This is a genomic window from Paenibacillus sp. B2(2019) (assembly GCF_008370385.1).
Classification (GTDB): domain Bacteria; phylum Bacillota; class Bacilli; order Paenibacillales; family Paenibacillaceae; genus Paenibacillus_AQ.
On record NZ_VTZR01000030.1, the window covers coordinates 1 to 57671 of the forward strand.

Here is a 57671-nt window from a genome sequence, read left to right on the forward strand (position 1 = left end):
CCCTGTTCAATACAGAGATCATCTTCTTCAATCTGCCTAGACTTTTTTTAAATGTCCTTTACATAGGGTACAGTTTAAAATGGCATAGACTCTATTAAACATTTTTACTTTAACAACTGTAATACGCCTTGAGGCTGTTGATTGGCCTGAGCCAACATGGCTTGAGATGCTTGAGATAAGATATTGTACTTTGTAAGGTTCATCATTTCTTTTGCCATATCCACGTCTCTTATTCGTGATTCAGCTGCTGTTAAGTTTACTTCGTAATTGGTTAGGTTATTATGGATATGTTCTAATGCATTTTGATACGCGCCGTACATTGAACGCTTGGATGAAACGGTATTTATAGCCTTGTCTATTTTCGAAATCGCTAATTCGGCACCTTGTCTAGTTGAAAGATCTATATCCGCAATTCCCAGAGCAGTAGTTCTAGCATCTGTTAATTTAACAGCGAAGTTATCCCCAGAGTTTGCTCCCACCTGAAGATTTACTGTTTTGTAATCATATGTGGTACTAGGGTTTGATCCGTAAGATACATTGAAATTTGTTATCCCAGTTGTAGTTGAAAAAGTGTAACTTCCGTCATCATTACTTATAAGGCTATTAAATCTAATTGTAGAGGCCATCCCACTTAAAGTAGCGTTAGCCAATTCATTTCCTTGTGGATCAAAAATGGATAGTTTGTACTTATCACCTACTATTCCTCCAATGATGTAATTTCCATCTTTCGCTTCTGAAATGCTAGTAAAATTGCTGGAGGCAGAAGTATCATTCTTCTCCCACAATACGTTGCCACTGCTGTCTAGCTTATAGATCAATCCACTAATTTTAGTAGAGTCATTATAACAACCAACAATTATAGCCCCTCCATCACTGGTTGCGATAGCCCGGTAACCTTCATCATTCCCAGTACCTCCGACTCGTGTGTCCCACAATGGATTTAAGTTACTATCATATTTCATAACCCAGCTAGACGTATCCGTATAAGAACCATTTAGTTTGAGACTTGATGAACCAATAGCCAAATAACCGCCGTCGGCAGTTTCAATAATAGAGTTAAATTCTTCGCTTCCATAGCCAACAGGATTGGATTGTGAAGAACCAACTATCAAGGTGGATTGTTGTACACCATTACTATTAAATTTAGCTACAAGACCATCCCAACCTTGAATACCGGAACCCGTGCCTGCCACAATAAAGGAACCGTCACTAGTTTCAATCACTTCATTCCCCATAATGGAGTAGACGCCAGATACCCCTGTTCTCCACTGCTCATTCAAATTTCCATCCCATTTAATTATATTTATCTTTTGATTGGAAAATGCATCCGCTGAGAAATCATTACCTAATAATATATAACCACCATCGCTAGATTCCTTGATACTGTACACATCCATATTAGGAATTGCTTGTGACCAAACCAGATTACCCATACTATCTAATTTGAATGGATTATTACCGGGAATTCTTATTCCGACGTAACCTCCATCCGAAGTCTTAGATAAATCTCTGGCAGGTATGTTAGCTGTCCAATTCGTACTTATATTGCCCTGTACTGGTGTAATATTCGTGTTTACTTCGAGGTCATTATTCAATAAATGAATCCCATTAAATTGAGTGTTATTAGCAATATCATTTATCCCAAGCTTTATCTGCTCAACTTCTTTTTGAATCAATGTTCGATCAAAATTTGTTAATGTATCATTTGAAGCTTGTAATGCAAGCTCCCGCAATCTTAGCAGATTAGGATCTTGTATAGTTCCTAGTCCACTCTCCATGGTCTGAATCAGTGAAATACCATCCTGTGTATTCCTCTCCGCCTGAGCTAATCCACGAATCTGTGCTCTCATTTTCTCCGAAATCGCTAATCCCGCAGCATCATCTGCTGCTATATTTATACGAAGTCCAGATGATAGTCTCTCTAGTGAACTTGTAATAGATTTATTATTTTTATTTAATCTGTTCAAACTATTTAAAGATGTGATGTTGTGACCTATCCGCATATAATCACCTTTCAATTGATAATATCTTCTATATCGGATATTCATTAGTAATTATTTAGGTCAAATTACCCACTGCTTAAGACCTCACTTACAATCCCCATCGTGCCTCTCTGAAAAGTTGAATATTTACCATAGAAAAACGACGATCTGTCATCGGTAAGACACCGACAACTGAACGCCGCTTAAAAGGTCTGTTCTTGAAAATATCATTCAAATGGATAGATCCAGAAATGCTCTGTTCCAAAACGATCTTGGATTTCTTTATCCTCTAGCGTTTTGCTGCCTAACAGTTCAGCGGCTTGGAATTGGGATTTATGCGCCTGAATGGACGCCATCTTTTGCTTCAGGAAATCTTTCACATCAATGATAACCTGAGGCTTTCCAATCTCTTCAATATTATTGGCGAAAGCTATACAGTGAACAGGAGGTCTGTCTTCCTTAGGCAGCTTAGCAACGGTTCGAATCACTGCAGCTCCGGTAGCATCATGATCGGGATGAACGCTGTACCCCGGATAGAACGTAATGATCAATGAAGGATTAAGCTCCTTCAGAAGCGCATCAATATGGCCCTCAAGCAGATCTTGATCCTCGAATTCAATCGTCTTATCGTGGAAACCAAGCATTCTCAAATCCTGTATTCCAATCGCTCGGCAGGATTCTTCCAGCTCCTTTTTACGGATCTCTGGGAGGGTTACCCGATTCGCAAATGGCGGCACGCCCATATTCCGGCCCATCTCTCCAAGTGTCAGACAAGCGTAGGTGACCTGGGTGCCGTTTTGCACATGTTTAGCTAGCGTTCCAGATACACCAAAGGCCTCGTCATCTGGATGCGGTAATATAACTAGAATATGTCTTTCCACTGAACTCCTCATCTCCTCTACCATTAGAACGGCTCCCGGCTTAAATGTAAGGATACGACCAGTTTGCCTTGGCTGTCATGCCCGGCCAGAATTAATCTTTCGTTCTCACTCTCTTCATAGTGAGTTAATCCTTCCGAGTACACCCAGCCCTGTGACATTTTTAAACCGACGCGATAAGGTCCATGACCGGAAATCGAACCATGAGAATATCGGATCACAGCATTAGTAATGAAAGTAGCCGCCGGATGTTTAGAACTATCGAAATGGGCAGCGTATGCTCCCGTCGTCATCTCAAGATGGATATATAGATCCTGATCTTTAAGCAGGTCGATCCTCTCTTGTATTTCGGATTGATTAATTAGCTGCAAGGTTACGCCTCCATATCTGAATGAAATTATACCTACGAAAAATAAGATCCCTACCTTATTAAGGACGGATCTGTTAAAGGATAAGCGGGTCCGTATTTCTCATCAAAGTATAACTTCCAAAGGTTTGTAATTCAATGGTCACTCCTGAGAAGAGGCCTTACACATAAAAAAAGAGCATTAGCCCGCGTAGCTTGATCAAGCACTGAGATCACAATATATGGTAAAATCATTGTGGAGCCTTTGAATTACAGGAGAAAGGATGGAGTAACTTGGGATTTCATGAAACGTCTCTTTCAATCAAATATCCAAACGTAATGAAAACACTAATTGCAATGTGTTTTTTAGAAGTTTCCTTAATAATTACTATGTATAATAGTACTAACCGCACACCTGACTTCATGTTCTTCTTTCCAAGAATATGGTTCATCTTTATATTCATTATTATCATATTTTTACTCTATCGATTGCTTAGTTCCAAGAGTATTACACTTGGCGACAATTTTATTATTTCTTTAAATAAGAAAAGATACGATGCGGATGAAATAAGTTCAGTGTTTATCGATGGTAAACGAATTGGAATTAAGACTGTTGACAAAAAGTTGGTTCCACTACATCTGTACTTTACTTTTAAAAAGGAGAATACGGCTAATGGCATAGAGGAAATTAGGGAGTGGGCAAAAAGAAACAACAAACCCATAAGATATAAGTTCTTCTTTGGATGGATTTAAGCAAAGGGGCGTCCTATATCCATTTCACATGGATTTTTGGACAGCCCCTTATATATTTATTCACACTGCTGTCCAAATTGAATTATTTATGAAAATTGTATTCAGCCATTCATTCTTTCAGCCTTTTATCCAGAATTGGGCGTATGAACCAGATGTAATAAACCAGACAGAGAATCAATACTACAGATGTCAGAAAAAAGGGGATTTCATAATCCTGTCCAATCAAAATCCACCCCGTAAGCAGAGCGGCGCCGGATGATCCGAGGCTCCGAAATACGGACCTCATCCCTGCGTAGAGATTCCTCTCCCGCTCCTTAAAGGCAGACATCAACTGACTATCCAGCAGATTAGACAGCATCGTAAGCCCTCCCCCGCGAACCAGAAACACGATTGTGAACATCCAGACTGGCATAGCCCAGGATAATGAGGCGAACACGAGTATGTTAACCAAAAAGACAGATACGATGGCCACATTGTGGCCAAAACGCTCTAATACGTAAGGCGTCATTAAAGAAGCTGCAAACAAAACAACTCCGCTTACCGCCAGCAGAATGGACACTTTGTCATCCATCCAGTTCAGTCTATACTTCACAATTACATTAAGAAATGACCCAGTGATGGCTATCGCTCCTCCGAGCAGGGCCATGAATACCGAGAACAGCCAGAGTGTGCCGGAAGGCAGCTTTTTCCTCAAGCTAGAGACTTCACGGTTCACTTCCAGAACTTCAGAGGTTCTAACCGTTTCGCTTTCCCTCCCCTCAGAGGGAAGCCAGAGTCCTCTAATCATACTGTGAACAACGAAAACCAGTGCAGCAAGCAGCAGCGTTAGCCCATACCCATCCCCGCTATCAGCCGAATTCGGCAAGTATCCGGCAGCCAGGGTTCCTGCCCCTGTAAATGCCGTAAACACGGCAAACATCAGGGAGAAGGCACTTGCTTCTTCCTTGCGCGAGGCACAATAGTGAAATAGCAACTGCACCTCAGTCGTCTCCACAAGAGTAAGGCCAATCGAGACCAAAGTTTGAGCCAAATAGAATATGCCGGAATGATTGCCAATCGCATAAAGTGCACTTCCTGCCGCTATAAACATGATGCCGGATACTAGCAGCTTTTTACGACCTATACGGTTTGCCGATATGGATACAGGAATAGCCAATGCACCCATGATCAGTATACCTATGGACATGAGCAGCCCGATTTCATCCTCCTTCATCCCTTTGGACAGCAAATGCAAATTAAGAACTAGCGAATACATACCGATGCCGATGCCATACATGGCTTCGGTCATAAGAAACCGGCGGACGCCGACAGACAGGCGCAGCAAGTTCCTCATATACCCAGACATACCCATAACCCCTTTCCTTGGTGATACAGTCAAATAGGAAGGGCTCCAAACGGAGCCCCTCTACTTTCAAATGTACATATTAATTGTAAGGACCAAGCCCTATTCCGGCTGTGTCTTCTTTAAATAAGCCCGCCATGTAATACACCACTTTGCAGGATCATCAAGAGAAGATTCCACATTCCGGTGAACGGTACTGTTGTGCGGAGCTAGTTTGACGATATGCGGCTGCGTGTAAGCTTCATTCGAAATATGGGTCAGCGCCTCGATATATTCATCAAGATCTTCCTTCGAATAAGATTCAGTCGGCTCAAGGGTGAACGGCTGCGGAACGATGTACGGATGATGGGATGTCCAATAATGCAGGCCGAAATCACACATCCGGCGGGTGATGTCTTCTGTCGTTACCCCAGTCTCATCCGTAAGCTGCTTCCAGCTGTACCTTACCTGTTCAAGACGTCGACCTTTGATGTAAGGAGCGCTGGCTCCGCGGATTTGCAGAATTTTGTGATACAGGTAGTTATTATTCAGTACAGCGATTTGGGCCACATTCTTAAGACCGTCTGGCCCCAGGCTCATAATCCAAGCGTAGGAACGAAGTACAGTCTGGGCCACGCCGTGGAAGCTGCGGACTTTGCCGATGCTATCACCGCTTTGCTCTACAAGGACATAACGACTACCGTCCCAGTCAACAAGCGGACCGGGCAGGAAACGCTTAAGGGAATCGGTTACCCCAAGAGCGCCTGTAGCCGGCCCTCCGCACATGTGAGGTGCGGCAAAGGTCTTATGCAGGTTGAAGAAACACATGTCAAACCCGGCTTCCTTAGCCCGGGTGATACCCAGCAACCCATTCGCGTTCGCCTGATCGTAGAAGCAGATTCCTCCTGCTTCATGAACCACGTCCGTGAACTCACGGATACGATGATTGTATATACCTGTGTCTTCCGGATTGGCCACGACGAAACCCGCCGTGCGTTCAGAAATGGCATTCTTCAGCTTCTCCAGATCCGGGAATCCGTCTTCGTCAGGATGAAGTGTAATAATCTTATATCCTTTAACAGCTGCGGTCGCCGCTTGGGACGGATGTGAAAAGATCGTTGTAATGATCTCATCCCGCTGTTCTCCCTCGCCACGTGAATCATGATATGCGCGTACAATGGAAGCCATGGCGAGCAAGGCCTGGGTGCCACTGCTTGGCTGGAACGAGAAAGCATTCATCCCTGATATTTCACGCATCGCCTGGTCCAGCCTATAGTAGATTTCCAGAATTCCTTGAACGGATCCAGCATCCTGCAGAGGATGTAGTTCCATCAGATTTGGGGTACGTATAAGCATTTCATTGATACGGGGAATATATTTCATCGTACATGTCCCCTGTCCGATCTCTACGTTAAGGTCGGAACCCAAAGTCTCTTGAGAGAGTCTTAAATAATGCCTAAGAACTTTGGCTTGACCGATCTCGGGAAGCGCCGGTGCTTCTTTTCGCCGCATCGCTGATGGAATTCGGGCAGAGCCTAGACCAACAACCTCGGCAATCCCAGCCTCGGTGCCCGGCGGGATCACTCCGCGCTCACCCGATCGGTGAAGCTCGAAGATCACCGGTTCATCCCATTTGGCCTGGTGAAAGCGGCGCACCTTATGATCTCTACGAATCCGTTTCATGGCTTTCCTCCTACTCTTCTGTACTATTAATTCTTGCAGACAATGTTCTCGATAGCTGTGGCAAGCCGGTCCAGATCTGCCTGCATATGAATTTCAGTTACGCAGTATAGAGCACATTGTCCCCACTGGGGATATGCGGAGGATAGATCTTTTCCTCCGAAAATCCCTACTTCCAAAAGACGCTTGTTAATCTCAGCAACAGATATTCCAGTCTCGTTGAAATCTAAGGCAAATTCTTTGAAAAAGGCTGTATCTTTAAAGCGCAAAGAGACCCCGGGAATGGCACATAGCTTATTCGCCGCATATTGAGATTTCTGTATAATGGTCTCCCCTACTTCCTGCATCCCCACTGGTCCAAGCAGGGATAGATAGACTCCGGCGGTAATTCCCCACAGGGCTGTCTGTGTTCCCACCGACTCCTTCCCCTTCTCCCGTTGGGCAAAGGATGTACGCTCATAGGCTACATCACCGAAGCCATATTCACCCTCCACTTCAGTAGGAACAATACCGAACAGACGGGACGGATATTCCATCACATAAGTCTCTTCATCCCGGGTAGCGATGAATCCGGCTTGACCCCCACCATAGTTCATATGCATGCCCAGCGGCTGCAAATCCCCACAGACAATATCACCGCCATAACGGCTTGGAGGTTCCAGTACGCCAAGGGAGATCGGATCAACGCCCACAATAGAGATAGCATTTACCGCGTGCACAAGCTCAGATATTTCAGCACCCTGATCCTCAATAATTCCGAGATAACCTGGATTCTCGAAGTAGAACGCCGCTGTTCCTTCCTCAAGCTTGCCCTGCAGATCATCCAAATCTATTTTTCCTGTCACCGGATCAATCTCCACGTACCTAATCTCCATTACAGGTGTACAGTAATTGGTAATGATCTTTGCTTTATCCGGATCGACGGATCTGGAGAGCAGCGCAATCCTGCGGCCTGTAATCCGACCTGCCATTCGGATGGCCGTGGAGGCTGCCTGTGCCCAGTCGAAGGTAGGGACATTAACTACGTCCATATCGACGAGTTCGGCCATCAGGCTCTGATACTCGAACAAGGACTGAAATCGGCCGTGGTCTTCGTAAGGCTCTCCTGCATAAGCCGTCACGAACTCCGAGCGCTGATTAATTTCGTCGCATACAGCCGGAACGAAATGCTGCCAGCAGCCAGCCCCGAGAAAGTTGATATAATCGGCGCCATGCTTGTTCTTCGCAAGCAGAGCCTCGATATGTCGACGAAGCTCATATTCATTCATAGCTGGAGGAAGATTCATCTCCCGCTTAAGCTTCAGACTGTCTGGAATTGCATCATGCAGCTGGTCGACGGAACTCAGGCCGATTTCCTTCAGCATTGCCTCACGGACTTCCGGTGCTGTATTCGGGATATAGGGATGGGCATAAGTTCTGTGTTCAGACAAGGTTAACGCCTCCGTCCTTAAAAGGTTGATTTTAAAGTATTTATTTCTTTAACCGTTAGGCAATGCCGCCGCCATCCACAACAAGTACGCTTCCGGTGACCCAGGAAGACAGATCGCTAGCTAGGAACAATACCGCATTTGCGATATCACGTGGTGTACCCAATCGCTCCAATGGACGCCCCCCAGCAGAAGCTACGAGGAAAGTAGCTTCGTCCTGTTGAAGCTGCTTGGCTTCATCGCGTAAAAGCGGCGTATCCGTGTCGCCTGGGGACACGCAGTTCACGCGAATGTTCGCGGGACCGTGGTCAATGGCCATGGCTCGGGTGAGATTGACCACTCCAGCCTTGGCTGCACAGTAGGAAGCGGCACGGTCCCCGCCTTTAAGGCCCCAGCCGGAGCCGGTATTAATGATGCTGCCACCGCCTCCGCGCTCCATCACCGGGATCAAATATTTGGAGAGCAGATAGACTCCCTTAAGCGATACATCCATCACCAGATCCCAGTCGGCTTCCTCAAGCTCGACAACGGTCTTGCGGCGGATAATCCCCGCATTATTGAACAGAATATCGACTTTGCCGTGCGCGTTCTCAATCTCTGAGGCGGCACGCATGCAGTCCTCTGAAGAGGATACATCGCAGCGCTGGAAGGTAGCCGCCCCTCCCCGCCCTTTAATCTCAAGAACAGCCTGCTCCCCTTGACTTACATTGATGTCCAGCACAACCACGTGTGCTCCGAAATCTGCAAGCAGTCCAGCCGTAGCAAGGCCAATACCTGAAGCACCTCCGGTAACAACAGCTATCTTTCCGCTTAGATTGAGTACATCCTGTGTGTGGAGCATGCTGCCTCCTCCTCTCATTGTTGTGGTTGTGGTAACCCAAACAGCATTTGTCTACCAAGCCACTCTGGCGTGGTATCTTCTGATAAAAACGGAGTGAGCAGAATACGGAATGTAAAAGCTTCCGATGTTACCTTATGATCCGGCATCTGGGCAGGTCCACAACTGTTGCTGCCCAGCCCATTCTGCCGGTAATCCAGATTCAGCGTGACGAAGTCACGCGGAACAAGCTCGCTTGCATGTTGTGCCTCTTCAAGATCCTTGTCCGTATAACGACGCGCGCTGAATTCAAGCGTCGGACTACCTGCAGCAAGTAGACCAAGTCCGGATGCGTCTGTGACGGATAACCATCTGACATCCATCCGGTTCCCATTCCCCTGCGGATATATATATGGAGTGAATAGTCCATCAATTGAAGCTGTGTACACTCCAACACGGCCTGCCTCTTTGCTGTCCGAATAATTCTCACCAGGTCCCCGGCCATACCATTTCACTCGATCCATGTCGCCTGGAATCTCCATCTGAAGTCCAATCTTAGGCAGCATTTCTGGCGGCTTGCCCTCCGGTGTGCCCTGCACATCCATAGTGATTTGCCCTATACTGGTTACGGTATAGGTGATTACACACCGGAAACCCCAATCAAAAACTGGCGGAGCAATCCTTGAACTCACAGTGATGCGGATGTTCCCTTCATCAAGCCAGGCCCAGCTAACCTCATCAACACGTTCTGTTAGCCGGTCCAGGTGTGCTTTGCGCCAGTCCGGTAGCACATACATGTCATTGTCGATCGGCGCACGCCAGAAATTCAGCCGCGGTCCGGCTTTCATTAGTTCCTTGCCATTCAGACGAAGCGAATCGATTCGCCCGCTCCGCGTGTCAAAGATCATCCGGAAATCCTCATTTGCGAGAATGATCTGCCCAGCAGCTTCTATGCATTGAAGATTCCGCCTGATCTGTTGACTTCTCATCCCGATAACAGCATTGGAATGGTCATCTGAATGCCCTGTATGATTATCGCCAACACGATTTCCCAACTCATCCTGCATTAGAAACTGAGCCCAAGCCACTTCATGCCCATGCTCCGCCCAAAGACAGTCAGCGGCGATCGAGAAGCAGATGTTCAGCCACTGTTCCGCACCCTCACTGCGAAGGAGAGTATCAAGACTGTGGTCATAAGGAATCTCCACTTCTGCCTGTCCGCCCGCTTCAATCTCTGGCAGTGCAAGAACTCCACTTTGAACGGTACGTCCATCCATGGTAATGCTCCAATCAGCATATAGGTGATCCAGTGTCAGGAAATCATAGCGGTTAATCACATTAACCTTGTTCCTGCTTATATACTCGACCCGGACCGGCTCGATTATTTTCTTATATTCAAGCAGGCCCGGTGATGGCGTTCGGTCCGGCCGGACTAGACCGTCTATGACGAAGTTGCTGTTATTGGGCACATCCCCGAAGTCCCCGCCATAAGCGTAATCAGCCTTCCCATCTGCCGTCTTCCAGCTCAGCCCGTGGTCAATCCATTCCCACACAAAGCCGCCCTGCAGTCTATCGTACTTGTCAAAAGTATCAAAATAAGGTCTTAATCCACCGGGGCCGTTGCCCATGGCATGCGCGAATTCACAAAGAATATGCGGCTTCGGATGGTCAGTCAACTGACCGAAGCCTTCCATCTTCTCAACGGAGGAGTACATCGTGCTTACCACATCACAGACCTCAGCTTCGCGATCTTCTTCGTAATGAATAAGCCGTGTTGGGTCAGCTTCTCTGCACCACTGCGCCATCGCACGGAAATTGCAGCCGAAGCCGGACTCATTCCCAAGCGACCAGAAGATCACGGAAGGATGATTCTTGTCGCGCTCGACCATTCGCTGAACGCGCTCCACGTAGGCTTCCTGCCAGGCAGGATCATCGCTGAGTCTGGAAATGTTGCCTAGCAGTTCGAATCCGTGTGTCTCCAGATCGGTCTCTTCCATAACATATAAGCCGTACTCATCACACAGATCATAGAACCGGGGATCATTCGGGTAATGCGCGGTTCTTACAGCGTTAATATTGTGCTGCTTCATCATCTTGATGTCCTGTAGCATGGTGGAGACGCTGACTGTGCGACCTGTATCCGGATGATGATCGTGACGGTTGACTCCTTTGAGTTGAATCGCCTTTCCATTCACCAGGAATTGTCCGCCGCGCACCTCAACTGTGCGGAATCCAACCCGCTGAGCCGTCATCTCTACCGTATCTCCACTTTCATCCAACAAAGTGATCTTCAGATGGTACAAATTGGGGGATTCCGCACTCCACAGTTCCGGCTGTCCTACCGGCATTATAAGCTGCACATTCTTTCCTGCAGTAACCCGATCCTCAGCCCATGCAACAGATTCACCACTTCGTTTAAGCAGTTCAAGCCGCAGACTGCCCTGTTCAGCAGCTTCCCCTTGTATGTTCACATGAACAGACAAGATCCCATCACGGCTTGATTCATCCAGTTCCGTTATAATCCGATAATCGGCAATGCGGAGCGAAGACGGCTCGGAGAGCAGATACACATCTCTGAAAATTCCGCTCATCCACCACATATCCTGATCTTCCAGATAACTGCCGTCCGACCATTGGTACACTCTAACGGCTAAGGTATTGTGGCCCGGTTTCACATAAGGAGTGAGATCGAATTCTGAGGTTAGGCGGCTGCCCTGACTGTATCCGACCGGTTTGCCGTTTACCCAGATATGAAACGCGCTATCCACCCCGTCGAACTTAATGGCGACATTCCGTCCGTTCCAGGATTCAGGCAGCATGAACTCTCTAACATAACTGCCTGTCGGATTCTCGTCAGGCACATGCGGGGGGTCTGCTGGAAACGGATAATATAGGTCCGTATAATGTGGAGTTCCGTATCCCTGTAGCTGCCAGTGCCCCGGAACCTGAATCTCATCCCAGCCGGAAGTATCATACGCCTCCTCGTAGAAATAATCCGGAGCCCACTTTGGCCCTTTTGCATAATTGAACTTCCATATGCCATTCAAGGATTTGAACCAGGGGGAGCTTCCCCTATTGTAAGTTAGTGCCCCTGACCAGTCAGAATAGGGGATGAAGTAGGCCCGGCTTTTGGCCCGCCCTCGCTGAAGGATGCCAAGATCATCCCAATCCCTCCTGATAGTTTGCTGTGACATGGTTCATTTCTCCTCTCTTTTCTCTACTCTACTCTGCGCTGTGTGCTGTTATTAGATTTCCGAACCCGCTGTGGCGAATCAACCTTTGATGCCCGTAGTCGCAATGCCGCCAACGATGTAGCGTTGAGCGAAAAAGAAGATTGCCAGCGGCGGAATCGAGATCAGAACTGTAATCGCCATAATGGACTGCATATCCACACCGTACATCCCTTTGAACTGTGAGAGCCCTAGGGTCAATGTGTATTTCGTCTGGTCATTAAGGAAAATGAGCGGACCCAGATAATCATTCCAACATCCCATAACCTGGAACACAGCGACCAGGATCAGCGAAGGCCCCATCAGCGGGACAATAATCCGTGTTAATACGGTCAGCTTATTGGCTCCGTCGATTGTAGCTGCTTCGTCTAGCTCCCGCGGGATGGTGAGAATGAACTGCCGCAGCAGGAAAATGAAATAGGCGGACCCGAAGAAAGACGGTACAATAAGAGCTTTGAGCGTATTAATCCATCCCAGAACGTTGAACAGCATATACTGTGGGATCATAGTGACTTCCCAGGGAATCATCATTGTTGCCAACACAACCAGGAACAGAAAGTCCCTGCCCTTGAACTGAAATCTGGCGAATCCATAGGCTACGAGCGTGCAAGAAATCAGTTGACCAAACGTCGACAGGATGGTAATAATCAGTGTATTTTTCAGAAACATATTGAAAGGTTGAATGTTCCACGCCTCTGCAAAATTGCTGAACTTCCATACAGAAGGAATCCATTTAGGTGGAAAAAGATACAGCTCGGACTGTGACTTGAGCGCAGTCGTAACCGCCCAGAACAGCGGAGCTATGAACAACAGTGAAAAAAAGAGCAGCAGAACGTATACGAGTATTTTCTTCACAAAGAACGTCTCCTTCCTTGAGCCTTCAGCTTCTCCTGAGGATTCTTCTTCATTTCACCTTCGTAGAACACCCAGGCTTCCGAGGATTTGAACACAAGAAAGGTCAAGCCGAGCACGATCAGGAACATGAACCAGGCGTTAGCTGCCGAATATCCCATTTTGAAATACTTAAACGCATTCTCATACATGTACATGGCATAAAAATAGGTTGCTTTCATTGGACCGCCTCCGGTCAGCAATAAAGCCAGAGTCAGCTGCTGGAAGGCTGCAATGATGGATGTAATTAAGTTGAATAAAATCGTCGGAGTGATCATCGGAATCGTCACACTGAAGAATTGTCTGAGCTTACCTGCCCCATCAATGGAAGCGGATTCATAAAGATCTCTCGGAATCCCTTTGAGGCCAGCCAGAAAGATCAGCATCATCGAGCCTTGTCCCCAGAGACTTGCGACCACCATCGCTACTAATGACCATTGCTTATCGTTGAGCCAATCAGGGCCCTGAAAACCGATCAGGGACAGGAAGTAATTCAGAATCCCGTAATCACCGCTGTACACCCAAGACCAGATCATAGCCAGAGCGACACCGGATATAACGGAGGGAATATAAAAGGCGGTTCGGAATATAGCACTGCCCCGTGTCTTCTGATTCAAGAGAATCGCAAGCCCAAGCGCCACTATGATGTTCAATGGAACGAACAGAGCTGCAAATTTGAGGGTGACCCCGAGTGAGGTCCAGAATAACGGATCATCCGTAAACATTTCCGCATAATTGCCAAACCCGATAAAGTGCACTTCGCCGACAATCGGCCAATCAAAAAAAGAGATGATAAGGGAAAATAACAATGGCCCCAAGGTGAACACGAGGAATCCGAAGATCCAAGGAAAAATGAAGAGGTAGGGAACAGCCCTACCCCAACTACGTTTTCGTGTAGGCTTGAGCTGGGCCATAGGCTCCCCTGCTTGATGCAGAAAGGTCTGAGCCATCTCTTAACCTTCTTTCTGTAAATGTGTTATTTCAAATAACGTTGACTATCTTTAACAGCCTGATTCAACACTTCCTGGGCATTGCTGCCGTGCATAACCGCTTCCACCGCAGCAGAGAGCTGACGGTTCACTTCATTCCATTTCGGATTGAGCAGGAACGCAGGTGTATTGCTGGAACGTTCCAGCATCGTATAATACGGTTTATAGAGCGGGTCCTGATCTTTCTTCAGCTCGTTTACGACACTGACCCTTACAGGCAGATCTGCCACACGCATCTTGATCGAATCATTAGATACATAGAATTTCACGAATTCCCAGGCCAGATCTTTCTGCTTCGAATCCTTGGCGATGGACAAAGCGGACTCCGCGAGCACGCCTTTGACCGGTTTGCCCGGGAACGCAGGGATTTCGACCGTACCTACATTTATGCCTGCCGTCTTGAACGATTCCAGCGGCCAGATACCGCTCTCCCACATAGCGATTTTACCTGCTTTAAAAATGTCATCTCCGCTCTGCTGGCCTTTGCCTCCGGTCAGCACAGCCGAGCCGTTCTTAACCATGTCGCCGAGCATCTGGATAGACTCAGCTGTCTCTTTGCTGTTCATAAACCCTTCAATCGTTTTCCCGTCATCAGAGATGAACGAGCTTCCGTTGCTCCATACGAAGCTCTGAAGGTCATACGTATCGTTCTCTGCCCGAACCCCGAACCCGTACTGCTTCTTCGACTTATCGCTGAGCTTGGCCGCGATGTCCTGGAACTCCGTCCATGTCCATCCATCCTTCGGATAAGGGATCTTGGCATCATCGAACAACTTCTTGTTGTAATAGACCACACGTGTGGTGAACCCTGCCGGAATGCCATATAGCTTGCCGTCAATTTTGCCATAGTTGAACAATCCCGGATAGAAATCTTCGATGTTCAATTCTTTATCTTTGCTCGAATAGCTGTCCAGTGGTTCCAGGGATTGATGATAGGTCGGGAAATCCCACATATACATCACATCTGGCGGATTGGTTGCCCCGAATCCGGCGGCAAGCTTCTGGTCAAAACCGTCTGCATAAGCCTCTACCTGAACCTTCGTGCCCGGATGGGCTGCTTCGAATTTCTTGGCGATGTCTTGCTCAATCTTGAGCGCGTCTCCGGTATCCCATGTCGCAAAACGAAGCGTCTTCGTCTCTCCTGAGCCTGCAGCACCTGTGGATGATGAAGGCTCACTGTTCCCCCCGCAAGCTGTGACCATAGTTGCCATTAACGTAGTGGCAAGTACAATAAGAGAAATTTTCTTTTTCACTGTGGCAGCCTCCCCTTTGAATGAGGTAATAATAATTGAACCGCTTTCATCTTAACTTTTATGAAAGCGGTTCAAAACCGATATCTATTCGAATGTTTGCGTACTTTTGTTCGATTTACAGATCGGGGTGTCCATCTGTTCGAATCACGGCGTCTTTTTGTTGTATGCGGTAATAACTAGGCGTCTGACCCGTACAGCGCTTGAACCATTTGCTGAAATATTTACTGTCGCCCAGCCCTGTCCGCTCCGCAATATCCTGCATCGTCAACTGCGTATCCCGCAGCAATGCCTTGGCAAGCTTAAGCTTCCTTTTATATTGAAAAGCCACAAAGCTGTCGCCAACCGTCTTCTTAAATAGGATCGAGAAATGGCTTCGGCTAAGTCCCACCTGGCTCGCCAAATCGCTAACCGACCAATCCGCTCCAGGGTTCTCATGCAAAAGCTTCACGGCTTTCCAGATCGGTTCAGGCCAGTCCTGAGACGAAATACCATGCAGCTTCTCCACTTCCGCTTCCTTGTGAAGCGCCATGAAGGCCTTGCTTAAATCTTCAGCGTTGCCCAGCGGTCCTCTCTTAGCCCATTTCAGCTTCTCGATTTGGCTTTTCATCTGAACGAGCAGACTGTCCGCAATCTCCAGCTCGTCAGCAGGTACAATCCAGTAGCAAAGGTCCTCACCGTAAGGGATGATAACAGGTGCACTGTGGGGCATACGGCTATTCTCATCCTCATTAAGCTTGACGAGATCCAGGTAAGTACAATCGCATCCACAGGTCTTGATCAGATAAATGTACAAGGGTTCCCTATTCAGCGGCAGCTTCTCCCTAATGAGCTTATCTATTTCGTCAACAAATTTGCTGCTGTGTCCACTCTGCCAGGCAAACAAGAGAGAGCCCAGCCGTTCTCCATAGATTTCGCTTGTTTCAGCATCCGCTACGGGAGCAGAAGATGTCAGCTCCCTCTGGAACTTCTCCAGCATTCCTTCCAGCTCTTCATCTTCAAAGGCCGTCTTAAGCAGATATCCTGAAGCCCCAAGCTTAATTCCCTGCTGAGCAAATTCGAAGTCACGGTGACAGCTCAGCAGAATAATCCGGGTGTCCTTATCGACCTCTTTAACTTTGCGTAACAGTTCAATCCCATTCATCTCCGGCATGACGATATCGGTGATCACTATTTGAGGCAGGTGAATCTGATAGGCCTCCCAGGCTTTAAGGCCGTTCGGCGCATCCGCCACCACTTCCATCCCATACTTATGCCAAGGAATTGTAGAGCGAAGTCCTTTGCGCACGATACTCTCATCATCTGCAATTAACACTTTAATGGTCTTGGTTGTCTCCATGCGGACTCTCCTCCTTCTTGGGCCACCGAATTACGATAGTAGTGCCTTCACCTTTCGTAGAATGCACCGTCAAGCCATACTGCTGTCCGAAATGAAGCTTGAACTTCTGATTCGCGTTCTGAACGCCGAGTCCTCCGCGTCCTTGCGGTTTGCTTTCCGGCTTTGCACGCATAAGCGCCTTCAGCTTCTCTTCAGTGATCCCTGCACCGTCATCAGACAATGTTAACAACAGATGCTCACCTTCCTCCCGTACACTTAACGAGATGTTACCCTCCCCATCTTCAAATCCATGAAAAAAGATGTTCTCGAAGAGCGGCTGAAGGGTCATACGGGGGATCAGATACGGCTTAAGCTCTTCGTCACAGGTCTGTTCATAACTGAATGCGGACCCGTAACGGATCTCTTGTATTTTCAGAAAATGCTCAATCATGCGGAGTTCACGGCCTAACGTGATCAACTCCTGAGAGATATCCAGATTACCTTCGAGCACCATCGTCAGATGATAGAGCATCTGGCGGATATCCTCTGCCCCTTGGAGCCTTGCCTTCCACTGGATAGAATTCAGCGTATTAAAGAGCAGGTGTGGATTAATTTGGTAGTGAAATGCCTTAAGCTCGGCCTCCTTCTTCAGCCGCTCACTCTGCTCCACTTCCTGCACAAGAGATTGAATTCCCCCCACCATACGGTTGAAGCTGGTATCCAGGCTGCCGAGTTCATCCTTGCCTTCCACCAAGGTCCTCGTGTGTAGCTTGCCAAAGCTGACCTTCTGCATCGAGTCTTTCAGCCTGCGAATTCGAGCTGTGAATTTCGATGAGAATATATAAGCTAACCCAAAGGCAAGCAGACAAGAAACAATGGCTACAAGTACTGTGTTGGAGCGGATCAGGCTCGAGGAAAAATAAAATGCTTTGGCCGGCAGCCTTGCTTCAATCTTCCATCCGTTGGCTGACAGTGTCCTATTCCACACCACGTCACTATCGTCTGGAGTGAATGGAGAATCTGACTGGTAAATGGGTTGCCCTTCAGAACCAGTTATCGTCAAATGCGCTTTGGTATCTTCCTCAAACATATGGAACATATCAAGAAGAACCTGCGCATTCTCTTCTATTAAGATTGTGCTTCCATGCTGGGTTCCAGCCGGATTATTAATCCGTACAGCGAGCCCCAGTATAGGTTCTCCGGTATCCGAAGCTTCCATGCCATGATTCATAGGATAGAAGCCCAGCCAATAGGGCCCTTTAGATGAATAAGTAATGGCCCGCCAGGCGGGGATATCATTAAGCTTACTGACATCCAGATTATTCTCTCCATAGTAATAGCCAGAGCGGGTAATCAGATAAATACCTCTTGTGAGATCCGTCTTAAGTGATTTAAGCAGCGCCTCGAAGTCATCTTTATCCATAATCTCCTGATACGTAGTTGGAACGTGATCACCTAGTCCCACCCGTGCAGGATCAAGGAGATACGAATAGATTGTTCCTGTCGTCTGATTCATCCGGTTCAAAGCGGAGCTGATCTGCTGATCAAGTTGAGCCACGGTGTTCTCCCCGTATTTCCCGAATTGAGAGTTGATGACTATAGCGGATTGATAATAGTTCAAGGCTCCCAGTGACAGTAGCGGAATAATCGCGACAATAAGAAAGCAAAAGAGCAGCTTAGTCCGGATGCTGAAATAAGAGCGAATAGAGAAGCGATGATATAACTTCTTAAAGAAATGACTCCACATGACTTCTCATCCCCGCCTTATATATTTCATTTTTATAGTTGAAGTGTAGCACGGACTGGCACACTCGGGAATATCTCGGAAAATGGGAAAAGCACTTCCCCTCACGCCGGTCTTGACCAGGAGGAAGTGCCCGTATGTTTTTAAGTTGTATACTCGTGCCCTAGGATTAAAAAGACACTTGAGGTCCAAGTAAATGCCCTGTCGCGAAGGCCTTGACCCGTCAGGGCATCGAAGTTCTCGGCCATGCCACTCTTGTTCAGCATATTGCAGAATCGGCGGGCTACCTCGCTTGCCAGTTCAACATCCCCCGCCGCGGCCACACCTTCCACGAGCAACATGGTTGATGGCGCCCAAATCGGGCCCCGCCAATAGCCATCCGGCGTGTAGTAAGGGCTCTTCACACTCTCTGTAGCCCAGCCGTTCGGCGTCAAGAAGCGGCTCTCATCCCGCAGGCCATCCAGCAGTGCGCGCAGGATTGGCTCCGGCAGCCGCTTGCCAAGCAGAATGGGCACGAATAGCAGCAGGCTGTCGCCGTCGGATGCTTCGTGAGTACCAGAACGGCAAGCGGTGAACCTTCCATCCTTCCAGAAATGACGCAGCATTTTCTCCAGGGTCTCCTCGCCTAATCGTCTCCATGCGGTGCTTTCGTCGGTGAGCCCCAGAAGCCCGGCAATTTCGGCAAGCAGTTCAATCTGCAAGATTAAAAATGCTGCCAGATCTGGGCTCTCCACCGGAATCCCGTTATTAAAGGCAGTACTGTTGTCCCAACCCGAATCGTTTCCATGATTGTATTGTGGTATACCGTCCTTGTCGTTATCCCGGTAATGGAACCACCAGTTCGTCCACTTGCTCAAGGGCCCATACACTTCACGAAGATGGGATTCCTTAATATAATCCGTCCGCTGCATCATCCAGGCCAGCGTCCAGCCATGAATAGGCGGTTTGTTGCAGTTCCAAAGCTCGTACTTGTCGTTGATAAAGTCCGGAATCAGGCCACTCTCATCTTGGCGGTCGAAGAAAATCATAAACTGGTCCCAGGCCAGCTCCGGGTGATGTCTGACCAGAGCCATCGCATTGAAGCAGTGATCCCAGCTCCAAATATTCGTCATCCAGTTCTTCGACATATACATTGCTGGCCGGGTCAAACATCCTTCCGCGGGAACCAGACAGGACCAGGTAATATAAGCCGCCAGTTCACGGCCGTCTTGCCAGCGTTCGGGAACGGTCAAGCTGGCACCCAGCCACTGGTCATATTCCTGTTGCACCGCTAGTACCGCTTCCTCCCATGGTGTCCAGGCATCACGCCGTTCCCATACCGTGCGGAATTCTTCCACCGCGAACTCGGCAATTTCCGTACCCGCTTCAGGGATGAACTCCGCCACAATGCGGGAACTTTTGATTTTGTCCCAAGGTACCTCCATCCGGAGAGCCCCGGTTAACCGGGTGAGCATGAACCGGCATTCATGGGTGAAGCTGTTTACTTCCCAACTGCCTGCGCTATGTTCATAAGCATAATCGTAGGCTGAGGTACGGAAGGTTAGGCGGATGCCACATCCTCTGCTCTTGAAACGGACCGTACGGCCATCTGTGATACAGATCTCCGCATAGATATTGTCGGTATCCGTATTCAATCGAAGCAGTGCAGGCTCTGCCTTAGCCTCGTACGGAATATACTGATTACTCTGGTCCAGCAGTTCAATTTGAAAAGCTTCACCAAATTTATCATCCCCACCACGCACGGTCCGTAAGTAAAGTCCCTCCGCCCTGACATCCGATTCAGGTAGTTCAGAAATAGCCAGAAAGGTGCCTCTTCGGCTGAAGGGTACCGTGTTAAGATTAAAGTTCATATCGTTGGACTCCTTTCCAAAGGAAGTATGCGCTTTCAGTTTATCCAAGGCGTCAGAATTACGAAACAGACAGGTGTTAGCGATGGGGCGTCATATTGTTGGAGTGAGAAGTCTGTGGCGTACACGGGTGTCTTTTTGTTAGATGATCAAGGGTACAAATGTTAGCACGTCTTTATAAACGAGCATATCGATAGGGAAACGGCATATGAGTTTGGCAGAAAAAAAGGTTATCCGTAATACCTCATGTAGGCATTAACGGGATAACCTTTTGCTGGTAATTTTATTTAATTTAATGGGATCGAATAAAATAGTCGGGATCCTTTGTTGTTGATATACCATACAATTTTGTCGCCGCTAACAATAGGGCTGCTTTCTGATAGTACAAAGTTCTTAATCGTTTGGATACCGCCAGTGGTTGCACCCGCTCCATCTATAAGAACATATTTCAGGTCACCCGGATGATTCTCTTTATCAAACTCCTGCCACAGCACCATCATTTTGTCGTCTGTGATTTTTACTAGTTTAGGAATGGAAGCGATCTGGTTCGTACCAACATATTTAGCCAAGGTGATGTGGTTCACTGCTGTGCTAGACAGGTTGGCTTTTGGCAGAACACTAAGAACGATATCTCTCTGATCCTTCTCTAGTCCCACCATCTCATAAGACGTATATTCTTTGACAAGCGAATGGTCAATCGTATTCATAGCGACAATATAGTTCGCCGAAGACATCTCAAATCCGCCTATAGAAACGCCTGTGGTGTTCGCTCCGATTTTGCCGGGAATATTAAACAGGTCTACCTCGTTATAGCTGGTTCCATTTCCTTTATTCAGCACAATCGAACGAGGATAGGCATCACCATGATCCACTAGAACATGCGTAGCACCATCAAACAATACATATTGATCAAAAGAGTGGCTGACATGATTCTTCTGGAATCTTCCCAGATCATTCGTCACGGTCATAGTTTGGGTATTCACGATAATGGTCAGCTGGGATTGATGATTTAGTTTATCTTCTGTCGTGTACCTTGTACGTGAAGTGTGGAATACAAGCGTATCACCAGCCTCGGCCATACTACCAGAGCCAGAATCAAAAGGGCTAACCGTATAACTCTCGCCACCCTTAATGGAGACACTATCTACTCTATTGAAGCTTTTATCATAACGGACAATACGAATCACTTCTTTGCTATCATTCTCTTCGCGATTCTCTTGTCCAAAAGCAATATAGTTATACTTCTCTCCACTATAGAAACCACCAAATATCGGAAGCTCAAAAGGGATACTCTTATTTTCAGTTAGTTCAAACTTCTCATTATATGATTCAATCGTAACTTCCTTATTCGCCTCAAGGACACTTACAGTCCCGTCATTATTATTCACGAGATAGGAAGTGGCCGTACTTTTCCATCTGGGAAAATAAGAAGATACAGCGTTACTTTCGGTTTTCACCGCCGTCTTTACCCGGTAAGCATGATCTGGAACTTTTGAGAACAAGGATATTCGATCAGACTGAACGTCATATTCGATATCGAATGGAATTTTCCCCGCCAAATCTCGCAACTGAACATAGTTATTCTCGTCAATATTGTACGCCGTAATCGACTGTAGCTGCCCGTTCACTAGCACTTTAGAGGTCGACAGCGTAGCTGAATAATTTCTATTGCGACTATAATAGTTGCTGCTAGCTTTCTTTTCGGGAGTATAGGCTTGCCCGGTTATGATCTCTATCGCATTGTTTGCCTTATTCCAAGTGATATCAAATTGACTGGCTGTTCCCGAGAAATACTCCGCTACATCGCGCAGCCGGAAATAATTGTTGTTCGAGATATTGAATCCGTTCAGGTCCCTTTGTTCTCCGTCAAAATATGTACTGCTCTCGGTTACCTTAGCCTTCACCGTACTGCTCGCAAAGGTTGTATTGCCGAGCGCTGGTATAACCAGTAATACAATTAGCAAAACACTAAAAATCCTCTTCATCCAATTTTTCCCCCATTTATATATAAATAAAAATACTATAATTTTTATCGGTATTTTATTCCTATTCGTCCACCACATAACTTACAAACGCCAAGCGCTTACTATCCGGAGACCACGAATTCACGTTAATCGTACCTTGTCCTCCAAACAATTGTACTAGTGTGCGATAATCTCCTCCCGTACTTGCCATCAATCGAATCTCAACATCCTTATTCGCAGGGTGATCGCCAGGATCTACATCTCCTTTGCGGTAACTCAGGTAGGCTATCGTCTGACCATCTGGCGATACATGCGGGAACCAGTTATTACTCTCATCAAAAGTCATCTGTGTTTGCTCAGTGCCATTGGCATTCATTCGCCATATCTGCATCAGCCCTGTACGCACCGAGTTGAACCATATATGTCCCCCATCTGGTGAATATTCAGGCCCATCATCCAGCCCAGGCGAATCCGTCAGTTGTACCTCTACTCCCCCGTCTACTGGAATGGTATAAATATCATACTGACCATTGCGCTCTGCACAGTAAGCTAACTCAGCACCGTTTGGAGACCAACCATGTAAATAACTTGGAGCATTCGGTGTAACTAGAACCGGTTCGCCACCCTCCATGGGAAGAATATATATACGAGATTTACCATCTTCTTTCGTATGGTGACTAATTGCGATCTTAGTGTTGTCAAAAGACAGAACATGATCGTTATTACATTCCGCAGCAAATCCCGAGTCAACTTGAACAAGCTCACAGGTTGCGATGTCGAACGAATAGAGACAACCTCGACTATTATAAATAAGACGCTTACCATCGCTAGTCCAATTGGGTGCCTCGATTAAATAATCAAATGAGCGGAGCGCAGTACGTTCCCCAGTCTGTACATCTACGATTTCTAATGTGCTAATCACTTTCATTGTCCTCTCTCCCATCGTTAAAATATGTACATAACCCACTTCGACAGCTATTCTAAATACCCTTTCTGCAAAAAAAGCCGACCAACATCAGGATAATCCCTGAATTATGATCAGCTAAACGGTGAACTGGGTTTACTTTAGAAGCAAAGTTGTTAATGTAATCTTTCATCAAACATGAGTTGAATTTGAATACCAAAGGGATCTTCAATGATACCGTAGGCTTTACTAAACACATTACTAGATAAAGGAGCAATAATTTTTACGCGCTCATCCGTGATTAAGCTACTATAGAAGTGTTCAATTTCCTCTAGGTCAGCACTTTGAATACATAATGAAGTGTTATTACCCACTGTATATTTCTCATTCGTATTCATTGTATCTTCTGCTATCATTATTTTTGTTTTTCCGATTAACAGGACAGAGTGAGTAATATAATCCTTATTTGCATCCGTAAGCTGTATGGAGCTGTCACGTTCTGCTAGTTGTTGATAGGTAACACGTAACAATTCCTCTGCATTAAAATGCTTTTTGTAAAATTCTATAGCTTCCTTGGCTCTTCCCTTCATCGATAAGAAAATAGCTACTTCTAATGTTGTACTCATAGTGTAAATCTCCTTCGTATATTTGATATGTGATCTTAAACTTATTATCATATATAAAGGTATCAAAACATGACACCTTTATAAGGAGCTTTTTATATGAAGAAATCAGAACGATTAAATGACATGATGAGATACTTAAACGGGCGAGAGTTTTTTAATCTAAGTGACCTTATGGAGAAATACAATATTTCAAAAAGCACAGCGCTACGTGATGTTACTTCATTAGAACAATTGGGTATGCCTATTTTCGCGGAACATGGAAGACACGGACGTTATGGTATTTTGAAAAATAGATTGTTATCCCCTATTATTTTCACGATAGATGAAGTCTATGCACTGTACTTTGCTATGCTGACGCTAGAATCTTATCAATCTACACCTTTTCATTTAAGTGTTAACAAGCTAAACGAAAAGTTCGAGCACTGTCTATCGAGTACACAAATCAACCAGATTCATAAAATGAAAAAGGTTCTACAATTCGAGATGTATCAGCATAAGCATGTCAGTCGTTTTTTAGATAAAATCCTAGCAAGTATTCTAAATGAGAGTGCCTGTAACATTGCATATACAAAAGAAAACCAGACAAAAAGCTACCCTGTACAATTCTTCAGAATTTCCGCGAAGTTTGGTCAATGGTATGCTACTGGAATAGAGTTAAATACGAATACATATAGGGTGTTTAGATGTGACCGAATAACCTTCATTGAAGAAGAGGAAAGCACAGCCCGCTATTCTATAGAAGAACTTCTTAATCGTTCCTTAGAATTTTATCAATCCGAGAACAGTATTCACTTTGAAGTTGAGATTGCAGAGCAAGCCAAAGATATTTTTTATAAAGAGCATTATCCCTCTATGGAAATAGAAGCTGGCCTGAAAATAGTCATAAAGGGATTCTATAATTCAGGCGAAGAAGATTTCTTGGCTAATTATTTTATGCGATATGGTCAATATGTTAGAGCAGTGAAGCCGGAAGCCTTGAAACAAATAATTCAGGATAAGCTAGAGCAACTCTTAACTCACTATCAGAAACTATAAATACGAAAAAAAGGGGGCTATGCCCCTCTTTACTACTTCATCAATGCATCACAATTATTGGTCAAAGGCTCCTTTAAAATCTAGGTTCACAAGCGGCTCACGGCTGGGATTTGCTTTTCCGGCCTCCCTGAGCACCAGCAATCCGATGAATAAGGATACAACACCAATAATGATCAGCAGTGCTCCCAGCTCCTGGCTGTAGGCTGTTAACGCCACATCCCGAAAAGCCATCCCGCGTATAAGGCGATTAAGCCAGTTCATCGGCAATGCCCAAGCGGAAATTTGAAAAAACTCCGGAAACGCTAATGGGCTCAATTGGATTCCAGTGGCAAGAAACGACGGATACAATACGAAATTAGTTCGTAAATTAACTTTAGATACGTCTTTGGCAGTATAACCAATCAACAGGCCCATAAGTGACAGAGCAAAGGCATACACAAACAGCGGAATAATAAAAAGATAAGGCTCTGCTTCAAAGCGCATTCCCCCTACCTGCTTTAATAAGCCATAACACAGGAGCAGCGAAATCGTTGATAAAACAGCGTAAGGTACACTACGAACCCAAATCTGCCAAGGAGACTTCCCGTTTGCAAAAAGTTTCCCCTCCTGCCGTAAGCGAGGGGCAATTGAACCTGCTGCGCTTGTTGTAATCATCAGCACCACAATATTCACAAATCCAATGACCATAAAGCTCACATAACTTGTGGTCGGATTAAACAACATCCGCTGCTGCAGGGACAACGGAGAAGCAAGTCCTTTAGAGGTTTCGGCATCCATCCCCTTATGGAGGAGACGGCTCATAGAAAGAGTCATATTTTCCGTCTGGATGACTTCCTGAATCGCAGTTCGGATGCCGGTTAGACCTGATGGCATGGTGTTATCCATTAAGATGCCGAGATTCGTTGATATCCCCTGCTGCTGATGCAGCCCTAACGCTTTGGGAAGGGTGATGACCGCGACAGCCTGCTCATTTGCCAATAATGTTTCTGGATCTAAGGGGCTGGCATACACATTAGTTACTTTCATATATGGAGAAGCATTTATTTTAGAGATCAGCTGTCGTGAATACGAGCTGTGATCCTCATCAATGACTACAACATACGATTCGCTGATTTGATTCTTCGAGAACATCAAGCCAAAAAATATAGCCGCGATAAGCGGACCAATAAAAATCAGGCGTAAATACTTACTGCCCGCCACGTACTTCCACTCGTCAATCAGTGATTTCATTAAGCTTCACCTCCGCTGTCATCCCCGGAAGCAAATCAGCATTCGCATCCATAGCTATACGGACAAGAAACATGCTTAAATCGGCTTGCCCTTTTTCACGTGACATGCGTAAGCTCGCAAATTGAGGGGCGGCTGCGATGGAAGTAACGACACCCGTCACCTCACTTGGATGGTTCAAATACGGAAAATGAACATCGATACTTTGATTCACCTTTAGCTTTTGGATTTCGCTCTCCTGTATGTAAAGGTCTGTATAAAAGTTGTTTTTTTGCAAAACCGCCATTGGCATTCCTAGTTGTATTTGATCTCCCAGCTTTACAACAATCCTGTTGACCGATCCGTCATCCGGCGCGAGTACATCTGTTTCTCCTTCTTCAGCGGATTTAACCTTGAACAATACCTCTCCCTGTTTTATAGAATCACCTACAGCCACACTGACCTCTACAATTGACCCTGGACTGTTCTGATAAAATATAGTCTTTTGCTCTGCATCAAGAATCCCTTGTTTCCTGCTCTCAGCTTGACTGACAGCATCCTTTCCTTTTATAGCAAGTAGCGAACCTCCAACGATTAACGCAATCGCAATTCCAATATATAAACCTGCTTTTATCTTCATTTCCCACTCTCTCCCCTTACCATTTTTTTAGCCGCATTTTCGGCAGCCTCCATAATCACTTCTCCCAATGTGGGATGAGGGTGAATGGTCATCGCCAAGTCCTCTACGGTTGCTCCCATCTCAATGGCAAGGGCAAGCTCCGACACCAGTGTAGATGCTTCTACTCCAACAATTTGGGCACCAATAACGATTTCCGAGGTCGGGTCCGCTACAATTTTGACGAACCCTTCCGTTTCCCTCAAGGCCAATGCTCTCCCGTTAATCCCAAAAGAAGATTTGCCAATAACCAGCGGGATGCCTTTTGCCTTTGCTTCTGTTTCACTTAAGCCAACACTGGCCAGCTCTGGATCAGAAAAAACAACAAGCGGAATGGCTCTATAATCAACCTCGGAGGAAAGACCTGCAATGGCTTCTGCCGCAATTTTGGCTTCATAGGACGCCTTGTGAGCAAGGGCAGGACCCGACGTAATATCCCCAATTGCAAAAATATTCGGAATAGCCGTTCTGCACTGTTCATCTGTCTCAAGGAACCCCCTGCTCGTCACTGGCAAACCTATACGGTCCAGCCCTAAATCGCCGTCTGTATTTGGTTTTCTGCCGACAGTGACTAACACATATTCCGCTGTCACATGCAGCTGCTCCTGATTTTTCAAATAATGCAGTGTGATGGCGTCTGCACTCTGCACTACGTTCACAGCTGTCGCTCCGGTGATCATCTTAATCCCATCAGCTTTCAGCTGCCTTCCAACAGGGCTCACAAGCTCCGCCTCAAATCCAGGCAGCACTTGATCTCCTCCCTCCAGAATCGTTACCGTTGTTCCAAATTTGGCATACATTTGCCCCAGCTCAACGCCTATATATCCACCGCCAATAACTACTAGGCTAGTTGGAACTTCACGGAGCGACAGAGCTTCTGTCGAAGACAAAACACGTCCGCCAACTGGAAAGGCTTGCAGCTCAATCGGACGTGATCCTGTGGCTAAGATGGCATTTTTAAAATAAATGCTTTGCTCTTGTCCAGACTGACGGATAATAGCGGTATGCTCATCGACCAATCTGGCCTCCCCTTCCAAAATGCTCACACCTGCAGTCTTTAATAAATAGCCAACTCCACCTGCCTGCTTATTCACAATTCCTTGCTTGAAATCCTGAGCATTCTTAAATGACACTGCCGCATCCGCAGAGCTGAACGGTCTAAGCAACTCGTAACGATGGGATTCAGCAATTAATGCTTTGGAGGGAATACACCCAACATTAGTGCAGACCCCACCTAGCTGATTACGTTCAACAATCGCCGTTCTCATTCCAAGTTGTGAAGATCGCAGCGCCGCCACATACCCACCCGGACCTGACCCAATGACCAACGTTTCTACGAACTCAAGATTCCCCATCTCCTGATACCTCCTGTACCTGCTATTTTAAAATATGATGATCGTAATATATTATTACCATCATATTTTAAAACCGTCAACAACCGTGTTTATCCTTTCATAAGCAGACAGTGCTCAGAATCGTTAAATTGACAGGCTTTATTATGATGCATATAATATTTTAAAAGTAGAATTATGAAGCTATGGAGTGATTATGATGCCCTATCCCAAAGGCCATAAAATAAAAGTACGGAATACGATCGTTGAAAGTGCTGCCCAGGCTTTTCGCACCCATGGCATTCATGATGTAAGTGTTCCCTTCATTATGAAGGGAGCCGGATTGACTCACGGCGGGTTTTATTCACATTTCGACAACAAAGAACAACTCGTCGCCGAAGCCTGCCGGTATGCCATCAGCGATACCATCGCACTTTTGCAGAAGGTCGCGGACCAGGAAGAGCAGAACCCCAAAATCAATGCGGTCATTGACTATTATTTAAGTCCGTATCACCGCGACAAAACGGAGATGGGCTGCATTATCCCTGCCCTTTCTGCCGAAATATCTCATTCTTCCGAAGAAGTTCGGCAAGTATTCACGCTGGAACTGGAGCGGATGATTGCTTTTATCTCCGATCTGGCGGGAATTGAACCCTCCAAAGGTAGCGCACTGTTCAGCACCATGGTTGGCTCTCTAGTTCTTGCAAGGACTGTAAATGACCCTGAACTGAGCGACAGCCTTCTTTCGTCAGGCAAACGGTATGCTAAAGAGCTGGTTACGATCTAAAAACAATAAACACCCCAAACAAATGAATCCAACTCAGAAAATTTTCGTAATATTATGAATTATAGATAACTGAGGGGTGTATCCAATGAATGAGCAGTATGCTGCAAGGGTTGAATTGTTCGCAGAGAACGCGCAGAGGATCAAAAAGGCTTTTCCTTGGCATAATGCAATGGTTAGCCGTTTGGCGGGGTTACTGTACACAGCAGAGAATAAAAGTGCAGATGAGGATGCGATTCGTGCGAGCCACGAGCTTATTAAAGAAAATACCGGAATGTTTTCTTCGTTTAGGGGGAACTCGGCAATCAGTATTGCTACTATGCTCTCTCTTTCTGCTGACAAGGAACAACAGCTTGCAAACACACTGACCGTGTATGACTTATTGAAGGACATCAAATTTAGAGCCTCTGATTATCTCGTCGTTGCCGCTTATCAAATCGCCGCTAATACGACAACAGATCAGTATCAGCGTACGGTAGAACGCGCAAAGATGTTTTACGATAGTATGAAAGCGAAGCACCGATTCCTTACCGGACATGATGATTATATCTTCTCTGCTATGCTCGGCCTTTCCGATATCGACGTGGACAGCGGCATCGACCGGATGGAGCAGCTTTACACTACACTAAAGCCTGAATTTATGTCGGGGAACAGTGTGCAAGCTCTGACACAGGTACTGGTTCTTGGAAAAGAAGCTTCAGAAGCAGCGGATCGTGTACTGGCATTACGAGATGCGTTCCGTGCACATGGCATCCGGTTAGATAAGGAATATACCCTTTCTTCGCTGGGCGTGCTAACTTTGCTCTCCTCCAACAATAAGGACATGGTTACGGAAGTCTCAGAGACCTTCGAATTACTGCGTACCAAAAAAGGCTTTGGCAGCTGGTCCATTGTAAAGCAGGAATTGCTACTGCTGTCAGCTGCGCTGGTAGCCTTCAAATATGTAGAGGATGTGCAAAGCGGCATTGTAACCTCGATGCTTTCCACCAGCATCACTAATATTGTAATCGCACAGCAGGCTGCTCTTGCTGGGGCTGCGGCTGCGTCGGCTGCGGCTGCAGCTTCATCTTCTTCAAATTAAGTGGAAATGCGAGGGAAGACATGGACTCGATACAACCAATCACCGCTAGAAATGAAGAATGTTTATACCGTCTACTGAATATTTGGGAATTATCTGTGCGGCATACCCATCTATTCCTGTCTGAACAGGATATTGATGCGTTGCGGCCACTGGTTATACAAGGGATGGAGCATATAAGTCATCTGCTTGCTTTTATAGATGACCATGACCAATCGCTTGGATTCATAGGGATTCAGGATAACAAGATTGAAATGCTATTCGTAGAACCTGCTGCAATGGGAAAAGGCATTGGTAAATCACTCGTTGCTTATGCTATACAGACACTGAACGTACGCTACGTTGATGTAAATGAACAAAATCCGCAGGCCTTAGGTTTTTATGAGGTATGGGTTTTCAAGTTTTTGAGCGTTCTGCACTGGATGAACAGGGGAATCCTTTTCCTATCCTGCATATGAAGTTATCGATCGACTCACGTTAAAAGATTCCATCGCCTCTCAAAGCAAAAGAGACCGCTTCGAGTAGCCATAACAATGGCTGTTCGAAGCGGTCCTTTGTGTTTAAGTAGGATCAACTTTTGTTTTTGGTGTGGAAGCTCCGTTTATTCTACCGACTTCAACGCCTCAATCATATGAATCCGTTTGAGCTTAATATGCATGAAAGCCATGACTATGCCTGAGAACAGCAGTGTTAAGAGTGCGGCATACACATAGCTTGGCCACTTAATAATCGGCGCGAACATCGTCGCATCCAGCTCAGCTGTATTCAAGACGAAGCTGTGCAATATAATGCCAAGACCCGATCCGGCTACAATGCCAAGTAGGCTTAGCAGCATATTCTCACGGTAAATATACAACGTTACTTCCTTATCATAAAATCCCAATACCTTGATGGTTGATAGTTCCCTGATCCGTTCAGAGACATTAATATTGGTCAAATTGTAGAGGACGACAAAAGCCAAAGCAGCAGCCGATACAATGAGTACCAAGGTTACAACATCCATACTCTTCATGGTGTCATCAAAGGCAGTACCCACGTTGCTGGAAAAGCTGACCGCGGCCACTCCCTCATTGTCCGTTAGCTTCTCGCCGAACTTGTCCTCCCATGCTTTATCGTGCGTGGTATAGTTCAGCAGCTCTGTGTTGAACACCGGTTCTTGTCCAAATACGGAAGAATAATACGCAGGTGTCATATAAACATAGTGCATTACATAGTTCTCTGTAATCCCTATGACCTTAATCTTGAATGTCTCGTTATCCTTGTTCACCACATTCAACTGGTCGCCGGGTTCAAGCCCGTATAATTTAGCCAGCTTCTCCGAAATTATAGCGCCCTCGCTCGAAAGCGTGCGTTTTTCTCCACTCACTCGATCCCGCAGCTCCACATAATCGGATATCGCATCAACAGATGCAGGGATGAACATATGCACATCCTGATCATTTACACCACTGCTGTGCGCTTTCATCGTTTCCTGTGCCACACTTAGTGATCCAGTTATAGTGGACTCGCCAGTGATCAATTGCTCGTAGGCATCCCGCGCATCAGCAGACGCATCTTCATGCAGCGCTACAAGTGCATCATATTTCATAATCATGCCGAACTGCTGAGGGGCAATGCTGCCGATCGAGTCTTTAAGACCAAACCCGGTCAGAATCAGCGCCGTACAGCCGGCCACGCCGAACACAGTCATGAACATCCGCTGCTTGTAGCGGAATAAATTCCGTGCGGTAACTTTCTGAACAAAGCTCAGCCGTTTCCATACAAACGTAACTCTCTCCAGTAGAATCCGCTGCCCGCTCTTTGGCGCCTTCGGACGCATTAACACAGAAGCATTGCTACGCAGCTCTACACGTGCGGCAATCCAAGCCGTCAATGTAGTGCAGATAAGCGCCACTATAATGGAAATGATGGAATACGACGGATAGAAGCTTTTGATAAGATCCGGCAGATTATAAAGCGAACTGTACGCATTATATATAATGGTTGGAAACATGGTAAAACCGAGCGCAAGTCCCGCAACCGAAGCCGTCAAGCTGGCAAGTGTACCATAAACCAAGAATTTGGCCATAATGTCACGGTTGCCATACCCAAGCGCTTTAAGTGTCCCGATCTGCAAACGATGCTCCTCGACCATTCGAGTCATAGTCGTCAAGCTGACCAGCGCAGCAATCAGGAAAAAGAATACCGGGAAAGCACTTGCTATTGCCGACAATCGATCAGCGTTGTCTTTATATTCGGCATATCCCGGATTGGCACTTCGGTCTGTGACATAGACCTTCGGGAGCCCTAGTTCTGCAAGCTTTTGCTCCCCTGCAGCCAGTTCCGCCTTGGCAGAGACCAGTCCATCAGCAATGGCTTTCATGTTTGCAGCTTGTCCCTGCTGCACCACTTCTGGCTGGCGCTTTAAATCGGCGAGCTGCTTCTCGGCGGCGGCCACCTTGCCTCGTCCACTGGACAGCTCTTTCTCGCCTTCCGCGTGCATCTCCGCAAGCCGAGCTTCCGGCACACTGGACATCGCCTGCTCTACTGACTTGGTATGCTGTTCGATCAATCCCTCATACTCTGGTGAATAAGCCTTCACTCCGGTTGTATCCTTGAAGGATAGATAGGCTTCCGTATAGACCGGGAGCTTAAAATCTGACTCTGGGATCGCTGCGAATGCATCCGCCGTCCCTTTACCAATTCCGCTGGTGCCCCGGGTACTCTTCTCTATAAATTGAGGACTTCGCACAAAGCCCACAACAGTATAATTCAATGTTTCAAAGTTGTTCGACAACTCCGCATCCGTTCCAGCTCCGCTGAACGTTATTTTGTCGCCCAGCGCATACTTTCCAGCCAGCTTGTCATCCAATACGATTTCTCCGGAATCCTCTGGAAGACGTCCTTCAATCATACTGTACTGGTTAAGAGGTTTATCTGAATTGTAAGAATGGACTTTGAGTATCAAAGCATCATCGCCGCTGAACACATCTGCGCTGTAACCCGGCTGGACTTCATCGATCCCCGGTACATCGCTCAGCAGTTCGATGTTATTTTCGGTCAGACCATAGTTGGTCTGCACCTTCAGATCCATTAGTCTCGTCTCTTGATAAAAGGTTCCGGCTGTATCCAGCATATCTGGACCGGCTGACTTGATACCAGAAAAGAAACTAACGCCCAGCATAATGATTGCAAAAATCGAAATAAATCGGGCCTTAGTGTGCCTAATTTCACGAAAAATATCTTTCCATAACGCACGCTTTTTCATAGATGCCTTCTCCTTACCATTCGATATCTTCAACGGATACTGGCGAAGGATTGGTTACCATCTTCCGTACCTTAGCATTGTTAATCTCAATAACCCGGTCTGCCATTGGCGCAATCGCCAAATTATGCGTGATTACGATGACCGTAGTGCCTGTGTTACGGCAGGTATCCTGAAGCAGCTTAAGCACTTGCTTACCAGTATTGTAGTCTAGCGCACCAGTTGGCTCATCGCAGAGGAGCAGCTTCGGCTGTTTAGCTAGCGCTCTGGCGATAGCGACACGTTGCTGCTCGCCACCAGACAGCTGAGCCGGAAAATTATCCAGCCGTGCACCTAATCCCACATCCTCCAGCACCTTACGCGCATCTAGTGCACGCGGGGAAATCTGAGAAGCAAGCTCAACATTCTCCAGTGTGGTAAGATTCGGCACTAAGTTATAGAACTGGAACACAAAACCCACGTCATTGCGGCGGTAGCCCGTCAACTCCTTGGCACTGAACTTGGCAATGTCCGTACCGTCCACAATGACCTGGCCTTCGTCAGCAGAATCCATCCCACCAAGAATATTAAGCACCGTCGATTTGCCCGCACCGCTGGGGCCGACAATCACTGCAAACTCACCTTTATTTATCTCAAAATCAATTCCGTCGTTGGCAACGATCACACTTTCACCCATTTTGTAACGCTTGTACTCATTTTTGACAGCAACAAAGCTCATTTTCCATCCTCCTGTCTCTATCCAAACCAAGCCTAATCACTTTACATTGTTTCAGTTTATCATAATTAGAACGCCCAAGCCCGAATGGCAAACCCTCATTACTCAAGGATAAATTCACATCATTAATAAGTTCATTTTTTTGTAACAATAATGTAACAAGGAAATTTTACCGTAAACGATACTTAGTCAATTGATAATGTTATAATCACTTTGTTTTATTCACTCTTTTCAGGCAAGAGTGAAAGAACAAGAACAATCAGAAACAGGTGATCAGATGTTCGAACTGAAATGGCTATGGCAGAACTTAGAGGGCAACCGGACACGGTACATTCTAGCGCTCTGCCTCTCAGTAGTGGGTTCAAGTCTTACGATTGTAAACCCTTACATCAGTCAGCGCATTGTCGATACGTTTATAGCAGGTGACAATGCGCTGCAGAATCTTACACAAGAACGGCAATTATTGATTATGCTCTGTCTGGGCATGATTGGATTTTCTCTACTGCGCACAGGACTTGCTTATATTACTACCATGCAGTACGAAAGATCCTCGCAAAACATGATGTACAATATCCGTATTTTTTTGTACAACAAGATTCAAGGACAGGACAGAGAATATTACGACCGTAACCGTACCGGTGATCTCATGACCAAGATGACCGGGGATCTGGACATGGTTCGGCACTCGATGGCATGGATTTTCAAAACGATCATTGAATCGCTAACGATCTTCATTGCTGCTGTTATCTATTTTTTCACTATAGATGCTCAGCTAACGCTGTGGATGCTAATCCTGTCACCGCCCATTTTTATCGTGGCTTACATATTCGCTAAACGCGTCCGTCCTATGTATATTGACCTGCGTGAGCGGCTGTCCCAGCTTAACACGACTACTCAGGAGAATATTTCAGGCAACCGTGTGGTTAAGGCTTTTGCCCGCGAAGAGTTCGAAGTTCAAAAATTTACGGAGAAGAATGTCAATTACTCTACAGCGAACAAAAAGGCCGCCCTTGTATGGCTTGATTACTTTCCTTTTCTGGAATCCTTCGCTCAGGGCTTCAACGTCATTCTAATGCTGGCAGGTGGTTTGTTCCTGATGAACGGCCGGATCACCTTCGGTGAATTTACAGCTTTCTCTTCACTGATCTGGGCTATATCCAACCCTATGCGCAACATTGGTATTATTATCAACGACATTCAGCGCTTTTTTGCGAGCTTGTCCAAAATCATTGATATCTATTACGCAAAGCCTAATATCGCAAACGAGCATAAGTCTACTGACAAACGCCGTTACGAAGGCCGTATTAAGTTCGATCATGTTCGCTTCAAATATGACAGCGCTATCGTACTTGACGATGTTAGCTTTACCGTAGAACCTGGTGAAACCATAGCAATCATGGGCTCGACCGGATCAGGCAAAACAACAATCATCAACCTGATTCCTCGCTTCTATGACGTAGCCGAAGGACGTGTACTCGTCGACGGCGTTGATGTCCGAAAGCTGGAGCTCGATGAGCTGCGCGATAATATCGGCATGGCGACCCAAGATGTGCTCTTGTTCTCTGATACTATCGATGGAAACATCGCCTACGGTGATCCTGATCTTCCGGAAGAAGATGCGATAAGCTTTGCCGAGCTCGCAGCCGCACATGACTTCATTACCAAAATGCCTGAAGGTTATGATACCGTTGTCGGAGAACGAGGAGTCGGCTTATCCGGAGGTCAAAAACAGCGTATCGCTTTAGCACGTGCTTTGGCAGTTCGCCGTCCGATCCTCATTCTGGATGATACGACCTCTGCTGTCGATCTTGAGACGGAGGAGCATATTCAGAAAAGTCTACGCGAGCTGGATTATCCTTGCACGAAGATTATTATCGCGCAGCGTGTATCTACGACCGCGCAGGCTGACCGTATTCTCATTCTGGATAACGGGAAGCTGGTTGAGGAAGGCACCCACGCCGAACTGCTAGCGAAACGAGGCTACTACTACGATGTGTTTAAACTGCAGAACGAGGGTATTGGAAGGCAGGTGACCGCAAGTGGCAAGGAATAAATTCGACGTCGATGAGAATCTGGAATCGCCGTTTAATATAAAACACTTCCGGCGTGCGATGGTATACATCAAACGAAAGAAAACGCCAATGATTGTTGCATTTATCCTCAGTGCACTTTCAGCGGCCATTTCACTATCAGCTCCACTAATCATGCAGCATGTGATCGACGTGACCATTCCGGCAAAAGCGAAGCTTGCGCTACTGGGCTGGGCTGGACTGATGCTTCTGACCATTGTGGTCAGCGTTTATCTGGCTACTATTCGTTCACGTATCATGACGAGTGTTGGGCAGGATATTATTTTTGACATCCGTACAGATTTGTTTAAGCATCTGCAAGAGTTGCCCTTTAAGTATTATGACGACCGTCCGCAAGGCAAGATTCTCATCCGGGTCGTAAACTACGTTAACGCCGTTTCAGATGTGTTATCCAACGGTATTATCAACTTTATTCTGGAAATCGTGAATTTGCTCTTTATCGCAGCCTTCATGTTCGCTGTTGATGTGCGTCTATCATTTGTCATCCTTGCAGGGCTGCCAGTATTCTTTGTCATCATGATGCTGATCAAAACTCGGCAACGCCGGGCTTGGCAAGCAGTATCCAATAAAAGCTCCAACCTAAACGCCTATTTGCAAGAAAGTATCAGCGGTATTGGTGTGACGCAAATGTTCTCCCGGGAACAACGCAACGAAGGAATCTTCACACGTCTCGCGGGTAATTTCCGTACAGAATGGATGAAGGCTCAACGTTACAACTTACTTATTCCGTTCTCCGTAGACAACTTGTCTACGATCGTTACATCATTGATTTTCCTTGTAGGCCTACTAACACTGAGTCCACAAGACATGACCCTCGGCGTCATTCTGGCGATGAGCAGCTACGCTGCCCGCTTCTGGCAGCCGATTCTGAATCTTTCGAACCTGTACAATAACTTCATCAACGCCGTTGCCTATCTCGAGCGTATCTTCGAGACGCTGGATGAGCCCGTTACCGTCAGTGATATTCCGGATGCGAAGACACTGCGACCTGTAGAGGGCCATGTCACTTTCGACGATGTGACCTTTGCCTATGACCCAGGACTCAATATTCTGGAGAATATCTCCTTTAAGATCAAAGCGGGAGAAAGCATCGCTCTAGTGGGACCAACAGGTGCAGGCAAAACTACAGTCGTCAATCTGATCTCGCGCTTCTATAATATTTCAAACGGTAAGATTCTTATCGACGATCAGGATATCTCGCAGGTTACGCTGAAGTCCCTGCGCAGCCAGATGGGGATTATGCTACAGGACAGCTTCATCTTCTCCGGTACGATCTTGGACAATATTCGTTACGGTAAACTCGATGCCACCGAGGAAGAAGTGATTGCTGCGGCGAAAGCCGTGTGCGCCGACGAATTCATCCGTGAATTCGATCAAGGCTACATGACGGAGGTCAACGAGCGTGGCTCCAAGCTGTCTCAGGGACAGCGGCAGCTCATCTCGTTCGCAAGAACGCTTTTGGCTGATCCGAGAATTCTCATATTAGATGAAGCCACTTCATCAATCGATGCGAAGACTGAGCGTTTGCTGCAAAAAGGTCTGAATGAGCTCCTTAAAGGACGTACCTCATTCATTATCGCGCACCGCCTGTCCACCGTAAAAAACTGCGACCGCATTATGTATGTGTCTAACAAAGGTATCGCAGAAAGCGGCTCACATGATGAGCTTATCGCACAAAAGGGGCTTTACCACCGCCTTTATACGGCGCAGAAGATGGAAGCTTAATTGAATAAACACCAAAAAAGCTCAGGCCGAATTGTAGCCTGAGCTTTTTTGGTGTTTATATTTTATTAAAACTATGAAAACTAATCTATCACCGTCCAAATATTTAGCGCAAGTGAGCGAACCGCAATATTCGTGTGATTTCTGTACACCCTCAAACGCTCTGCAGGCTCTGGACTCCAGAGTAGAGCACTTCCGGCAACCTCAAGCAACGAAAGTCCAATATACTGAGATTCGTAACTCCCCTCAGACCCTAGCACATCTACAATTTCCAATAAGGTCTCCGGACTCCAGTAGCCTGTGCTGTCTTTTAAATTATAAGCAACCTGCTTGTAGGCGTCGCTCAACAGCTGCGGCTGATTTGAAATACAGTTAACCATCTGATTCAGATAAGCGGCGGATTCCTGCACATTATTCCAGTCTATTACTGCTATATACAGCTTCATCACAACTTGCTGTAAAGTCTCATCCGATGTTAGACACTCAATCAGTCCCGTATACAAAGGTTTAAGGTGCATGCGGGTGATTGTTGGCAAAGCGTTCAGCTGGTTGATCAGTTTCAGGAGACGTTGCCGATGAGGCAAATCTCTTCTAGTAGTTGCATTCCATTCATCCCTTATCGCCGCACTAGCCAATTTCTGACAAACGCCGATTACAACCTCATTGACCTTACCATCGCGGCAAATTTGTATCAGCGTGTTCATGGCAAATTCCCATCTAGTGCTGTCTTTCAAATCCGTAATAGCCTGAGAGGTGGCGGCTGCAACAATGCCTTCATTTCCATTGGTCCACCACATCATAGAACTGAAAGCATACTTGCCGACAAACCCATCCGGATGATTTCCGATTTCAATGATTAATTTTAAATAGCGAAGTCTATAGTCTAGCGGAAGATCATTAGGCTGTTGGGATAACAAGCTTCTTGCGATATCACTTTCTGATGAAGCAGCCATTGCACTTAAAATCTCCCAAGCGCGCTCATCATCTAAAAGCTGTTTTGCAGCATGCCCTATGGCAATGATTACATCCTTGTGTGCATTTGGTTTCTCGAACTCGTTTATCAATAGTGGAATGCTGTCATCGCTTCTATAAGCACCGAGTAAGCGGATGGCCTCTTTTCTGACAGTGATCTTCAGCTTATCCCGATTCAGCAGCTCTTTCAGCATGGAAACCAGTAGCCCCGGATTCACTCTACGGATGCATCTGGGTATCGAGTACATGGCTACACGGGCCCGGTCCCCATCCAGATTCTCCAGCAGAACGGAAAGTGCCTTCTCCGGTTCTTCCTTGAGTGAAAGGGCATGAAGTGCAGCTTCTACTACAGTTACTTCCTTATCCTGTAAAAGCTCAAGTAATCTATCTGGACCAAGATCAGGCATACTTGCCATGATCTTAATAACTCTCGAACGCTCCGAATGGTTGCGCTTAGCATCGAAGGCGATTTTTTCTAATAAGGAACTTAATGCTTGCTGCTGACGCGGTAGCCACCTGTTGAATCCGTCCGTAGCTGGCACAAGATAGATCGTTTTACCTGATAAAAATTTACCTTTAATGGCAGCCCCCGAAATAAAGGGATCTAGCCATTCTTGACGTTTTAGATGCAGATGCTGGATCACTTCATGGATCGTAATATACGATTTATCCAAATCTAATAATTCCTTAACTCTGACATCACGCGTTGTATGAGGCGAGAGCCAATGTCTGACCGCTTGTATGGCTGTAGAATCTGCCTTTGCTCTCGTTGCTTCCTTTAACAGATTCTGAAGTTTTATAATGCCGTAGCCTCTTTTACCAAATGAGCTAGCCAGGCTAAGCACCAGATTGTAGTCTTCTCTTTTGTTGCCCTGTACAGCTAATGTATAGATTTCATCAAAGATGACCTCTTCTACTCCTTGGGGTAAATTCTTCTCCAATGATGGAAGTGAAAGCTGTCCGTTCTGCTGGGCCAGTTTCCGGATCGTATTTAAAGAGAACTTGAACAACTCACTGTGAGGATTTAATGCGTTATGCCGGAGAATAGCAAATGCCAGTTGTTGAACGGAAAACTTCGTACCATATGAAGTATCTCTGGCATCTATAACACTATCAACAAGCCTAGTAAGTTCTTGTACATGGGCATCGGTGAACACAGATGCAGGACTTTCTGAAAGCTCCTTAAACACAAAACCTCGAACAGGATCTTGCTCATTTCTAATCCGGCCCAAAAATACCAAAGTCTCATGCATACCCTGTCTCGACAGAACCGTACTTCTGATCAGTTGCATAAGCGCCGTGGAACGTTCTTCTGCACTGGATACCTTTGTTGCTTGTTCAAGTCCCGCTCTTGAATGAAGAATCGAACGGCAAGCGGTGAGTCTGATTGTTCTCTCCCGGTCATCATTGATTTCACGAAGGCCAAGCATCCGGGTGGCTTCCTTGTCACGCAAGGCATGCGGTAATACATAAAGTAATCTTTCCGGAAAAACACGGTCTTGGCGTTTATCTTCTTCATACACGGCATCAAAAATCACTTGGCGGTTGGAAGGTGCAATATTATGCAGCAACTTCGCTAAATGCATCGGGTGATCTGCGAGTAATTTCGCTATCTCAATCCATTGCTCCATGGATAAATATTTTTTTCTTTTTAGAACCCCTTCAGGCACACCATAAGAAATCAGATCGCTCCGCGACTCCGTTCGAGTCAGCAGCTGATACACCTTATTCGGATTTTGGCGTACTAGCATGCCAAGTTGTTCCTTTAACGCAGGATGTATGATACCCTCGGGTCCATGATTCATCGCACACGCAAGTACCAGATCCGCCTTCAGATTGCATAGGATCTCCATAGCTGATGAGAACCTCCACCAGACATATACTTTTTCCCTGAGTGGTGTGCTTCCTAGCGTTGTTTCAAAGTATTCCGCTACTACGTCAAGATGCCTGCTGGCTAGTTTCTTCCAGTCTTTTATGGCATACCCTATATCAGCAAGCCACTTACTAACTGTTTCCGAGTAACAGGCCTGCAGTACAATCGCTGCCTCCTCCGCTCCCCACCGGTCGTACACCACAGGCAATAAACGTTCCGCCAATTCCTGACGGTTAATCTGTGAAATACTGTGCAGCAGCTTACGGCGGCAATCATATGATAAATGGGGGAGCTCACGTTCAATATCAGCATCTGAAGCCACCTTTGCCAAAAGACCCGCAGCCGTATTTCTGATACTTGCCATGGGATGCCGCAGGGCTGACAGAATAATAGGGGCATCATGTGTTGCAATGGCACCAATTAAGGCAAGACGTGCTTCATAAACGCCATCCTCCAGCAAGGAGGCTAGTAATTGGGAGTACTGGACAGATCCAAGATGATCACGGCCTAATATCGCTACTTTTTTGACTCTGTCGGAATAGCCTAGTGAATCCAATTCTTTAAGTAAGCTCTGTTTGTCCAATGGATCTCTTTTAAAAATCATAAGCCCTCCTCTTTCACCTGTTCTTATTCCATCCGAACTTTATTCTCTATACTGCAATCTATCCCCTTTAAGTGGAAATGGCTTTACCGTCCTTTTTTTAAAGACGGTACCGTTTCAGCGAGAAATATAAGGATAATTGATGAAGTGAAACATATAAATCCTTATATTTTAAAAAACTAGAATTTGCCATCTGGTTTCGTTGACCAAAAATAAAGGTAACCCTGAAGTTGGTTGTTCAACCATCTCCAAGATTACCCGTAGTACTACTAACTCTATTCATTCTTTTTTTGTATAAACACATACGTACTCTCATCCGACAGCTCATCAGCAAAGCTGAAATCAAACCCGTCGAAGCCTTTGATATCCTCCACACAGGTGATTTGCCGCTCAGCCATGAAGCGTACCATTTCACCTCTGGCCATCTTGACCAGGGTCGCTCTCTCAACGATCTTACCGCCGATTTCTTGCCCGAATACACAGCTAATCATTCGAACGTTTCCGCCAACATACGGGGAGATGCACTTGCTGTATTCCTTAGAGGCCAGATTCAGAATGATATCAGTCTCCGAAAATAGCTGTTCTGCCAGCTTCCTGTTCCAGAACTCATAGATAGACTTGAAACCTGGTCCGCTAAGCTTAGCCTGCATCTCCAGCCTGTACGGAACAACGCCGTCAAATGGCCGGACGATTCCATAGAATCCGGACAATATCCTTAAATGCTGATGAAGATATTCCAGCTCCTCCATTTGAAGTACCCCAGGTGCCATGTATTGATACTGGATACCTTCATAGGAAAAGATAGCCGGTGTAAGATTCCGTGTTACATCCATATCACGAATCCGTTCCACATTTAGCGTGGCGATGGCATCATTGCATTTCCATAGCGATTTGGCTTCTTCATAATTCATCTTTTGTAATAAGGCCAGAAGAGTCTGGGATTCACTTATAAATTGCGGCATCTGGCGGCAATCCATAAAATCCGTATCCATCTTCATCTTCTTGGCAGGCGATATAATGATTCTCATGTTGCTCCCTTTTCTCTTTTCTTACCCCCGCGGGGAATTTAAATGTAATCTTATCCTATCACACTTAATCTTCGTAGGCTTGGGGCAAGTTCATGAAATTTGTTCACTGTCGCCCACTTTGCCCGCTAACTCCTCCATCTGTACCTTGGCTGCCGTTTCCTCTTGTCCCACCATTCATGCCGGGAGAGCTCCCTCCATCTTTACCCCGGCCACCGTTAAAGCCCTGTCCCCCGTTCACCCTTGAACCAGAATCTGTACTTGATATCTTCTGAGCGGTGATAGCGTCACAGGAGACGAGCACCATGGAACAACTAAGCATTACTATGAGCAAAGTGAGATATCGCTTGATCCGCATCTTTGAACCCCCTCTTTCCGAGCAAACATGGTCGACGTGGAAAATATCTTTTTAACATATAATCATATACATCTTTAAAACCCATGTAGGATAACACGATCAGCAGCGGATATACCGGGTAAATATACCGGGACTTAATCTCCCATAGTAGATAGAATCCGATAAAGCCTAGCACCACAAGAATCAAAGAGGTCTCTTCAAATCTTTTGGCTCTTATTCCACCGATTAAGCGAACGAGTATAAAAACATACATCAGGAAATTCAGAACATACAGCAACCACAGTAGCCCGCTTCGGTAGCTCGAATCCCCCTTAAATAGATCCGTAGCAGCATTAGTGTAGCTATAACGGTCCATGACAAAGCCCATTCTTCCACCATTACTGGATGATCCATCATTCCCAAGTCCATATCGTTCCATCTGGTATGTTCCTTCTGTCCAGGTCCAAACGATTTTTTTATAATACATCTTCACTAAGTCACTTAGGCCCGCCTCGGAGAGTTTAGTACTGATTTCCTCTTTAAATAACTCCGTGCTTTCTGACTTATTATAATTTGCATCCTGCTGATAGATAGCGTAGCTCTCCCTGTTGTCCCAGAACCCAAACGTCTCCAGATTGATCCCCATATTCAGCCACATATAGACTGGTGCGGAATTTTCATTAATCGGTTCATCTACGACATTCGTCGCCTGCAGCACAGCATTTTGCGTCCAACCTGGAACATTAAACAATAAAGCCGTAATAAACAACGCGGTTAGAGCCTTTTTCACCCCGATCGCGCGCATGTTGAACAAAAGACTGACTACCACAGCAATCAGAAAAATAACACCGATACTTCGGAAATAGTTGCCGACTGCCAGGAAGATGGCTGCGAAAACAATATCCTTTATGGACTTTCTTTTTATAAATTTCACAGCAAAATATAAGGCACTTGTCAGGAAGGCGGTAGCAATCACATCGTTATAAATTAAATTACTCATAAACAAAGAAGGGATATAGGTAGCGGCGAACACGAGAATGCCATAATCATGATCCTTAGACTTACCATTGAGCTCTTTATACAGCAGGTAAATCATTAATGAGGTTAAGAGTGTAAAAAGAATATTGAATACTTTGATCACCAAGTAATTATCCGGAAATAACCGTAGCAACGTCTTTAAGTACACAACAATTGAGAAATTAAACGGGAACATATGCAGATAGCCCGTCGTGTCAAAAGATGAATAATCATTCCTGTACAGCATATCGAGTGCCAGTGAAAGCACCGTCTGCGAATCATCCGTCGGCAAGCGAGGAAATAGAAAAATGATCACGAGCCGAATGGCAAAAGAACATAGCAATATGGCTGGAATGACGATTTTCCAACTGCACTGATTAAGCTTCAGGCATATTTTATACAAAATAACGCTTAACGCCAGCACCACCACAATCCCTAGAATAAAAAGGCCGAGCTGTTGCTTCTCCAAAACTGGCGTGTCCCCATATACGAAATAATTATATTTCGCTCGGATAAAAAAGGAGGAAGCGATAAACAGTCCTATGAAGCATGCCAGTATGAGATACAATGTTTTTTGAATTGCCCTTACCATGGAAAACCTCCTTTTCACAGTAGAAGTCTATACAAGCACATCCCCCGATTCATAAAAAGCATTATAAACACCCAAACTGAATATTGAATGAAAGCAGCGAACAAACGTAAATAGACCGCCTCCCTCGCAAAGGGTTGCGGTCTGTATTGTAATTCTTTTTAAGATGAAGTTCATTTAAACCCTTGGAAATCCAAATCTTTCAGGAAGCGATTACTGCCCAGTATGCTCTTTACCCTCTTCGTTACATTAGGTCCTTTAGGTGTACTGCCTCGTCTATTCAGTAAGATCCATCTTAGACAAGCCCATGCTTCGAACACCTCAAGCTCTTCCAGCTCCATAAAATTCTCCAATAGATAAGCAGAACGGAACATATCAGCGTAACGCTCGGAGATGTGGACTTTCAGCAGAATAAGTGACCATGCAAAATCATATCTAGGGTCTCCCAACTGGCCGTTCGTCCAATCGATGACGGTAAATCGCTGTTGTTCCTCTACTATATTTCCTAAATGAAAATCTCCATGAATGATACGATCTTGTCTCATAGGAGTTTGCTCCACTAGTGATATAAGTGCATGATTAAGGTCTGGGTGCTCACTCGCTTCAGGAAAAAAGTAGTCGATGAAATCGTACTTAGGTAGTTGTATATGTTCCAGCTCAGCGATATCTATTTGATGAATTCTGGCTAAAATGCTCGCGAGCTCCTTCATTGTCTTATTATTCACTTTATGAATTGGTTTTCCGTCAAAGCTTGTTAACAACACCTTATTCCCGTCCGGATTGATTCCCCAACCCACTGGTTTAGAGACGGCTACCCCTCGTTCGGACAGGACATCCAATAAATGGTATTGAAACTGAACATCTGGTTTGGAGCTCTTACTCCATGTTTTCAAGACATAGCTTTCCTGATCTAGATTGATCTTTAGAACCTCAGCTTCAAAGCCATCATCCATCGGATGTGTGGTTAAGTTGGCTTCATGATAGAGTAGCTCATCCATGATTTCATGGTGTTCAAGCCAGTTTACATTAGTTATAGGGGTTCTCAAGAGTAATTCTTCCTTTCGGGTGATTGTATATACCCAATTATTCTTGTGGAATGCCAGCTACGATCTCAATCAAATTCCCTTCTGGATCAGCCACAACAGCTTCACGCAACCCATAAGGCTGTGAAATAGGTTCTTTTATAGGAGTTGCACCTGCCTTCACCAGACGCTCAAATTCCTTGTCGACCTCTTCAGGTGAGGGAACGCCAAATGAGACTTCCATTGTCCCATTTAACCCATTAGGATAACCTAGCCCTGAAATACTCAGCGCATCCCGCTGACACAAATTAAAAAACACACCACTCTTTAGCTGAACCCCAGTAAATACGCCACCATCCCATTCTATAGCCATGTTCATGACGTCCCGATAGAATGTGGCCATCTTTTCCATGTCTTTTACAATCAAAGTGATAGCACCGATTTCCATGAAACCCACCTACTCTTCTAATTTATTCCTTTTATGATCGTAGATATAGTAGCATAGACGGTAAAATATTGAAATGAATTATAACAATAATAAAAAGCTCTGTAGAAGATCTACAGAGCACTATCAGCTTAAATCTAACTTCTCTACCTATGTCACTGAATAAAATGCTAATCCGATACTTGAAAAGATAAGCAGCAATATGGTAATAAAAACCGCAGATCCTATATACTTATTCTTTCTAGGCTTGCCCGTAATTGATATTTCTCTTTTTCCAATAAGAGAATATAAAATGAATCCCAATATGGGAGTGGTCGCAATCATTAATAATACCCAAATCCAAGGATTTATCCCTCGATACAAACAATCGTTGTAGAGCCATAGACATGATAGCGTTATAGTCAATAAAGCAAATACAACAACTAATACAACTAATGGAATCATAACGTTCTCCCTCCTTTCCTATTTGATTTGGAATTCACATGTCCCAAAATAGAAATGGATACAAGTTTGCATAATTAAAGCCCGCAATGGCGACTCTTTGCTCCCCCCCTATTTCACTTTTCTTTTGTACTTTGGAATATTTATGCCCTTGATAACCTACATTGAAATCATAAGCCAATATTTTTTGGTTTTTTGGTGCTCGTTGTAATCTGCATAATACTCGTTGTAATCTGCAAAATAAAAAGGCGATTTCTCATTCAATTTTGAATGGAAAGTCGCCTTTTTTATTTTATGGCATTGGTAAAACTACGATTGAATTAAAATAGCCCTCATCGTACGAAAAGTCTGAGTATCCTTTTAACTTTTTGACTCGTTCATTGATACTGCTGATTCCAATGCCGTACCTATTTTTTCCCTTCTCAGAAATTAATCGCCCATAGGAAAAGTCCATATTCACATGATTCGACGAATTTACAATGATTATGAATAATTTACCCTCACTAAACTTTATGTTGATTTCAATTTCCTTTTTCATTTCTTCTGTTAATCTAAGTACTGCTTCAACGGCATTATCTAAAAGATTCCCTAAAATGACCGCTAGATCAATGGTATGTTCTATAAATAAGTCATGAGGAACTTGGAGGTCTAAAGTGCATTCTATATTATACTTCTTGGTTTGTTCTAGCTTACTATGAAGAATGGCATCGATGGGTATACACCCGGTTAATAATCTATATGAGAATACATTGGTTTTCAATAACTCCTGTAGCTCCTCTTTTACCTCTTCTGTTTTTTTCCTCTCCAATCCATAGGCTATATTTAATAAAATATTTTTCAGATCATGTTTTAGCTTAGACATTTCCCTTTGATTCTCTAAGCTCTCTTCATAATATTTATTTTGTGTCTCCATTATGGAGTACTTATGTATAAGAAAATTTTTCCCTTCTAAACTGTTGTAAATCAGCATGATACATACATTGACAATTAACAAAAAAACACATGGAACGAATTGATTAATATCTTTATACTGGAAAATCCAATATATACTCATTAATGATAAACAAGGCACAATACTTAATAACAAACATTCCTTATTACTTAATCCGTCCTCATTATCAGATCTAAAATAGAGTAACAACTTTGCCGACAACATCACAATTAACAACGATAAAAAGTTTGCACTAAAATATACGACAAGCATGAGGAATAAACGGTCTTCAAATTTTTGTTCGTAATTATATGTAATAATAGACAACGCCAAGTCTGCAAGTGTAGTGATCAGCGTAAAAAAGATAATGTGGTAGATCCTTTGAGCCATTGATCCGTAGAACGAATACAGTATACAGATACTCAAAAGAACAACAAATAAAAGCAACTTAACCATAGAGTTTGTATCACTAGACAATAATTTTATTACTCCCATAGCGAGAAATGTTAAGGAATAAAATTTATACTTTGAAATTCTGAGGTTAAGGAATCCATTGAAATAAATAGAAATAGATGTTACCTGAACTAGCGTATAGAGAATAGCTAGCACCGCAATGCTCATAACCTCAAAATTTCTCAAAAGCCAATCCTCCTTTTTATGAAGTTGTTATAAGCATCTTTAACTACCTTTCTCTGACCTCTACTAATTGCGAAATTTTCTTTATTGGTGAGAATAATATCGGTTCCCGAAACAATATGTACATAATTTAGATTTAAAATGGTACCTTGATTTACTTTTATAAAGGACAAGGGATCAAGCATTTCTTCAATCTCTTTTATCGTGCCATAAAAGGAAAACTCGTCAGCAACGGTTACAACATGTATGATCCTACCTTTCTCAGATGAAATAGATAGAATCGTCTCACTTTTGATTTGATAGTTAAGATTTTGAGTTTTGAAGAATAAGTACTGGTTATTCCTTCTAACCTCATCAATGGCGTGGAGTAATACTTTGCTTATATGTTCGTCTTGAATAGGTTTAAGTATGTATCGAAAAGGTGAAACTTCAAAGCTTTCCATGGTGTAATTATCGTAGCTGGTAACATAAATGATAATCATATTTTTGTCTATTTTTCTAATTTCCCTAGCGACCTCGATACCATTTAATATCCCCATTTCAATATCTAAGAATAATATTTGATACTCCTCGTTTCTAGCTTTTAAAGCCTTCAACAATGATTTTCCAGATTCATAAATGTCTATATCTAGCTCTATGTTTTGATACAAGCCTGCACTATCCATAATAATCTTCTCTAATTTGGAACTATGTAATTGCTCGTCATCACAAATGCAGATCCTAATCATTCCTCTAGACTCCCTTTTTAAATAAACATATTATTTTGAAAATAATACCTTATTAGTAATAATTCAATAAAGAAGATCAGTAGTCCTTGTAAAAAAAAAAGACGACCAAAGTCGTCTAGTAAATGCTTATTAAACTATTTCATAGCCAACTGTAAATCTTGAACCGTACAATTCATAACCGATCTGAGTATATAGCCTAATAGCTTTCTTATTATCACCATGCGTACCTAATGTGGCGATTGTTTTTCCCTGCTGTTTTAGATAGTCCAGTGCTGTGCAGATGATGTTACGAGCGACACCTTTTTTCTGCCATTCAGGAATGACGAATACATTCTCCGTTGCACTTCTCTCGTCGGTGATTCTCCAGGTTGAGGTGTTGCCGATCAATTGATCGCCATGAAACGCGCAGAAATTAACGATTTCGGGTGATCCCTGCATCCATCCCAAGTGATTCAAGCTCCAAGCCACGCCGTCAAAGGAAGCAAGTTCAGCTTGACGATATTGTTCCTGAGCTTCACTATTGTTCAGTGCAGTTGGCTTCACCAGAACACCTTCTGGTAAAGGATACTCAGGAATCTCTCTACTCAGGTCAAATTTAAACACGACAATCGTATCGCAAATCGTAAATCCACGCGCTAGACAAAAGCTCAACTCTTCGAGATCATCTGTGTCGAGATATTGAGCCATGATAATACGTTTCTCTTGATACCCAGCTTTAATTTCTCTGGATCGTCCGATCAATGCTTCGATCAGCGCAGCTTTGATACCTTCATCCTCGGTGTTCTCTGCAAATATAATTTCGTAATTAAGATATCGTTTGAAGTTTGGGTCTTCATCATGTCCAACCGCATGAAAAGTATCATGCTCCATCAGATGTGCAACGGCCAGAACCTCTCCGTCGCCACTCACTGCACAGAACATATTTCGCTTATCCAGATCTCCATGGTACAGATATAGCATTTTTAGAACAAAGTCCATGCTTTCAATTTGCTCCGCATCTTCATCCTTTGGATTTCGGATTACAAAGTCCCTCATGAATAAACATCGTCTCCAATCTTTTATGGCGCTGCAAATCATTTCTTAGTTAAATAATGGATGAGGCAGGCTAAGCTCAGCAAGGGAGAGTTTAGTTATAATCATAATTGCGAGGGATATTGTGAACATATTTTTATAGAGTCTGTACTTCGAAGCTTACAGGATCCATACAAAACACTTGGACTTTGACAGCACCTGATAATATGTAGCGATTTCAAGAACACACCTTAAGAGGGTTTCTCTATTTTCATTAATTTTAAATTCGATCAGAACCATACAATCATCCACCAAAGAAATTAAATCAATCTTACCTAGTCCCTTATCCGCACTACTATTTTTCAAAGGGACTTGATAGTCCATAATCCTTCCAATACCATTAAATATTTTTCCACTTTGACTTAAGTTAAATAATTGAATGGCAACTCTCTCTTCTTTTCGATTAGAATCCTCTTCCTTGTGCCCGGTAGTAACAACCCCGTCATGCGTGGTCACACGATACCCACTCTCTCTTACTACTTCATTGATCTCTTTCAGCCGATTTTTTATATCCAATCTCAACAATTCTTCAGCAATTACTTCTGTGAATAATTCGCCATTCGTTGTCTTACCTCTACGATTAAGGATGCTAGATTTATACAATTGATCGATTGTATTAACGTGAGCACCTACCTCATTAATAAGGTTCATCTTTGAGAGCATGCTCTTTCCTTTTTTCATAATAAAAAAACACCTCCTAGAGTTTCATCGGATAGGGATTATCCAATGTCTATTCTAAGGGTGCTGTTTATTATTCGTGCAAAACGAACTGTGCAATATTCTTACTATGATCACCAATTCGCTTGATCCCTACAATAAATACTGTCATTGTTGTTCCTATATTTGCGCCCATAACCACACCAATGGCTTGTCGCAAAGTCATAAGGCCCACATTTACAAGCCCAATCGCCAAAACCGTTGTCCCCGTTGAAGATTGTATCAATACAGTTACGCTAATCCCGACAAGAACACCCAAAATCGGGTTAGATGTATACCTCTCGAGCAGGCCACGCATTTTATCCCCACGGATTTCTGAAGCCCATCTGACATGTATTTAATACCAAACAGAAAAATCCCAAGTCCACCAACAAACTTAAATATTAAATCCTGCCAATCCAATATATAAGCCTCCTCTAGTTGTTTATTCTATTTTGACCCATTTGGTTTAACATAGTTGGCTACAAGATATAGCATGATCTAATTTCGGAATGGCTAACCCGGGTCTTCATATAAATAAAACTTTACAAATATAGTAAGGATTTAAAAAAATCCAAAAAAAAATAAGCCGATTCATTCTGCAAAGCTGCTTTAATGCATTCATGGACGCAATATCTATTATTGTGATAATATGTATGGGAATTCACATTATTTCTCTTAGAGGTATCAATTATGATAATAATGCACAATTTGTCTGCTCTAAATGCAAATAACTTGTTACGGAAAAATGCTAAAGCTGGTTCTAGTAGTATGGAAAATCTATCATCAGGCTTACGCATCAATAAAGCTTCTGATGATGCTGCAGGATTGTCAATATCTGAAAAAATGAGGGGACAAATTAATTAGAGGACTGGATCAGGCATCCAGAAATATACAGGACGGCGCTTCACTCCTTCAAACAGCAGAGGGCGGCCTACAAGAGATAAATGATATATTACAAAGACAAAGGGAATTGATTATTCAGGGTCTAAATGATACGAATACGGATAACGACAGGCAACAGATTGAGGCTGAAATACAACAACTTACCCAAGAAATAGACAGCCTTTCAAGGAGAACAGAATTTAATTCAATTAACTTGTTGGCTAGAGATGATTATACGATACTTGCTGATCGATCGAGCAGTAATACAGCCTATACTATCAGTGACCCGCCACCAACTACTAGAGTAACTAACAGTATAGTCTACAAACCTCAAGGAACATCAGCAGAAACAAGACATGTAATTAGTAGTTCAGATACATCAGTAACGACCAATACATATTCAAATACCAATAATATTTCTCCAATCGCCTCTCCAGATGGAAGAGCAGGCTATAATGAATATAATATTGATATTCAAACAACAACTAAGACGGACACAAATAATACTGTTTATGAAACGTTAACAGCATCAAACGATCCACAATATGCTACACCTGCCTACTGGTTCTCTGTTGGAATGAATAAAACCAGTTTTGGACCCAAAGATCTTGGCGATGTATACGGTTCAATGCTCGAAAATATTGAAGTTAATGGAAGTTTAAGACCCATCGAGTATACATCTCGTAGTGGTTCAGGATCAGATCCTGCCTGGGATCATATGTGGTTCCCCGGCACAAACCTATCAATTATGAGATATAGGACTGTACTGGCTGATAACTCTATGGAAATCAAATATGTAATTAATAATATGGATCCAACCGATGCCAATATCAAACTAGATAATATAATCGCCCCTCCAATAAATTCAGTTATCACTGATGCAGGAGGAAATCCGTTAGCTACCGGAAATACCATAATAAATCCACCTTCAGGAAGTTCATTTAACCTAACGGGATCAGATGCCAACGCTGGCTTAAAATTTGATGATTTGCTTGGATTTCTGGCGCCTTCAGAGCTTACGATTAATAATCCGGCAGCAGGTCAACCACAAATAAATTTTGATTGGCAACTCACTATTCCCTCTGGTACGAGTGTATCATTGGGCTTCAATTATGGTCCGTTTTCATTAAATCTTGATGTATTTGAACTAACACATGAACTAGTAGAAACTAAGCATATTGAAACAACAGTGAAAACGGATATAAAGGATATTGACTATGTTCCACCAAGTCTCGATATTCAAGCAGGGGCTAACCATAATCAAACAATCATCATCCCCCTGTTCAATGTAACCTCTCAAGGATTGGGCATTGCAAATATGGGAATATTGCCACCCGGTATACCTGATAAGACATTAGCTCAAATAGATAAAGCCATAGGAAAAGTAATAAACTATAGAGGGATGTATGGTGCATTACAAAACCGTATGGAGCACACATTGAACAATGTGAAAAACTCTGCAGAGAACTTAGCTTCGGCAGAATCACGTATCCGTGATGCGGACATAGCTAAAGAAATGATGAATTTCACAAAAACCAACATATTAACTCAAGCTGCCCAAGCAATGCTGGCACAAGCAAATCAGAATCCTCAAGCTGTATTGCAACTCCTAAATTAATATTAAAATAGACTGCAAACTCAACGTATAGCATATTCGCTTTACAGCAAAAAGCTCAAGCATCGGCAGGTTAGCCGCAGCTTGAGCTTTTAAATGTTATAACCATGGATGGTTTTTCCGTTCCTATGCCGATATTATTAATCCCCAATCATTTTAATCATCGTGTCAAAAGGATCTAATTCCAGGGTTTGCTGTCCATATTCCGTATGAATCGTAGTGCTTTGAAGCTGATCGCTATTGTTAATAACCACGAGTATTTTGCTTTCCGGATAATAAGCACACTCTGTATATAAGTTGTCCGTAATGTACTTGGTCTCCGTGAACTCATTACCCGCAAAACGAATCAAATTCAGCAGCAATCTTGTATTTTCAAAGCTGAATGTGAAAGAAGGAAGATAGATCCCCTTTCCTTTACCAAAGGCATGCGTGGATAGAGTTATCATCCCATCCGTTTCATTCACAACCGCTGCTGCTCCATCAGTAAGATAAATGTTATTTTTGGGTGTTATGCTAGCCCCAATAGGCACTAAACCAAGCTCATCCTTCACTTCATATGTCCATTTTCCATGCGCTACTCTGGAGCCTGTATCCTCATCTACACCAAGCACATGTGCCATTCTGAAAAAGCTGTCATACCCTTCAAGCGCTGAAGGCTGATTCACGCCTATAAAAGTACCACCTTCATAGACCCACTTTGTCAGTAAGTCCACACACTTGTTGTCCCTCCAGCGTTCTCCACCACTCCATGCTGAACCAGCCGATCCGGCATTGATCACTACATCACAATCTTTTAAAATCCCCTGACGGATATCCTCAAAATCAATGAACTGTACTTCAATCGGCAATCCGGATAAAGCCTCGTTAATATGAATCAAATCATGCATATACGTTTCATGGAAATGCCCGGACAAGGTCCACGATCTCCATTTGCCCCAAGCGTGCAGAATGGCTACCTTCGTCTTAATATGATACGGTTTGCCTTTATGATGCAGCTCTTTAATTTCTCTGAATTCACCCGCAATCTTTTCGATATAATCACAAAAATCCGGATAAGGCTCTACAAGATGCAAATATCCACCCAATCCAATTCGATCTATAGGCTCTCTGAGTAGAGCACGCCGAATATTGATCCAATATTTTTTGGCATCTAGTGTAGGGTTCCCTCCCTCCATAAAGGTAGGCAGACCACCTAAACCAACCGGAAACAAGTAGGGATGCAGCCTAATCTCATGGGTATCTACTTTTACACCTGAACACATTCTTGCCTCGAACCCTGAGAACACACATTTAATCATCCCGTCAAAACCAAACTCCTCGAAACGATCATTGTAAGGCTCCATGCCAACCCAACTGTCATCATAGAAGACATATGCCAGCTTGTCGTACACATGCACAATATCAATTAGTTTCTTACTAAATTCGATGACAAAATCATTGATAAATGCCATCCAGTCCAGCTTGCGCTGCTGCGGCGGGATATGACTGACACGATATTTTCCACCATTCACAAAATCCTCGGCCGTGAGCGAATACCCATATTTTTGAGCAAACAGATCAAGCGCTCTTGAGCTTACCGTAAAATCATATGAACCCCAGTCCGAGAACAAATGGCGATTGCGCTCATTGCTGCCCCAGATCCAGGCGAAATTATAAAATAGGGACGTAAACCGAACCACCGTTGTTTCCTTATGCTTACGACACCAATCTTCAATCCAATGGAGCAAATACTTTTGCGTTTCAACATAGATGGGATCAATCTGCATTAGATGTTCTTTTTCCCAGTGATTCGTGGTGTGATTGTACATGGAGATCTCTTCCCAAATCCGGTAGACCATGAAGCTGACCGTATACTTATGCCATGGCGCAATTCCAGTAATAACTACATTTCCAGATTCCCGCTCATAATTCCACTGTTCTCTTGGAACCTCTTCACCAGTAGTTCGGTCAAAAACCTGCCAGTACTTAAACGCCTCTTTGGAATCATTTACTCGGAATTGCTCAGCGAAAAAGTCTTCCATTAAATAGATGGATAAATAATTTTCGACCGCTACCTTCGGATTAGTAATTAAAAAGCTCTGCTGTAGCTTATCAGGGTTCTGGGATGCCCATTCGTTATGATCTCTGATGATACAGATTGTAGAATAAATGCCGTATCCTGCGTTGATAATCTCATCGGACAACTGTGTGCCGTCACTGTCACGGATGACATCGGCACCCCACCGTTCAGCTAACTCTAAGGTCAATGCCTCATAACCGGATTCTCCCGGTAGTGTAAAGGCCCCCGTTGTTTGCTTGGACAACTTGGATCCCTCCTATTTAAGCATATCGGACAGAAAAGAGAGTGCTAAGCCTTGGCCCCAGCCTTGAATCCAGTCTTTTGGAATATTGCGATAGCCTTCCCGGTCCTTCATAACCGCTGTTCCGCCCGATACTCCCAGTACTCGTCCATCCTCGCTGATATTGCTTAGGACACCCTTCAGGGCCTTTTGTACATATTTGGTATGCTGCGGATTGCCGTTATTGATCATTGCAGCCGCTATCCCGCAAGAGGCAGATACTTCTTCATAAGACTCTTCGTCATCAAGCACTGTCCGCCACAAGCCGTTCTCCGTTTGCACAAGCTTGAGTGTCGCCAATTGATCGCGCAGCGAACACTCCACGTCCATACACGCCGGATACAAATACCATTCTTTCAAAAGCTTTTTGACTTGCGACATGGTATATGCGCCCCAAGCATTTGCTCTGCCCCAATATAGTCCGGACATATGATCCTGCTTCACATTATTGTAGCCATGGTACCAGAGGCCGCTGCTAGGGTCTTGCAGGTATTTGATATGCCAGTAATATTGATTCAGGGCATCCTGGATCATTTCCTGATCGTTTAATTTACTTCCAACACGGAGCAGAAAAAATGCCGCCATAAACAATGTATCTGCCCATGCCTGCTCTGGAAAATCATTAGAGACGGATACGGTATGCTGCAACACATGATCTCCGAATCTGAGCGCATGGTTCTGCAGATAATCCACCTTGCTCATTACAATATCCCAATATTTCTGATTGCCTGTTTCTTCATACAAGGTGATCAGCATATGCCCCATGGCGCAGGTGTTTACCGTCCAGTCCGGCAGGCCCAGCTCGATATATTCATCTGCCCACTGGACAAGCATATCCAAATACTCTTTATTACCTGTCGTTTTATAAGCTCTGGATACCCCATAATAAGCCACACCACATGGCCAGTCCCATGTTAAATCCATCGTCATTGTTTTTCTAACGACTTTGTCGATAACGCTTAGAATCTCTTCTCTGTCATAAGTTAATTGAAGCATCTTGATTCTCCTCTCTTTCGCACACGCCCCCATTGGCGCTGAGAGCTGTCCGTCCTATGTAAACGCTTTACAAACTCTATTGTAAGGAGTAAAATGGTCTGATTCTAAGCATATTCATAACTAAACTGTGCAATTTCAACCATTAAGAGTACAGGGTCAGTCGCAATTCCGGGGAATGTTGGACTTCCGGCCGCTGTTGTCGTAAGAATTTCTTGATTTGTACCGCTATTAGCGGTTGAAATCCGGAGACAAAGGCGGACGCTAACGCTCCTACAGTTCCAAAATTCCCCTCCACCGCTTCTTTCCCTTTCCTCAAGTTGTAAAGTACATCTATATTGTTGAACTTGAAATCACTTTAACCTATAATCTACTCAACCTACGTAATAAGAATGGGAGTATTGAGAATATGCCCAGAAAAAAGAAGCCCGTCATTGAATACCGCCACTACAGCTTGCCGATAAACTTCCCTATTTTACTGTTAAGCGGTGAGCGTTGGAAGATTTCCGATATCAAAAGTGAACATCTCCATTTTCATAACCATTTAGAGATTGGCATTTGTCATTCGGATAGCGGCATCATGGAGATCAATGGTGAATCCGTACCCTTTAAAGCCGGAGATGTGACCTTCATCCCTAGGTATCTACCTCATACAACGTATAGTTCGCCAAATGAAGCTAGTCTTTGGTCTTATATCTTTTTTTCACCAGAGGAGCTCTTTCAACATTCATTCAAAAGCGCTTATAGTGACTTCGAGCCAAATTTGTGGGCGATCAAGGGAATGAATTGTATTTTGAACAAGGAGGAACATCCCAAGGTTTATACCCTTGCGACGTCGGTCGTAGAGGAATTGAAGCACAAAAATCCTTACTATCAGGAAAGTGCCTACGGCTTATTATTATCCCTTTATATAGAACTGCTTAGAATACATTCCCGGAATGAACCCTTAGCAGAGCAAGAAACAGAGCATAACCTGAAAGGTGATTTTGTCATCTCTCCGGTTCTGGAATACATCACCAAAAACTATATGATACCTATTACCATCAATGACCTAGCTGATCTGTGCCATCTAAGCACCACTCATTTTCGCAGAAAATTCCATGAGATCATGGGGACCGCACCTCTAGATTTCCTAAACAGTACCCGCATTGAAGAGGCCTGCAAGCAGTTAAAAAGCACGGATGCTTCCATCCTCTCCATCTCTGAACAAGTCGGTTTTCAGTCCATTTCCAGCTTCAACCGATGTTTCTCCAAGCTTATGGGCGAATCTCCCAAACAATGGCGTAAAGGCGCACATTCCGAAGCCCAATCTGCAAAAGCATCTATATTGGAGTTTACGGGGTGGGTATAGGGAAAGGGAGTCCCTGTTTACTTCATTTCACAAAATCTACTTAACACATGAATGATTTGCTCCTTGCTCATAGGGGCGTCGTGCCCTGTGATATACGTAGTGAATGAAAGATTTTTTAAAAACTCAACATATTCCTTCATTTTTATGGGATCAATCTTACCTTCTCCATGATAATAATCTCCACTATGTGCATCACCTGCAAATAAAACCTCCGCTTCTTTAACATATACAACACAAGAGTCTGCTTCATGCGGCC

At 44.5% G+C, this 57671-nt stretch carries 46 protein-coding genes and 1 pseudogene (1 of these 47 running past the window's edge); 10 read left to right on the forward strand and 37 right to left on the reverse strand.

The genetic code is table 11. The annotated features are described in order from the left end of the window. Positions 1-104: 104 nt before the first annotated feature. From PAENI_RS32820 to PAENI_RS29625, 3 genes are all read right to left on the reverse strand, one after another. Positions 105-2048, reverse strand: a complete 1944-nt coding sequence (locus PAENI_RS32820) for a flagellin N-terminal helical domain-containing protein (RefSeq protein ID WP_149647704.1) — start codon at positions 2046-2048, stop codon at positions 105-107. A 161-nt stretch (positions 2049-2209) separates the two neighbouring features. Beyond that, entirely contained in the window at positions 2210-2863 is a 654-nt protein-coding gene (gene bshB2, locus PAENI_RS29620; RefSeq protein ID WP_149647705.1) for a bacillithiol biosynthesis deacetylase BshB2, read from the reverse strand. Between the two features lie 23 nt (positions 2864-2886). Beyond that, positions 2887-3231 carry a YojF family protein gene (locus tag PAENI_RS29625; RefSeq protein WP_149647706.1) on the reverse strand — a complete coding sequence of 115 codons (345 nt, stop codon included), beginning with the start codon at positions 3229-3231 and terminating at the stop codon, positions 2887-2889. Between the two features lie 269 nt (positions 3232-3500). Between PAENI_RS29625 and PAENI_RS29630 the strand changes: the two genes are divergently transcribed. Next, positions 3501-3959 (forward strand): hypothetical protein, encoded by a 459-nt coding sequence (locus tag PAENI_RS29630; protein ID WP_149647707.1) that lies wholly within the window; start codon positions 3501-3503, stop codon positions 3957-3959. 109 nt (positions 3960-4068) lie between these two features. On the opposite strand, the gene PAENI_RS29635 is transcribed toward PAENI_RS29630, so the two are convergent. The 14 genes from PAENI_RS29635 to PAENI_RS29700 form a co-directional block, all read right to left on the reverse strand. Beyond that, entirely contained in the window at positions 4069-5304 is a 1236-nt protein-coding gene (locus PAENI_RS29635; protein ID WP_149647708.1) for an MFS transporter, read from the reverse strand. Between the two features lie 99 nt (positions 5305-5403). Further along, a complete protein-coding gene (gene gcvPB, locus PAENI_RS29640) occupies positions 5404-6963 on the reverse strand; it encodes an aminomethyl-transferring glycine dehydrogenase subunit GcvPB (protein WP_149647709.1) in 1560 nt (519 codons plus the stop codon). Between the two features lie 26 nt (positions 6964-6989). Next, a complete protein-coding gene (gcvPA, locus tag PAENI_RS29645; RefSeq protein ID WP_149647710.1) occupies positions 6990-8390 on the reverse strand; it encodes an aminomethyl-transferring glycine dehydrogenase subunit GcvPA in 1401 nt (466 codons plus the stop codon). Between the two features lie 55 nt (positions 8391-8445). Further along, positions 8446-9228: an SDR family NAD(P)-dependent oxidoreductase gene (locus tag PAENI_RS29650; RefSeq protein ID WP_149647711.1), complete on the reverse strand. Its 783-nt coding sequence runs from the start codon at positions 9226-9228 to the stop codon at positions 8446-8448. Between the two features lie 14 nt (positions 9229-9242). Further along, positions 9243-12398 carry a beta-galactosidase, LacZ type gene (lacZ, locus tag PAENI_RS29655; RefSeq protein WP_149647712.1) on the reverse strand — a complete coding sequence of 1052 codons (3156 nt, stop codon included), beginning with the start codon at positions 12396-12398 and terminating at the stop codon, positions 9243-9245. A gap of 78 nt (positions 12399-12476) precedes the next feature. Beyond that, the gene (locus tag PAENI_RS29660; RefSeq protein WP_076286144.1) at positions 12477-13289 is read right to left on the reverse strand and encodes a carbohydrate ABC transporter permease; all 813 of its coding nucleotides are present in this window, start codon (positions 13287-13289) and stop codon (positions 12477-12479) included. Beyond that, positions 13286-14239: a carbohydrate ABC transporter permease gene (locus PAENI_RS29665; RefSeq protein ID WP_149647772.1), complete on the reverse strand. Its 954-nt coding sequence runs from the start codon at positions 14237-14239 to the stop codon at positions 13286-13288. The genes PAENI_RS29660 and PAENI_RS29665 overlap by 4 nt, the downstream gene beginning before the upstream one ends. Before the next feature lie 62 nt (positions 14240-14301). Beyond that, positions 14302-15525, reverse strand: coding sequence for an ABC transporter substrate-binding protein (locus tag PAENI_RS29670; protein ID WP_179085840.1), 1224 nt, complete (start codon positions 15523-15525; stop codon positions 14302-14304). Between the two features lie 157 nt (positions 15526-15682). Continuing rightward, on the reverse strand, positions 15683-16903 hold the full coding sequence (locus tag PAENI_RS29675) for a response regulator transcription factor (RefSeq protein WP_149647713.1): 1221 nt from the start codon (positions 16901-16903) through the stop codon (positions 15683-15685). After that, a complete protein-coding gene (locus PAENI_RS29680; RefSeq protein ID WP_149647714.1) occupies positions 16881-18629 on the reverse strand; it encodes a cache domain-containing sensor histidine kinase in 1749 nt (582 codons plus the stop codon). Before PAENI_RS29680 ends, PAENI_RS29675 begins: the two co-directional genes overlap by 23 nt. A 140-nt stretch (positions 18630-18769) precedes the next feature. Next, positions 18770-20476: an amylo-alpha-1,6-glucosidase gene (locus tag PAENI_RS29685; RefSeq protein WP_149647715.1), complete on the reverse strand. Its 1707-nt coding sequence runs from the start codon at positions 20474-20476 to the stop codon at positions 18770-18772. A 284-nt stretch (positions 20477-20760) separates the two neighbouring features. Next, complete coding sequence (locus PAENI_RS29690; protein WP_149647716.1) at positions 20761-22458, reverse strand: hypothetical protein; 1698 nt, start codon at positions 22456-22458, stop codon at positions 20761-20763. A 61-nt stretch (positions 22459-22519) separates the two neighbouring features. After that, positions 22520-23365: a TolB family protein gene (locus PAENI_RS29695; protein ID WP_262495774.1), complete on the reverse strand. Its 846-nt coding sequence runs from the start codon at positions 23363-23365 to the stop codon at positions 22520-22522. A 152-nt stretch (positions 23366-23517) separates the two neighbouring features. After that, positions 23518-23967, reverse strand: a complete 450-nt coding sequence (locus tag PAENI_RS29700) for a VOC family protein (protein ID WP_149647717.1) — start codon at positions 23965-23967, stop codon at positions 23518-23520. Between the two features lie 96 nt (positions 23968-24063). Between PAENI_RS29700 and PAENI_RS29705 the strand changes: the two genes are divergently transcribed. Continuing rightward, positions 24064-25002, forward strand: coding sequence for a helix-turn-helix transcriptional regulator (locus tag PAENI_RS29705; protein WP_149647718.1), 939 nt, complete (start codon positions 24064-24066; stop codon positions 25000-25002). 54 nt (positions 25003-25056) lie between these two features. On the opposite strand, the gene PAENI_RS29710 is transcribed toward PAENI_RS29705, so the two are convergent. From PAENI_RS29710 to lpdA, 3 genes are read right to left on the reverse strand one after another with little or no spacing between them, the layout of a single operon-like run. Continuing rightward, on the reverse strand, positions 25057-26232 hold the full coding sequence (locus PAENI_RS29710) for an ABC transporter permease (RefSeq protein WP_149647719.1): 1176 nt from the start codon (positions 26230-26232) through the stop codon (positions 25057-25059). Further along, positions 26216-26848, reverse strand: coding sequence for a biotin/lipoyl-containing protein (locus tag PAENI_RS29715; RefSeq protein WP_149647720.1), 633 nt, complete (start codon positions 26846-26848; stop codon positions 26216-26218). Before PAENI_RS29715 ends, PAENI_RS29710 begins: the two co-directional genes overlap by 17 nt. Then, entirely contained in the window at positions 26845-28239 is a 1395-nt protein-coding gene (gene lpdA, locus PAENI_RS29720) for a dihydrolipoyl dehydrogenase (protein ID WP_149647721.1), read from the reverse strand. Before lpdA ends, PAENI_RS29715 begins: the two co-directional genes overlap by 4 nt. A gap of 196 nt (positions 28240-28435) precedes the next feature. On the opposite strand from lpdA, the gene PAENI_RS29725 reads away from it, so the two are divergent. The 3 genes from PAENI_RS29725 (at position 28436) to PAENI_RS29735 (ending at position 30535) form a co-directional block, all read left to right on the forward strand. Then, positions 28436-29002: a TetR/AcrR family transcriptional regulator gene (locus PAENI_RS29725; protein ID WP_076300282.1), complete on the forward strand. Its 567-nt coding sequence runs from the start codon at positions 28436-28438 to the stop codon at positions 29000-29002. A gap of 85 nt (positions 29003-29087) precedes the next feature. After that, positions 29088-30080 (forward strand): DUF4003 family protein, encoded by a 993-nt coding sequence (locus PAENI_RS29730; protein ID WP_149647722.1) that lies wholly within the window; start codon positions 29088-29090, stop codon positions 30078-30080. A 20-nt stretch (positions 30081-30100) separates the two neighbouring features. Further along, on the forward strand, positions 30101-30535 hold the full coding sequence (locus PAENI_RS29735; protein ID WP_223179030.1) for a GNAT family N-acetyltransferase: 435 nt from the start codon (positions 30101-30103) through the stop codon (positions 30533-30535). Between the two features lie 143 nt (positions 30536-30678). Here the strand turns inward: PAENI_RS29735 and PAENI_RS29740 are convergent, their stop codons facing one another. Continuing rightward, positions 30679-33324, reverse strand: coding sequence for an ABC transporter permease (locus tag PAENI_RS29740; RefSeq protein ID WP_149647723.1), 2646 nt, complete (start codon positions 33322-33324; stop codon positions 30679-30681). Positions 33325-33337: 13 nt separating this feature from the next. Next, a complete protein-coding gene (locus PAENI_RS29745; RefSeq protein WP_042184895.1) occupies positions 33338-34039 on the reverse strand; it encodes an ABC transporter ATP-binding protein in 702 nt (233 codons plus the stop codon). A gap of 274 nt (positions 34040-34313) precedes the next feature. Here PAENI_RS29745 and PAENI_RS29750 point away from each other — a divergent pair, with 274 nt between their 5' ends. Further along, positions 34314-36089, forward strand: coding sequence for an ABC transporter ATP-binding protein (locus PAENI_RS29750; protein WP_149647724.1), 1776 nt, complete (start codon positions 34314-34316; stop codon positions 36087-36089). Further along, positions 36076-37851 carry an ABC transporter ATP-binding protein gene (locus PAENI_RS29755; RefSeq protein ID WP_149647725.1) on the forward strand — a complete coding sequence of 592 codons (1776 nt, stop codon included), beginning with the start codon at positions 36076-36078 and terminating at the stop codon, positions 37849-37851. Before PAENI_RS29750 ends, PAENI_RS29755 begins: the two co-directional genes overlap by 14 nt. A gap of 80 nt (positions 37852-37931) precedes the next feature. Here the strand turns inward: PAENI_RS29755 and PAENI_RS29760 are convergent, their stop codons facing one another. The 12 genes and pseudogenes from PAENI_RS29760 to PAENI_RS29815 form a co-directional block, all read right to left on the reverse strand. Further along, positions 37932-41297, reverse strand: coding sequence for a HEAT repeat domain-containing protein (locus PAENI_RS29760; protein WP_149647726.1), 3366 nt, complete (start codon positions 41295-41297; stop codon positions 37932-37934). Positions 41298-41569: 272 nt separating this feature from the next. Beyond that, positions 41570-42322: a peroxide stress protein YaaA gene (gene yaaA, locus PAENI_RS29765; RefSeq protein WP_149647727.1), complete on the reverse strand. Its 753-nt coding sequence runs from the start codon at positions 42320-42322 to the stop codon at positions 41570-41572. Between the two features lie 103 nt (positions 42323-42425). Next, positions 42426-42677 (reverse strand): hypothetical protein, encoded by a 252-nt coding sequence (locus PAENI_RS29770; protein WP_149647728.1) that lies wholly within the window; start codon positions 42675-42677, stop codon positions 42426-42428. Continuing rightward, on the reverse strand, positions 42634-44265 hold the full coding sequence (locus PAENI_RS29775) for a glycosyltransferase family 39 protein (protein ID WP_149647729.1): 1632 nt from the start codon (positions 44263-44265) through the stop codon (positions 42634-42636). Before PAENI_RS29775 ends, PAENI_RS29770 begins: the two co-directional genes overlap by 44 nt. Before the next feature lie 170 nt (positions 44266-44435). Then, positions 44436-45308 (reverse strand): aminoglycoside phosphotransferase family protein, encoded by an 873-nt coding sequence (locus PAENI_RS29780; protein ID WP_149647730.1) that lies wholly within the window; start codon positions 45306-45308, stop codon positions 44436-44438. Between the two features lie 37 nt (positions 45309-45345). Continuing rightward, entirely contained in the window at positions 45346-45732 is a 387-nt protein-coding gene (locus PAENI_RS29785; protein WP_149647731.1) for a VOC family protein, read from the reverse strand. A 147-nt stretch (positions 45733-45879) separates the two neighbouring features. After that, a complete protein-coding gene (locus PAENI_RS29790) occupies positions 45880-46173 on the reverse strand; it encodes a hypothetical protein (RefSeq protein ID WP_149647732.1) in 294 nt (97 codons plus the stop codon). A gap of 289 nt (positions 46174-46462) precedes the next feature. Further along, positions 46463-47740: a sensor histidine kinase gene (locus tag PAENI_RS29795; protein WP_149647733.1), complete on the reverse strand. Its 1278-nt coding sequence runs from the start codon at positions 47738-47740 to the stop codon at positions 46463-46465. Beyond that, entirely contained in the window at positions 47737-48465 is a 729-nt protein-coding gene (locus tag PAENI_RS29800) for a LytR/AlgR family response regulator transcription factor (protein ID WP_149647734.1), read from the reverse strand. The genes PAENI_RS29795 and PAENI_RS29800 overlap by 4 nt, the downstream gene beginning before the upstream one ends. A gap of 129 nt (positions 48466-48594) precedes the next feature. Next, complete coding sequence (locus PAENI_RS29805; RefSeq protein WP_188114739.1) at positions 48595-49500, reverse strand: GNAT family N-acetyltransferase; 906 nt, start codon at positions 49498-49500, stop codon at positions 48595-48597. 156 nt (positions 49501-49656) lie between these two features. Continuing rightward, positions 49657-50217, reverse strand: a complete 561-nt coding sequence (locus PAENI_RS29810) for a hypothetical protein (RefSeq protein WP_149647736.1) — start codon at positions 50215-50217, stop codon at positions 49657-49659. A 121-nt stretch (positions 50218-50338) separates the two neighbouring features. Further along, a pseudogene (locus tag PAENI_RS29815) lies at positions 50339-50655 on the reverse strand (Na/Pi symporter); the annotation flags it as partial. 279 nt (positions 50656-50934) lie between these two features. On the opposite strand from PAENI_RS29815, the gene PAENI_RS32980 reads away from it, so the two are divergent. Both PAENI_RS32980 and PAENI_RS32985 read left to right on the forward strand, forming a co-directional pair. After that, a complete protein-coding gene (locus PAENI_RS32980) occupies positions 50935-51099 on the forward strand; it encodes a flagellin N-terminal helical domain-containing protein (RefSeq protein WP_316502999.1) in 165 nt (54 codons plus the stop codon). Between the two features lie 25 nt (positions 51100-51124). Continuing rightward, positions 51125-52735: a flagellin gene (locus tag PAENI_RS32985; protein ID WP_316503000.1), complete on the forward strand. Its 1611-nt coding sequence runs from the start codon at positions 51125-51127 to the stop codon at positions 52733-52735. Positions 52736-52872: 137 nt separating this feature from the next. On the opposite strand, the gene gnpA is transcribed toward PAENI_RS32985, so the two are convergent. Further along, a complete protein-coding gene (gnpA, locus tag PAENI_RS29825) occupies positions 52873-55035 on the reverse strand; it encodes a 1,3-beta-galactosyl-N-acetylhexosamine phosphorylase (RefSeq protein WP_149647737.1) in 2163 nt (720 codons plus the stop codon). Between the two features lie 12 nt (positions 55036-55047). Next, a complete protein-coding gene (locus PAENI_RS29830; RefSeq protein ID WP_149647738.1) occupies positions 55048-56067 on the reverse strand; it encodes a glycoside hydrolase family 88/105 protein in 1020 nt (339 codons plus the stop codon). Positions 56068-56473: 406 nt separating this feature from the next. On the opposite strand from PAENI_RS29830, the gene PAENI_RS29835 reads away from it, so the two are divergent. Continuing rightward, positions 56474-57415 (forward strand): AraC family transcriptional regulator, encoded by a 942-nt coding sequence (locus PAENI_RS29835; RefSeq protein WP_149647739.1) that lies wholly within the window; start codon positions 56474-56476, stop codon positions 57413-57415. Positions 57416-57432: 17 nt separating this feature from the next. On the opposite strand, the gene PAENI_RS29840 is transcribed toward PAENI_RS29835, so the two are convergent. After that, a protein-coding gene (locus PAENI_RS29840; RefSeq protein ID WP_149647740.1) for an MBL fold metallo-hydrolase crosses the window boundary here: on the reverse strand, positions 57433-57671 show its end. 484 nt of this gene lie beyond the right edge of the window; 239 of the gene's 723 nt are visible here — the last part of the coding sequence; its start codon lies beyond the right edge, outside the window; its stop codon occupies positions 57433-57435.

What these genes read in the sequence shown, in the direction of transcription:
- PAENI_RS32820 (WP_149647704.1), bottom strand. Translation starts at nt 2,048, where the DNA reads ATGAATATCCGATATAGAAGATATTATCAATTGAAAGGTGATTATATG.
- PAENI_RS29635 (WP_149647708.1), bottom strand. Translation starts at nt 5,304, where the DNA reads ATGTCTGGGTATATGAGGAACTTGCTGCGCCTGTCTGTCGGCGTCCGC.
- gcvPB (WP_149647709.1), bottom strand. Translation starts at nt 6,963, where the DNA reads ATGAAACGGATTCGTAGAGATCATAAGGTGCGCCGCTTTCACCAGGCC.
- PAENI_RS29650 (WP_149647711.1), bottom strand. Translation starts at nt 9,228, where the DNA reads ATGCTCCACACACAGGATGTACTCAATCTAAGCGGAAAGATAGCTGTT.
- lacZ (WP_149647712.1), bottom strand. Translation starts at nt 12,398, where the DNA reads ATGTCACAGCAAACTATCAGGAGGGATTGGGATGATCTTGGCATCCTT.
- PAENI_RS29665 (WP_149647772.1), bottom strand. Translation starts at nt 14,239, where the DNA reads ATGGCCCAGCTCAAGCCTACACGAAAACGTAGTTGGGGTAGGGCTGTT.
- PAENI_RS29670 (WP_179085840.1), bottom strand. Translation starts at nt 15,525, where the DNA reads ATGGCAACTATGGTCACAGCTTGCGGGGGGAACAGTGAGCCTTCATCA.
- PAENI_RS29675 (WP_149647713.1), bottom strand. Translation starts at nt 16,903, where the DNA reads ATGGAGACAACCAAGACCATTAAAGTGTTAATTGCAGATGATGAGAGT.
- PAENI_RS29680 (WP_149647714.1), bottom strand. Translation starts at nt 18,629, where the DNA reads ATGTGGAGTCATTTCTTTAAGAAGTTATATCATCGCTTCTCTATTCGC.
- PAENI_RS29685 (WP_149647715.1), bottom strand. Translation starts at nt 20,476, where the DNA reads ATGAACTTTAATCTTAACACGGTACCCTTCAGCCGAAGAGGCACCTTT.
- PAENI_RS29690 (WP_149647716.1), bottom strand. Translation starts at nt 22,458, where the DNA reads ATGAAGAGGATTTTTAGTGTTTTGCTAATTGTATTACTGGTTATACCA.
- PAENI_RS29695 (WP_262495774.1), bottom strand. Translation starts at nt 23,365, where the DNA reads ATGAAAGTGATTAGCACATTAGAAATCGTAGATGTACAGACTGGGGAA.
- PAENI_RS29700 (WP_149647717.1), bottom strand. Translation starts at nt 23,967, where the DNA reads ATGAGTACAACATTAGAAGTAGCTATTTTCTTATCGATGAAGGGAAGA.
- PAENI_RS29705 (WP_149647718.1), top strand. Translation starts at nt 24,064, where the DNA reads ATGAAGAAATCAGAACGATTAAATGACATGATGAGATACTTAAACGGG.
- PAENI_RS29710 (WP_149647719.1), bottom strand. Translation starts at nt 26,232, where the DNA reads ATGAAATCACTGATTGACGAGTGGAAGTACGTGGCGGGCAGTAAGTAT.
- PAENI_RS29715 (WP_149647720.1), bottom strand. Translation starts at nt 26,848, where the DNA reads ATGAAGATAAAAGCAGGTTTATATATTGGAATTGCGATTGCGTTAATC.
- lpdA (WP_149647721.1), bottom strand. Translation starts at nt 28,239, where the DNA reads ATGGGGAATCTTGAGTTCGTAGAAACGTTGGTCATTGGGTCAGGTCCG.
- PAENI_RS29725 (WP_076300282.1), top strand. Translation starts at nt 28,436, where the DNA reads ATGCCCTATCCCAAAGGCCATAAAATAAAAGTACGGAATACGATCGTT.
- PAENI_RS29730 (WP_149647722.1), top strand. Translation starts at nt 29,088, where the DNA reads ATGAATGAGCAGTATGCTGCAAGGGTTGAATTGTTCGCAGAGAACGCG.
- PAENI_RS29735 (WP_223179030.1), top strand. Translation starts at nt 30,101, where the DNA reads ATGGACTCGATACAACCAATCACCGCTAGAAATGAAGAATGTTTATAC.
- PAENI_RS29740 (WP_149647723.1), bottom strand. Translation starts at nt 33,324, where the DNA reads ATGAAAAAGCGTGCGTTATGGAAAGATATTTTTCGTGAAATTAGGCAC.
- PAENI_RS29745 (WP_042184895.1), bottom strand. Translation starts at nt 34,039, where the DNA reads ATGAGCTTTGTTGCTGTCAAAAATGAGTACAAGCGTTACAAAATGGGT.
- PAENI_RS29750 (WP_149647724.1), top strand. Translation starts at nt 34,314, where the DNA reads ATGTTCGAACTGAAATGGCTATGGCAGAACTTAGAGGGCAACCGGACA.
- PAENI_RS29760 (WP_149647726.1), bottom strand. Translation starts at nt 41,297, where the DNA reads ATGATTTTTAAAAGAGATCCATTGGACAAACAGAGCTTACTTAAAGAA.
- yaaA (WP_149647727.1), bottom strand. Translation starts at nt 42,322, where the DNA reads ATGAGAATCATTATATCGCCTGCCAAGAAGATGAAGATGGATACGGAT.
- PAENI_RS29770 (WP_149647728.1), bottom strand. Translation starts at nt 42,677, where the DNA reads ATGCGGATCAAGCGATATCTCACTTTGCTCATAGTAATGCTTAGTTGT.
- PAENI_RS29775 (WP_149647729.1), bottom strand. Translation starts at nt 44,265, where the DNA reads ATGGTAAGGGCAATTCAAAAAACATTGTATCTCATACTGGCATGCTTC.
- PAENI_RS29785 (WP_149647731.1), bottom strand. Translation starts at nt 45,732, where the DNA reads ATGGAAATCGGTGCTATCACTTTGATTGTAAAAGACATGGAAAAGATG.
- PAENI_RS29790 (WP_149647732.1), bottom strand. Translation starts at nt 46,173, where the DNA reads ATGATTCCATTAGTTGTATTAGTTGTTGTATTTGCTTTATTGACTATA.
- PAENI_RS29800 (WP_149647734.1), bottom strand. Translation starts at nt 48,465, where the DNA reads ATGATTAGGATCTGCATTTGTGATGACGAGCAATTACATAGTTCCAAA.
- PAENI_RS29805 (WP_188114739.1), bottom strand. Translation starts at nt 49,500, where the DNA reads ATGAGGGACTTTGTAATCCGAAATCCAAAGGATGAAGATGCGGAGCAA.
- PAENI_RS29810 (WP_149647736.1), bottom strand. Translation starts at nt 50,217, where the DNA reads ATGAAAAAAGGAAAGAGCATGCTCTCAAAGATGAACCTTATTAATGAG.
- PAENI_RS32980 (WP_316502999.1), top strand. Translation starts at nt 50,935, where the DNA reads ATGCACAATTTGTCTGCTCTAAATGCAAATAACTTGTTACGGAAAAAT.
- PAENI_RS29830 (WP_149647738.1), bottom strand. Translation starts at nt 56,067, where the DNA reads ATGCTTCAATTAACTTATGACAGAGAAGAGATTCTAAGCGTTATCGAC.
- PAENI_RS29835 (WP_149647739.1), top strand. Translation starts at nt 56,474, where the DNA reads ATGCCCAGAAAAAAGAAGCCCGTCATTGAATACCGCCACTACAGCTTG.